At 64.0% G+C, this 54,789-nt stretch carries 57 protein-coding genes and 1 tRNA gene (2 of these 58 running past the window's edge); 29 read left to right on the forward strand and 29 right to left on the reverse strand.

The genetic code is table 11. The features are described 5' to 3' along the window. Together CXB49_RS01045 and CXB49_RS01050 are read right to left on the reverse strand one after the other, a co-directional pair. Window positions 1–2,235: the 5' portion of an efflux RND transporter permease subunit gene (locus CXB49_RS01045; RefSeq protein WP_101706691.1), read on the reverse strand. It extends 909 nt beyond the left edge of the window; 2,235 of the gene's 3,144 nt are visible here — the first part of the coding sequence; it begins with the start codon at window positions 2,233–2,235; its stop codon lies beyond the left edge, outside the window. 17 nt (window positions 2,236–2,252) lie between these two features. After that, window positions 2,253–3,392, reverse strand: coding sequence for an efflux RND transporter periplasmic adaptor subunit (locus CXB49_RS01050; RefSeq protein ID WP_101706692.1), 1,140 nt, complete (start codon window positions 3,390–3,392; stop codon window positions 2,253–2,255). 118 nt (window positions 3,393–3,510) lie between these two features. Between CXB49_RS01050 and CXB49_RS01055 the strand changes: the two genes are divergently transcribed. Next, entirely contained in the window at window positions 3,511–4,242 is a 732-nt protein-coding gene (locus CXB49_RS01055) for a response regulator (RefSeq protein ID WP_101706693.1), read from the forward strand. Further along, the gene (locus tag CXB49_RS01060; RefSeq protein ID WP_101706694.1) at window positions 4,239–5,294 is read left to right on the forward strand and encodes an ATP-binding protein; all 1,056 of its coding nucleotides are present in this window, start codon (window positions 4,239–4,241) and stop codon (window positions 5,292–5,294) included. Before CXB49_RS01055 ends, CXB49_RS01060 begins: the two co-directional genes overlap by 4 nt. 164 nt (window positions 5,295–5,458) lie before the next feature. Here the strand turns inward: CXB49_RS01060 and CXB49_RS01065 are convergent, their stop codons facing one another. Next, window positions 5,459–6,304 carry a LysR family transcriptional regulator gene (locus CXB49_RS01065; protein WP_101706695.1) on the reverse strand — a complete coding sequence of 282 codons (846 nt, stop codon included), beginning with the start codon at window positions 6,302–6,304 and terminating at the stop codon, window positions 5,459–5,461. A gap of 104 nt (window positions 6,305–6,408) precedes the next feature. Between CXB49_RS01065 and CXB49_RS01070 the strand changes: the two genes are divergently transcribed. Continuing rightward, complete coding sequence (locus CXB49_RS01070; protein WP_233492905.1) at window positions 6,409–7,455, forward strand: zinc-binding alcohol dehydrogenase family protein; 1,047 nt, start codon at window positions 6,409–6,411, stop codon at window positions 7,453–7,455. A 52-nt stretch (window positions 7,456–7,507) separates the two neighbouring features. Here CXB49_RS01070 and cynR read toward each other — a convergent pair whose 3' ends face one another. Further along, on the reverse strand, window positions 7,508–8,254 hold the full coding sequence (gene cynR / locus CXB49_RS01075) for a transcriptional regulator CynR (RefSeq protein ID WP_199406755.1): 747 nt from the start codon (window positions 8,252–8,254) through the stop codon (window positions 7,508–7,510). Window positions 8,255–8,362: 108 nt separating this feature from the next. Between cynR and CXB49_RS01080 the strand changes: the two genes are divergently transcribed. From CXB49_RS01080 to CXB49_RS23175, 4 genes are all read left to right on the forward strand, one after another. Then, the gene (locus CXB49_RS01080; protein ID WP_101710554.1) at window positions 8,363–8,998 is read left to right on the forward strand and encodes a carbonic anhydrase; all 636 of its coding nucleotides are present in this window, start codon (window positions 8,363–8,365) and stop codon (window positions 8,996–8,998) included. A gap of 54 nt (window positions 8,999–9,052) precedes the next feature. After that, the gene (cynS, locus tag CXB49_RS01085; RefSeq protein WP_101706698.1) at window positions 9,053–9,523 is read left to right on the forward strand and encodes a cyanase; all 471 of its coding nucleotides are present in this window, start codon (window positions 9,053–9,055) and stop codon (window positions 9,521–9,523) included. 68 nt (window positions 9,524–9,591) lie between these two features. Continuing rightward, window positions 9,592–10,806, forward strand: coding sequence for an MFS transporter (locus CXB49_RS01090; protein WP_199406756.1), 1,215 nt, complete (start codon window positions 9,592–9,594; stop codon window positions 10,804–10,806). A gap of 748 nt (window positions 10,807–11,554) precedes the next feature. Beyond that, window positions 11,555–11,977 carry a hypothetical protein gene (locus CXB49_RS23175; RefSeq protein WP_158300568.1) on the forward strand — a complete coding sequence of 141 codons (423 nt, stop codon included), beginning with the start codon at window positions 11,555–11,557 and terminating at the stop codon, window positions 11,975–11,977. 830 nt (window positions 11,978–12,807) lie between these two features. On the opposite strand, the gene CXB49_RS01095 is transcribed toward CXB49_RS23175, so the two are convergent. After that, window positions 12,808–13,854 (reverse strand): IS630 family transposase, encoded by a 1,047-nt coding sequence (locus CXB49_RS01095; protein WP_101706528.1) that lies wholly within the window; start codon window positions 13,852–13,854, stop codon window positions 12,808–12,810. 508 nt (window positions 13,855–14,362) lie between these two features. Between CXB49_RS01095 and CXB49_RS01100 the strand changes: the two genes are divergently transcribed. From CXB49_RS01100 to CXB49_RS01110, 4 genes are all read left to right on the forward strand, one after another. Next, a complete protein-coding gene (locus CXB49_RS01100; protein ID WP_101706528.1) occupies window positions 14,363–15,409 on the forward strand; it encodes an IS630 family transposase in 1,047 nt (348 codons plus the stop codon). Between the two features lie 445 nt (window positions 15,410–15,854). Then, window positions 15,855–16,118, forward strand: coding sequence for a hypothetical protein (locus tag CXB49_RS23180; RefSeq protein ID WP_158300569.1), 264 nt, complete (start codon window positions 15,855–15,857; stop codon window positions 16,116–16,118). 110 nt (window positions 16,119–16,228) lie between these two features. Further along, complete coding sequence (locus CXB49_RS01105; protein WP_158300570.1) at window positions 16,229–16,378, forward strand: hypothetical protein; 150 nt, start codon at window positions 16,229–16,231, stop codon at window positions 16,376–16,378. After that, window positions 16,379–17,935 carry a DUF2235 domain-containing protein gene (locus CXB49_RS01110; protein ID WP_101706700.1) on the forward strand — a complete coding sequence of 519 codons (1,557 nt, stop codon included), beginning with the start codon at window positions 16,379–16,381 and terminating at the stop codon, window positions 17,933–17,935. A 157-nt stretch (window positions 17,936–18,092) separates the two neighbouring features. On the opposite strand, the gene CXB49_RS01115 is transcribed toward CXB49_RS01110, so the two are convergent. The 11 genes from CXB49_RS01115 to CXB49_RS01160 form a co-directional block, all read right to left on the reverse strand. Beyond that, window positions 18,093–18,524, reverse strand: a complete 432-nt coding sequence (locus tag CXB49_RS01115; protein ID WP_101706701.1) for a hypothetical protein — start codon at window positions 18,522–18,524, stop codon at window positions 18,093–18,095. After that, a complete protein-coding gene (locus CXB49_RS01120; RefSeq protein WP_101706702.1) occupies window positions 18,514–21,399 on the reverse strand; it encodes a DUF927 domain-containing protein in 2,886 nt (961 codons plus the stop codon). Before CXB49_RS01120 ends, CXB49_RS01115 begins: the two co-directional genes overlap by 11 nt. A 2-nt stretch (window positions 21,400–21,401) precedes the next feature. After that, entirely contained in the window at window positions 21,402–21,725 is a 324-nt protein-coding gene (locus CXB49_RS01125) for a hypothetical protein (protein ID WP_101706703.1), read from the reverse strand. A 131-nt stretch (window positions 21,726–21,856) separates the two neighbouring features. Next, window positions 21,857–22,156, reverse strand: a complete 300-nt coding sequence (locus CXB49_RS01130; RefSeq protein ID WP_158300571.1) for a hypothetical protein — start codon at window positions 22,154–22,156, stop codon at window positions 21,857–21,859. Between the two features lie 41 nt (window positions 22,157–22,197). Next, the gene (locus CXB49_RS01135) at window positions 22,198–22,716 is read right to left on the reverse strand and encodes a hypothetical protein (protein WP_101706705.1); all 519 of its coding nucleotides are present in this window, start codon (window positions 22,714–22,716) and stop codon (window positions 22,198–22,200) included. Further along, window positions 22,713–22,895: a hypothetical protein gene (locus CXB49_RS23185; protein WP_158300572.1), complete on the reverse strand. Its 183-nt coding sequence runs from the start codon at window positions 22,893–22,895 to the stop codon at window positions 22,713–22,715. The genes CXB49_RS01135 and CXB49_RS23185 overlap by 4 nt, the downstream gene beginning before the upstream one ends. Window positions 22,896–23,170: 275 nt before the next feature. Then, a complete protein-coding gene (locus CXB49_RS01145) occupies window positions 23,171–23,845 on the reverse strand; it encodes a KilA-N domain-containing protein (RefSeq protein ID WP_101706707.1) in 675 nt (224 codons plus the stop codon). Beyond that, a complete protein-coding gene (locus tag CXB49_RS23190; RefSeq protein ID WP_158300573.1) occupies window positions 23,842–24,126 on the reverse strand; it encodes a hypothetical protein in 285 nt (94 codons plus the stop codon). Before CXB49_RS23190 ends, CXB49_RS01145 begins: the two co-directional genes overlap by 4 nt. 2 nt (window positions 24,127–24,128) lie before the next feature. Next, the gene (locus CXB49_RS01150; protein ID WP_101706708.1) at window positions 24,129–24,347 is read right to left on the reverse strand and encodes a hypothetical protein; all 219 of its coding nucleotides are present in this window, start codon (window positions 24,345–24,347) and stop codon (window positions 24,129–24,131) included. 12 nt (window positions 24,348–24,359) lie between these two features. Then, the gene (locus CXB49_RS01155; RefSeq protein ID WP_101706709.1) at window positions 24,360–24,575 is read right to left on the reverse strand and encodes an AlpA family transcriptional regulator; all 216 of its coding nucleotides are present in this window, start codon (window positions 24,573–24,575) and stop codon (window positions 24,360–24,362) included. Window positions 24,576–24,599: 24 nt separating this feature from the next. Beyond that, on the reverse strand, window positions 24,600–24,806 hold the full coding sequence (locus CXB49_RS01160) for a helix-turn-helix domain-containing protein (RefSeq protein WP_101706710.1): 207 nt from the start codon (window positions 24,804–24,806) through the stop codon (window positions 24,600–24,602). Between the two features lie 1,046 nt (window positions 24,807–25,852). On the opposite strand from CXB49_RS01160, the gene CXB49_RS23195 reads away from it, so the two are divergent. Then, the gene (locus tag CXB49_RS23195) at window positions 25,853–26,341 is read left to right on the forward strand and encodes a hypothetical protein (RefSeq protein WP_158300574.1); all 489 of its coding nucleotides are present in this window, start codon (window positions 25,853–25,855) and stop codon (window positions 26,339–26,341) included. On the opposite strand, the gene CXB49_RS01165 is transcribed toward CXB49_RS23195, so the two are convergent. The 5 genes from CXB49_RS01165 to ispB all read right to left on the reverse strand — a co-directional run bounded on the left by CXB49_RS01165 (window position 26,319) and on the right by ispB (window position 29,590). Next, window positions 26,319–26,525, reverse strand: a complete 207-nt coding sequence (locus tag CXB49_RS01165) for a hypothetical protein (protein ID WP_101706711.1) — start codon at window positions 26,523–26,525, stop codon at window positions 26,319–26,321. The two genes, CXB49_RS23195 and CXB49_RS01165, sit on opposite strands and share 23 nt — an antisense overlap. A gap of 1 nt (window position 26,526) precedes the next feature. Next, on the reverse strand, window positions 26,527–26,790 hold the full coding sequence (locus CXB49_RS01170) for a hypothetical protein (protein WP_043626500.1): 264 nt from the start codon (window positions 26,788–26,790) through the stop codon (window positions 26,527–26,529). After that, window positions 26,791–28,023 carry a tyrosine-type recombinase/integrase gene (locus CXB49_RS01175; protein ID WP_101706712.1) on the reverse strand — a complete coding sequence of 411 codons (1,233 nt, stop codon included), beginning with the start codon at window positions 28,021–28,023 and terminating at the stop codon, window positions 26,791–26,793. A 502-nt stretch (window positions 28,024–28,525) separates the two neighbouring features. Beyond that, window positions 28,526–28,600, reverse strand: a tRNA-Arg gene (locus CXB49_RS01180). A gap of 21 nt (window positions 28,601–28,621) precedes the next feature. Continuing rightward, entirely contained in the window at window positions 28,622–29,590 is a 969-nt protein-coding gene (ispB, locus tag CXB49_RS01185) for an octaprenyl diphosphate synthase (protein WP_158300575.1), read from the reverse strand. A 195-nt stretch (window positions 29,591–29,785) separates the two neighbouring features. On the opposite strand from ispB, the gene rplU reads away from it, so the two are divergent. The 7 genes from rplU (at window position 29,786) to CXB49_RS01220 (ending at window position 35,247) form a co-directional block, all read left to right on the forward strand. Further along, window positions 29,786–30,097: a 50S ribosomal protein L21 gene (gene rplU, locus CXB49_RS01190; protein WP_011134403.1), complete on the forward strand. Its 312-nt coding sequence runs from the start codon at window positions 29,786–29,788 to the stop codon at window positions 30,095–30,097. Window positions 30,098–30,109: 12 nt separating this feature from the next. Beyond that, window positions 30,110–30,385 carry a 50S ribosomal protein L27 gene (rpmA, locus tag CXB49_RS01195; protein ID WP_011134404.1) on the forward strand — a complete coding sequence of 92 codons (276 nt, stop codon included), beginning with the start codon at window positions 30,110–30,112 and terminating at the stop codon, window positions 30,383–30,385. A gap of 130 nt (window positions 30,386–30,515) precedes the next feature. Beyond that, entirely contained in the window at window positions 30,516–31,673 is a 1,158-nt protein-coding gene (gene obgE, locus CXB49_RS01200) for a GTPase ObgE (protein WP_101706714.1), read from the forward strand. Between the two features lie 470 nt (window positions 31,674–32,143). Continuing rightward, the gene (locus CXB49_RS01205) at window positions 32,144–32,923 is read left to right on the forward strand and encodes an ABC transporter substrate-binding protein (protein WP_101706715.1); all 780 of its coding nucleotides are present in this window, start codon (window positions 32,144–32,146) and stop codon (window positions 32,921–32,923) included. 136 nt (window positions 32,924–33,059) lie between these two features. Then, window positions 33,060–33,749: an ABC transporter permease gene (locus tag CXB49_RS01210; RefSeq protein WP_101706716.1), complete on the forward strand. Its 690-nt coding sequence runs from the start codon at window positions 33,060–33,062 to the stop codon at window positions 33,747–33,749. Further along, window positions 33,746–34,459 (forward strand): ABC transporter permease, encoded by a 714-nt coding sequence (locus CXB49_RS01215; protein ID WP_101706717.1) that lies wholly within the window; start codon window positions 33,746–33,748, stop codon window positions 34,457–34,459. Before CXB49_RS01210 ends, CXB49_RS01215 begins: the two co-directional genes overlap by 4 nt. Before the next feature lie 20 nt (window positions 34,460–34,479). After that, window positions 34,480–35,247, forward strand: coding sequence for an ABC transporter ATP-binding protein (locus tag CXB49_RS01220; protein WP_199406757.1), 768 nt, complete (start codon window positions 34,480–34,482; stop codon window positions 35,245–35,247). A 123-nt stretch (window positions 35,248–35,370) separates the two neighbouring features. Here CXB49_RS01220 and CXB49_RS01225 read toward each other — a convergent pair whose 3' ends face one another. From CXB49_RS01225 to CXB49_RS01235, 3 genes are read right to left on the reverse strand one after another with little or no spacing between them, the layout of a single operon-like run. Continuing rightward, window positions 35,371–35,628 carry a DUF333 domain-containing protein gene (locus CXB49_RS01225; RefSeq protein WP_101706719.1) on the reverse strand — a complete coding sequence of 86 codons (258 nt, stop codon included), beginning with the start codon at window positions 35,626–35,628 and terminating at the stop codon, window positions 35,371–35,373. Continuing rightward, a complete protein-coding gene (locus tag CXB49_RS01230) occupies window positions 35,625–36,092 on the reverse strand; it encodes an inhibitor of vertebrate lysozyme family protein (protein WP_101706720.1) in 468 nt (155 codons plus the stop codon). The genes CXB49_RS01225 and CXB49_RS01230 overlap by 4 nt, the downstream gene beginning before the upstream one ends. A 58-nt stretch (window positions 36,093–36,150) precedes the next feature. Further along, on the reverse strand, window positions 36,151–37,278 hold the full coding sequence (locus CXB49_RS01235; protein ID WP_101706721.1) for a succinylglutamate desuccinylase/aspartoacylase family protein: 1,128 nt from the start codon (window positions 37,276–37,278) through the stop codon (window positions 36,151–36,153). Window positions 37,279–37,398: 120 nt separating this feature from the next. On the opposite strand from CXB49_RS01235, the gene CXB49_RS01240 reads away from it, so the two are divergent. From CXB49_RS01240 to CXB49_RS01250, 3 genes are read left to right on the forward strand one after another with little or no spacing between them, the layout of a single operon-like run. Continuing rightward, window positions 37,399–38,673 carry a hypothetical protein gene (locus tag CXB49_RS01240; RefSeq protein WP_101706722.1) on the forward strand — a complete coding sequence of 425 codons (1,275 nt, stop codon included), beginning with the start codon at window positions 37,399–37,401 and terminating at the stop codon, window positions 38,671–38,673. 49 nt (window positions 38,674–38,722) lie between these two features. Further along, window positions 38,723–39,481 (forward strand): hypothetical protein, encoded by a 759-nt coding sequence (locus tag CXB49_RS01245; protein WP_101706723.1) that lies wholly within the window; start codon window positions 38,723–38,725, stop codon window positions 39,479–39,481. Beyond that, window positions 39,481–42,291, forward strand: coding sequence for an AAA family ATPase (locus CXB49_RS01250; RefSeq protein WP_101706724.1), 2,811 nt, complete (start codon window positions 39,481–39,483; stop codon window positions 42,289–42,291). The genes CXB49_RS01245 and CXB49_RS01250 overlap by 1 nt, the downstream gene beginning before the upstream one ends. Before the next feature lie 67 nt (window positions 42,292–42,358). Here the strand turns inward: CXB49_RS01250 and CXB49_RS01255 are convergent, their stop codons facing one another. From CXB49_RS01255 to CXB49_RS01270, 4 genes are all read right to left on the reverse strand, one after another. Next, window positions 42,359–42,928 carry a nucleoside deaminase gene (locus tag CXB49_RS01255; RefSeq protein ID WP_199406758.1) on the reverse strand — a complete coding sequence of 190 codons (570 nt, stop codon included), beginning with the start codon at window positions 42,926–42,928 and terminating at the stop codon, window positions 42,359–42,361. Between the two features lie 214 nt (window positions 42,929–43,142). Next, a complete protein-coding gene (locus CXB49_RS01260; RefSeq protein ID WP_101706725.1) occupies window positions 43,143–43,850 on the reverse strand; it encodes a haloacid dehalogenase type II in 708 nt (235 codons plus the stop codon). Between the two features lie 2 nt (window positions 43,851–43,852). Continuing rightward, window positions 43,853–44,557: a superoxide dismutase gene (locus CXB49_RS01265; protein ID WP_233492906.1), complete on the reverse strand. Its 705-nt coding sequence runs from the start codon at window positions 44,555–44,557 to the stop codon at window positions 43,853–43,855. Window positions 44,558–44,711: 154 nt separating this feature from the next. Then, window positions 44,712–45,182, reverse strand: a complete 471-nt coding sequence (locus tag CXB49_RS01270) for a DUF1842 domain-containing protein (RefSeq protein ID WP_101706726.1) — start codon at window positions 45,180–45,182, stop codon at window positions 44,712–44,714. Window positions 45,183–45,463: 281 nt separating this feature from the next. Here CXB49_RS01270 and tpx point away from each other — a divergent pair, with 281 nt between their 5' ends. The 7 genes from tpx (at window position 45,464) to CXB49_RS01305 (ending at window position 53,505) form a co-directional block, all read left to right on the forward strand. Beyond that, window positions 45,464–45,961 (forward strand): thiol peroxidase, encoded by a 498-nt coding sequence (gene tpx, locus CXB49_RS01275; RefSeq protein ID WP_101706727.1) that lies wholly within the window; start codon window positions 45,464–45,466, stop codon window positions 45,959–45,961. A 141-nt stretch (window positions 45,962–46,102) separates the two neighbouring features. Further along, window positions 46,103–46,945: a ChaN family lipoprotein gene (locus CXB49_RS01280; RefSeq protein ID WP_101706728.1), complete on the forward strand. Its 843-nt coding sequence runs from the start codon at window positions 46,103–46,105 to the stop codon at window positions 46,943–46,945. Window positions 46,946–47,034: 89 nt separating this feature from the next. Further along, window positions 47,035–47,808 carry a tonB-system energizer ExbB gene (gene exbB, locus CXB49_RS01285; protein ID WP_101710558.1) on the forward strand — a complete coding sequence of 258 codons (774 nt, stop codon included), beginning with the start codon at window positions 47,035–47,037 and terminating at the stop codon, window positions 47,806–47,808. Between the two features lie 3 nt (window positions 47,809–47,811). Continuing rightward, window positions 47,812–48,228 carry a TonB system transport protein ExbD gene (gene exbD / locus CXB49_RS01290; RefSeq protein WP_101706729.1) on the forward strand — a complete coding sequence of 139 codons (417 nt, stop codon included), beginning with the start codon at window positions 47,812–47,814 and terminating at the stop codon, window positions 48,226–48,228. After that, a complete protein-coding gene (locus CXB49_RS01295) occupies window positions 48,228–48,974 on the forward strand; it encodes an energy transducer TonB (protein ID WP_101706730.1) in 747 nt (248 codons plus the stop codon). Before exbD ends, CXB49_RS01295 begins: the two co-directional genes overlap by 1 nt. 19 nt (window positions 48,975–48,993) lie before the next feature. Then, the gene (locus tag CXB49_RS01300; RefSeq protein WP_101706731.1) at window positions 48,994–51,090 is read left to right on the forward strand and encodes a S9 family peptidase; all 2,097 of its coding nucleotides are present in this window, start codon (window positions 48,994–48,996) and stop codon (window positions 51,088–51,090) included. Window positions 51,091–51,231: 141 nt separating this feature from the next. Further along, the gene (locus CXB49_RS01305) at window positions 51,232–53,505 is read left to right on the forward strand and encodes a TonB-dependent receptor domain-containing protein (protein ID WP_101706732.1); all 2,274 of its coding nucleotides are present in this window, start codon (window positions 51,232–51,234) and stop codon (window positions 53,503–53,505) included. A gap of 74 nt (window positions 53,506–53,579) precedes the next feature. On the opposite strand, the gene CXB49_RS01310 is transcribed toward CXB49_RS01305, so the two are convergent. Next, window positions 53,580–54,789, reverse strand: the 3' portion of a protein-coding gene (locus CXB49_RS01310; RefSeq protein WP_101706733.1) for an APC family permease. It continues 425 nt past the right edge of the window; 1,210 of the gene's 1,635 nt are visible here — the last part of the coding sequence; its start codon lies off the right edge, out of view; its stop codon occupies window positions 53,580–53,582.

A 54,789-nucleotide genomic window follows, 5' to 3' on the forward strand; every position in this document is an offset into this window, starting at 1 on the left:
GGCCGACAGCGTGTCGCTGACGCTGGCGAAGGACACGCCCAGCGCCTCGGCCTTCTGCCGGTCTATGTCCAGCCGTATGCTGGCGCCGGCCGGCAGGCCGTCCGGGTAGACGCCGGCCACCACCGGGCTTTGCGCGGCCAGCTCCAGCAACTTGGCCTCGGCCGCCTTCAGCGCGGCGGGGCCCTGGTTGGCGCGGTCTTCCAGCCGCAGGGTGAAGCCGGAGCTGGTGCCCAGCTCGTCTATCGCCGGCGGCAGCAGGCTCATCACCGTGCCTTCGGTGGCGCCGGCCATCGCCTGCTGGGCGCGCAGGCTTTCGTCCACGGTCGACGCGCCATCGCGCTTGTCCCAGTCCTTCAGCACCGCGAAATTCAGCGCGGCGTTGGAGCCGGAGCCGGAGAAACCGTAGCCGACGATGGAGATGCTGGACTGGACCGCCGGGCGGGTGGCCAGATGGCTGTCCAGCTTCTTGACCAGGTCGCGGGTGCGTTCGGCGGTGGCGTCGGCCGGCAGCAGGAAGCCGGTCATGAAATAGCCCTGGTCTTCTTCCGGCAGGAAGGACGACGGCAGGACCTTGAAGCCGGCGGCCATCGCCCCGGATAGCGCGACGAAGACCAGCATCACCCGGCCGGCGCGTCCTATCAGCCGGCCGACGCGCGTCTCGTACCAGTCGGTCAGGCGCGCGAAGCGGCGGTTGAACCAGCCGAAGAAGCCGCGCTTTTCGTGGTGGCCGCGGGGAATGGGTTTCAGCATCGTCGCGCACAGCGCCGGCGTCAGCGTCAGCGCCAGCAGCGCCGAGAACAGGATGGACACGGCCATCGCCAGCGTGAACTGCTGGTAGATCACGCCGACCGAGCCGCTGGACAGCGCCATCGGGATGAAGACCGCGGTCAGCACCAGCGTGATGCCGACGATGGCGCCGGTGATCTCCTTCATCGCCTTGGCCGTCGCCTCCTTCGGCGACAGGCCTTCCTCCGCCATCAGCCGCTCGACGTTCTCGACGACGACGATGGCGTCGTCGACGATGATGCCTATCGCCAGCACCATGCCGAACATCGTCAGCACATTGATGGAGAAGCCGGCGGCCAGCATCACCGCGAAGGTGCCCAGCATCGCCACCGGCGCGACGATGGACGGGATCAGCGTGTAGCGCGCGTTTTGCAGGAACAGATACATCACCAGGAAGACCAGCGCCATCGCCTCGACCAGCGTGTGGATCACCTTCTCGATCGAGATCTTGACGAAGGGCGCGGTGTCGAAGGGGATGGAATAGGCGATGCCGGCCGGCATCGCCTTGCCCAGCTCGGCCAGCCGCGTCCGCACCGACTCGGCGGTTTTCACCGCGTTGGCGCCGGGGCTCAGCTGCACGCCGGCGAAGGTGGCCGGCTTGCCGTTTTCAGTGCTGACGAAGTTGTAGGACTGCGAGCCGAGCTCGATGCGCGCGACATCGCCCAGCACCACCTTGGCGCCGTCGGCGTTGGCGCGCAGCACGATGGCGGCGAACTGCTCCGGCGTCGAGAGCGTGCCCTGCACGGTCAGCGGCACGGTGACCCGCTGGCCCGGCAAGGCTGGCGACGCGCCCAGGCTGCCCGGCGCGATTTGCGCGTTCTGCTGGGCGATGGCGGCGGAGAGCTCGCTCATCGTCAGGCCGTAGGCGATCAGCTTGGCCGGGTCCACCCAGACGCGCATCGCCTGCTCGGCGCCGAACAGCTGCACGCGGCCGACGCCGTCGATGCGGCGCAATTCCTCGACGATGTTGCGCGCCATATAGTTGCTCAGCTCGGTCTCGTCGAAGCGGCCGTTGTCGGAGCGCAGGCCGATCAGCATCAAGAAGCCGGACGAGGCCGACTCCACCATCACGCCGTTCTGGCGCACGGTGGCCGGCAGGCGCGGCTCGACGGCCTTCAGCTTGTTCTGCACGTCAACCTGGGCCATCGCCGGATCGGTGCCCGGCTTGAAGGTGACAGTGATTTGCGCCGCGCCGGAAGTATCGGCTGACGATTCGAAATACAACAGATCCTTTACGCCGGAGAGCTCCCGCTCGATAAGGCTCAGCACGCCGTCGCTCATGGTCTGCGGCGTGGCACCGGGATAGGCCGCGGTGATGGTGACCGTCGGCGGCGCGACCGACGGATAGCGGGAGATCGGCAACTGGGGGATGGCGATCACTCCCAGCAGGATGATGAACAGCGCGATGACCCAGGCGAAGACCGGGCGGCGGATGAAGAATTGGGACATCAGCAGGCTCCCTTCGCTCAGCGCTGCGCGGATGGTTTGGCGTCGCCGACGGCGACCAGCGCGCCCTCGGACAGGCGCTCCATGCCCTCGACCACCACCTTCTGGCCGGCTTTGAGGCCGGCCTGGATCCGGTAGCGGCGCTCGGCCAGCTCGCCGAGCTCGACGGCGGCGAGGCGCGCGCGGCTCTTGGCGTCAACGGTCCAAACCTGCGGCTTGCCGCCTATGCGGACCACCGCCTGCTGCGGCACCGTCAGCGCGTAGGCGTAGCTCGCGCGCGGCACGCGGGCGCGGACGAACATGCCCGGCAGCAGCCGCCGCTTGGGGTTGTCCACCAGCACGCGCAGCAGCACGTCGCCGGTGCCGGCGTCGACATTGACGCCGGAGAACAGCATGCGGCCGGTCTCGTCGTAGGGCTTGCCGTCGTCGCGCAGCAGCGTCACCGGCACGCCATGGCCGGCCGCCTCCGGCTGCGCGGCCAAGGTCCGTCGTAGCGATTCCAGCGCCGCCGCCGGCTGGCGCACGTCGACATAAATCTGGTCTATCTGCTGAATGCGCGCCATCGGCGAGGCGTCGCCGGCGGCCACCAGCGCGCCCTCGGTGACCAGGGCCTGGTCGATGCGGCCGGTGATCGGTGCCGCCACGGCGGCGAATTTCAGATCGAGCCGGCGGCGGGCCAGCGCGGCGCGTGCCTGCGCCGCATCGGCGGCGGCCTGGTCGCGTTGCGACACCGCGTCGTCGAAGACCTGGCGGCTGACGGCGTCGGTTTCGACCAGCGGCTGCAGCCGGGCGGTCTGCACGCGGGCGCGCGCCAGCGCGGCCTCGGCCCGCTGCAGGGCCGCGGCGGCGGTGGCCGCCTCGGCCTTGAACGGGGCCGGATCGATCTGGAACAGCGGCTGGCCGGCCTTGACCTCGCTGCCTTGCTCGAACAGCCGGCGCAGCACGATGCCGCCTACCTGTGGACGGATTTCCGCGACGCGCACCGCCGCCACGCGACCGGGCAGGTCGTCGCTCAGTTTCAGCGGGGCGGGGGCCAGCGTCGCGGCGGCGACCGGAATCGCCTGCGGGGCGTCCTGCGGCGCCGGCTGCGAGCAGCCGCTCAGCATCGCGACGGCCAGCGCGCAGGCGCCGCCGTAGCGGCGGGCTTGCATATTGTTCATGGGGACTCCATAGGGTTCAAACTTGCGATGGGCGGCAGTGTGCCCGCTCAGGATGGGGATTGCCGTGTGGTAGCATGGAGATTCGATGGAGATGCGCAATGAACGCGAAATCAGCTGAATGAGCGACACAACCCGACCCGCGGCCCAAGGGCCCCAGGCCCTGGTCCTGATAGCCGAGGACGAAGCCGAGATCGCCGAAATCCTCGCCGCCTACCTGGCGCGAGGCGGCCTGCGCAGCGCGCACGCCGCCGATGGCAGAAAGGCGCTGGAAATGCACCTGGCGCGGAAGCCGGACCTGGTGCTGCTGGACGTGCAGATGCCGCATGTCGACGGCTGGCAGGCGCTGGCCGAGATTCGCCATCGCGGCGACACGCCGGTGATCATGCTGACGGCGCTGGACCAGGACATAGACAAACTGATGGGCCTGCGCATCGGCGCCGACGACTATGTCGTCAAACCGTTCAATCCGGCCGAAGTGGTGGCGCGGGCGCAGGCGGTGCTGCGCCGTTCGATGGCCGGTCCGCGCCAGGCGGAACCGCGGGTGCTGCGCGTCGATCCATTCGAGATAGATCTGGAGCAGCACCAGGCCAGCGTGCAGATCGGCAAGCGGCGCCAGGCGCTGAGCCTGACGCTGACCGAATTCAAGTTGCTGGCGCAGCTGGCGAGGGCGCCCAGGCGCGTGTTCAGCCGCGCCGAACTGCTGGACGCCTGCCTGCCGGAAGGCGACACGCTGGAGCGCACGGTGGACAGCCATATCAGCAAGCTGCGCAAGAAGCTGGAGGAGCGGGGTGTCGAGGGGATTCCGGCCGTCGTCCGCGGCGTCGGCTACAAACTGTGGGGCGGAGAATGAGGCTGGAGGGGCTGAGCCGCCAGATCGCGCTGTCGATGGCGATGATGGCCTTCTGCGTGACCGTGCTGGTGGTGGTGACCGGCTTCACTTTCTACTACGTGGCGATGACCTACTGGCCGGTGCAGTTCGAAGCGCCGGGCTGGAAGATGACCGCGCCGGAGTGGGTGTGGCTGATTTCCAGCACCGTGGCGGGGCTGGCGCTGTCGGTGGTGATGGGCCTGCGCCTGGCGCGCCGCATCCTGGCGCCGCTCAACTCCGTGGCGGAGGGCATACGCCGCGTCGCCCAGGGCGATCTGGACGCGCGCGCGGCGGCCGGCGACCGTTCCTTGCGCGAGGCGGCGGCGCTGGCCGACGATTTCAACGCGCTGGCGGACCAGCTGCAGCGCATGACCCAGGAGCAGGCGTTCTGGAACGCCGCCATCGCCCATGAGCTGCGCACGCCGGTCACCGTGCTGCGAGGCCGGCTGCAGGGGCTGGCGGAAGGGGTGTTCACCCCGGACGAAAGCCAGTTCCGCCGGCTGCTGGTCCAGGTGGAGGGCCTGGCCCATCTGATCGAGGATCTGCGCGCCGTCAGCCTGGCCGAGAGCGGCCACCTCGATCTGCAACTGCAGGAGACCGACCTCGCCGCCGAGGTCCGGGCCGTCGTCGAGGTCTTTGGCGATGCGCTCCGGGCCGCCGGCCTGACGCCGGTCCTGGAGCTGGACGGCCGTCCGGCGCGCTGCGACCCGGTCCGCATCCGCCAGGCGTTGCTGGCCCTGCTGGACAACGCCCGCCGCTACGCGACGCCCGGCGCCATCCGCATCGCGGCCTGGGTGGAGAACGGCCGCTGCCATCTGCGCGTCGAGGACGACGGCCCCGGTATTCCCGAAGAGCTGGCACCGCATGTGTTCGAGGCGTTCCGGCGCGGAGACGGCGCCCGCCAGCGCGGCAGCGGAGGCAGCGGCCTGGGCCTGGCCGTGGTCGCCGCCATCGCCCGCGCGCATGGCGGGGCGGCGCGGTGTGCCCCCGGCCCGGGCGGCGGCGCCGGTTTCGAGTTGATCTGGCCGGGCTGAACCGGGCCTTCCGTCATGTCCAGCAGGTGCGCTCGGGGCCGCTTTTTGTCGGCGCATCGCTTTGTCAAACGTCCCTGGCAGTGAACGACACTGCGGCGGGCCGTTTTCCGCGCCCTGCATCCGGCAGAAAACCGCCGATGCCGCAAAAAGATCGTAAACAGGCTCTAAGCCAGCGCATTAGGCAGGGCGTCGATGATGAAGTCCGCTAAAGCGCGTACCCGAGGCGCGCGGCGCACATCCGGGTGCATCAGCAGGTAAAGGGTTTTGTCCGGCGTCGGCGGGCTGTCCAGCTGGATCAGTTCCGGCGCACTGCGCGCCAGGAAGTGGGGCAGCAGCGCCACCGCCAAACCTTGTTTCGCCGCCTGAAAGTGCGTGTCCAAATCATTGCCGCGCAGCGCTACCCGGCGCTCGCCCGCGTGTTGATCCAGCCATCGTTTCAAGAACATGCCGGCCAGACTGTCGTCAAAGCCGATGAATAGCCGCTCGCCGGGCCGCGTTTCCCGCCAGCGCGCGGTGCCGTACAGCGCATAGCCCACCTTGGCCAGCGGCCGCGCGATCAGTTCCGGCGTATTGGCCTCGTCCAGCCGCAAGGCCAAGTCGGCCTCGCCTTGTTCCAGCCGGGCGCGGCGCTGCTCGCCCAGCAGCGTCAAATCGATGTCGGGATAACGTTGGCGAAACGTCGTCAGCAGCGGCAGCAGCACATGGTTGAGCAGTTGCGGCGGCGCGGTCAGCCGCACCTGGCCGCTCAGCGCATGTTGGGCCGAGGCTGCGCGCAGCATCCCCGCCATGCCGGTTTCCAGCGCCAGCGCCTGCGGCAGCAGGTTTTCTCCTTCCTGCGTCAATTGCCAGCCGCGCGGCAGCCGGTCGAACAGGCGCAAGCCCAGCGCCGCTTCCAGCTGCCCCACTCGGCGCGACATCGTGCTGTGTTCCACGCCCAGCGTCCGCGCCCCGGCGGATAGGCTGCCCTCGCGCGCCAGCGCCAGGAAATACCGCACATCGTCCCACTGCATGTTTTTCCGATCAAAAATGCACAGATGCTGCTAATTTATTCATCTTATATCGAATAAATCAACACGATAGACTGCGCCTGTCTAGATTCTTAGCGGGCGTCAACATGGACTTCCTCCCCAAACAGATGCAAGCGGTCGGCATCCTGGCCGCGCCGCCTTCGCCATTGATCGATATGAGCCTGCCGGTTTTCGCGCCGCAGGGCTGGGATATCCTGGCGACGGTGGAGGCCGTCGCGGTCAATCCGGCGGACTGCCGCGTGCGCCAGCGCAAGGCGGATGACGGCCAGGCGGCGGTGCTGGGCTGGGATGCCGCCGGCACGGTGGCGGCCTGTGGCGCGGACGCGGCAGCGAAGTTCCGGCCCGGCGACGCGGTGTACTACGCCGGCGATGTGAACCGGCCTGGCTGCAATAGCGCTTATCAACTGGTGGACGCCAGGCTGGCGGCGCGCCGTCCGGCCAACTGGAGCGCGGCCGAGGCCGCCGCCCTGCCCTTGACCGGGCTGACCGCCTGGGAGGCTTTGTTCGAGCGGCTGGGCTATGCGCCGGACGCGCCGGTCGAGGGGCAAACCTTGCTGGTGGTGGGTGGCGCGGGCGGCGTCGGTTCCATCGCCATCCAGCTGGCGCGGCTGGTGCCGGGCTTGCGCGTCATCGCCACGGCTTCCCGTCCGGAATCTGTCGGCTGGTGTCGGCAAATGGGCGCGCACGAGGTGGTCGATCATAGTCAGCCGCTGCGGGCGCAGCTGCAGGCCATCGGGGTCGAAACCGTGCAGTCGGCCTTGTTGCTCAACCGGCCCGATGAACACTTCGCCGCCTTGGCGGAGCTGGTCGCGCCGTTTGGACACATTGTCAATATCGTGCCTTTTTCCCGGCCGCCGGAGATCAATCTACTGATGCGCAAGAGCGCGAGCCTAAGTTGGACCTATATGTTCACCCGCTCCTCGTTTCAGACCGCCGATATGGCGCGGCAGGGAGAGATTCTGGCCAGCCTTGCCGAATTGGCGGAGGCGGGGCGCATTCGCAGCACCCTGCGCGAAAACATCGGCGGGCTATCCGCGGCCAATCTCAGCGCCGCGCACGCCAGACTGGAGCGCGGCGACACCATGGGCAAGCTCGCCTTGTCCGGCTTTGCCAACCGCCAGGAGCAAATATGAGCGGCGTTCAGGAAGACGCCGTCGCGCGGGAGGACGCCGTGGCCGGCTGATCTCAGGCCAATTGCGCAGCCATCTCCTCCAGCAACGCGAGGCAGGCGCGGGCGGCGGCGCTTTGGTAGCCGTTCAGCCGGCGCAGGACGGCGGCGGTGCGCGTCGGCAGCGGCTGGCGCAGCCCCAGCGCGCGCAATGCCGGGTCCTGCCGGGCGATGGCCTCCGGCAGGATGGTGGCGATGGCGCCGCGGCGCACGGTTTCCAGTATCGCGCCTATGCTGTTGGCCTCGACGGCGATGCGCGACGCGACGCCGTGCCGGCGGAAATAGTCGTCGATGTGGCCCCGGGTGGCGAAGTCGGCGCTCAGCAGCGCCAGCGGCGCCCGCTCCAGCTCCTCAACCTCCAGAGGCCGCTCCAGTTCGCGCCAGCGGTGGCGCGGGCCGGCCACTACGCACAGCTTCTCGGCGAATAGCGGCTGTGCGCCGATGTCCGGCGAGCGCACCGTGTCGAAGGCGATGCCCAGATCCAGCTCGTCGGCCGCCAGCGCCGCCTCCATCGCGTCCTGCGTCATCTCGCGTATTTCCAGTTCCACGCCGGGATGGCGCGACGCGTAGCGCTCGACCAGCGGCCCCAGCAGATAGCAGGTGAAGGTCGGCGTCATCGCCAGACGCAGCCTGCCGCGCGACAGGTCCGCCACGTCGCCGGTGGCGCGTTCCGCCGCCGCCAGTTCGCGCAGCGCCTCGGCGGCCCGGGTGAAGTTGCCGTGATCGGCCACCGCGATCAGATAGCGGATGTGTCTGAGTATCATGTTCAAAACTATAGGTGTTGCTTATGGATTTGATTGTATATTGGTCTTGGACGCTATAGTTGAATCGGTTCATCCTTGCGCCATCGTTTCACCGCCAAGGAGAACTCCATGCAAGCCATCATCGACGGTTTCCTCAAATTCCAGCAGGAAGCCTTTCCCAAGCGTTCCGAGCTGTTCCGCAAACTGGCCACCAGCCAGAACCCCAGCGTGCTGTTCATCACCTGCTCCGACAGCCGGGTGGTGCCGGAACTGCTGACGCAGCAGGAACCGGGCGACCTGTTCGTGATCCGCAACGCCGGCAATATCGTGCCCGGTTACGGTCCGGAGCCCGGCGGCGTCACCGCCACGGTGGAATACGCGGTGGCCGCGCTGGGCGTCAGCGACATCGTCATCTGCGGCCACTCCGACTGCGGCGCGATGACCGCCATCTCCAGCTGCGCCTGCCTGGACCACCTGCCGGCGGTGGCCGGCTGGCTGCGCCATGCCGACGCCGCCAAGGCCGTCAACGCCGGCCGCGGCCACGCATCGGCCCAGGACCGGCTGGACGGCATGGTCAGGGAAAACGTCATCGCCCAGCTGGCCAATATCAAGACCCATCCATCGGTGGCGCTGGCGCTGGAGCAGGGCCGGCTTCGCCTGCATGGCTGGGTCTACGATATCGAAAGCGGCACGATAGAAACGCTGGACGGCGCGGCCAAGCGCTTCGTCCCGCTGGCCGACTTCCCGCAAACCCGCGCCGCCTGATCCCCATCCGCGCCCGGCAGGGCGCATCCCACAGAAGAGAAGAAAGGAAACCCCATGAGACAGTCCCATACCACCCAGGACGCCCGCATCGAGCTGAGCAGCCGCATCGTCGTCGCCAAGGCGCTGAAAGACCTGAGCTGGGAGCAGCTGGCCGAGGGCACCGGCCTCAGCCTGGCCTACGTCACCGCCGCGCTGCTGGGACAGCACGCGCTGCCGAAGGCCGCCGCCGATCTGGTGTGCGACAGGCTGGGCCTCGACGCGGCCGACTCCGCCAATCTGCAGACCATTCCGCTGCGCGGCAGCATCCCGGGCGGCATTCCGACCGACCCCACCATCTACCGCTTCTACGAAATGATCCAGATATACGGCACCACGCTGAAGGCCCTGGTACACGAGAAGCTGGGCGACGGCATCATCAGCGCGATCAATTTCCGGCTGGACATCCAGAAGGTGGCCGATCCGGACGGCGGCGAGCGCGCGGTGATCACGCTGGACGGCAAGTTCCTGCCGAACAAGCCGTACTGACGGGGTTTTGCCGGACGGCCGCGCATCGCGCGCGGCCGTTTTGATTTTCCACACTCTGAAAGATGGACATGGATACCCCGGTTCCCGGCCTGGGCCGCGGCATGGCGCTGCTGTTCGCCGTCTCCTGCGGCGCCGTCATCGGCAACATCTATTACGCCCAGCCGCTGCTGGCCGTCATCGCCGGCGGTTTCGGCGCGCCGGCGGCCAGCCTGGGCTTCATCGTCACGCTGACCCAGCTCGGCTATGCCTGCGGCCTGCTGTTCCTGATACCGCTGGGCGACGCGCTGGACCGCCGCAAGCTGATCGTCGCGCTGCTCGGCTGCAGCGCGCTGGCGCTGGCGGCGGTGGCCGTCAGCCCGAGCCTGGCCTGGTTCGCCGCCGCCTGCGCGGCGCTGGGCCTGTGCACCTGCGCCGCCCAGCTGCTGGTGCCGTTCGCCGCCTCGCTGGCGGCCGAGCGCGAACGCGGCCGGGTGGTCGGCACGGTGATGAGCGGCCTGCTGCTCGGCATCCTGCTGGCGCGCACCTTTTCCGGCCTGGTGGCCCAGCTGGGCGGCTGGCGGCTGGTGTACTGGCTGGCCGACGCCGTGGTGCTGCTGTTCACCGTCATCCTGGCGCGGGAGCTGCCCGGAGACGAGCGCCGCGGCCGGCCGCTGCGCTACGGCGCGCTGCTGGCCTCGCTGCTGACGCTGGCGCGCGCCCATCCGGCGCTGCGGCGGCGTTCGCTGTACGGCGCGCTGGCCTTCGCCTGCTTCAGCCTGTTCTGGACCGGTCTGACCTTTCTGCTCAGCCAGCCGCCGTACGGCTACGGCGAGGCGCAGATCGGCGCCTTCGGCCTGGTCGGCGCGGCCGGCACGCTGGCCGCCGGCGGGGCGGGGCGCCTGGCCGACCGCGGCCACGGCGGGCGCGTCACCGCCGGCTGCTGCCTGGGCATACTGCTGGCCTTCGGCCTGCTGTGGCTGGGCGGGACCTCGCTGGCGGCGCTGCTGGCCGGCGTGCTGTTGCTGGACATCTGCGTGCAGGCGCTGCACATCTCCAACCAGAGCGTGATCTACGCGCTGGCGCCGGAGGCTCGCAGCCGCGTCACCACCATCTATCTGGTCAGCTACTTTCTCGGCGGCGCGCTGGGTTCCGGCGCGGCCAGCCTGGCCTATGCCCACGCCGGCTGGACCGGCGTCTGCCTGGCCGGCGCCGGCCAGGCGGCGCTGCTGCAGCTGGCGCGGCTGACGGCGAGGACGGAGGAGGCCAACAAGCAGACAGAGGGCTTGGAAATGACGACGAGGTAATTGGGGGTGGCTCGTTGTGATCCGAAGGAAATTCCGATTCATGTCGATACCGGCATTGAGGATCCGCCAGCAGAATGATTCGGAGCGACCATGTCACCTCGGTCATGTTTTCGTCGCTCTGCCCAGCTTCGCCTTAGATTCGTGTTTGTAGCTCTGTCTATGGCAGGTGATCAGCGCGTAGTGCGCGTTGCTGCAGTTTTTGCTACCGACGCTGTTGTTTGATCCGACCAGCATTATGTATATCTCTGATGCCCAAATTCTGTTTTCAGGGGCTAGGTTTCTCACGTCTGCATGGTCAGTTTCTCCACCCGGCCTGCCTGTCCGATGCTGAAACTGGAATATTCAACGGCGAAATAAGTTGGCGATTTTTAGACTGAGTGGTTTTTGTCATTGCGAGCCTCTACGCGGTTGCCACTTGGAGGATGAGCGCTGGCAGTATTGAGATAGTCGTTGAAGTGTATTTTTTGGTAAGGATTAATTATGTAGCGGCAGGGTAAAACGATGGATGGGTAGACGCGGGATGAGGTTTGTAGGTGAAAGCTATGGAATAAAAGGTTTGTGTATTTTTTTATTGATCTGGATTAATGGATGACTAGCGTGTTTATTTGGCATTTTGTTCCTGCAAGCCATTCATTGGCATGCTCCATCAGTTTTTAAGGTAAATAGGCTTGCTTGTTTGAAAGCTTTCTGATGGATTGAGTTGTTCTTCTTTGTTTAGTCAAACGTTGAATATCAGAAAGGAATCGTTATGAGCTTCAGTACGTCGAACTTTATCTTTCAAAGTGCAAATGGCCAGCCGATTCAGTTTGGTTATGTTGGGGTGTATACGTTAAATGAGGACTGGGAGCCGCTGCAAGTTGGTGGCGTGTCGAATAATCCCGGCATTGTCAATCTAAGGATTGCCAATCCCAATTTTGGCGCGCTCAATAACTGCGTGGTCACTCTGGATATAGATCCGGAGTATGTTAATCGTGTTCCTTATGCCTCTGATGGGGCCAGTCTGCTCTTTAGTATTAATGGGAGCAATATACACATTAATATTCATTCAGATGGAAGTATGGATGTGACCAATGTCTATGGTTCTAATCCTAAGGCTATTGGCTGGGGTTATAGCCTTGGCACAATTAAAAATGGAGGCGCCGCGTCGGTTTTCACTTGCAAGCTTCAATAGTCAAAATATTGATTGCTTACTCAAATCCCCGCTACAGCGGGGGTTTTTTCTTTTTAGGATTTTCTCGGCGGAAAATTTAGTTGGGAGGAGATGGTGGAGGGCAAAACGTTAGTCAGCGAACGCACGACTGCAATGCATGGGGCGGATAAAAACGCATTGAAGCAGGTCACAAAGCCTTGTGCTGTGCGGGTTTCTGGACTTTCTTGGACTGCTTGGGAAGAGTGGGGCCGACAGCAATAGAAATGATCAATTAAGATGTTGTATTTAATGTGGTTTGTATGAGTTCATTCAGATATATATACACGAATCTATACACACTTTCTTCACGCTGGGGGCTTGCGGCACGCTTCCAAGCGGCTAGATCGAGGCATACGGCAACTTGGCTCATGGTAGGCGCTGCTATCGGGTAGGGCGAGGGGTTTGCAGGTTGAGTGGAGTTTTTTGCCATCGGCCTTTTGATTCGCCCCTCCATGGCCTTGCCTGGCTAACCCCCCCCTCTCTAAAAATGCGCGCCATAAAAAAGCTTGGCTAGGCACGCGGTCCGGAAGGCAAGGGGCTAGACATTGCGCCACCCCTCCCCCGTGGCGCGAGAGAATATCTTAAGCCATGCTTGTCTCCTGTCTCAGAAAAAATAGTTGTTGCTGCCTCTCCTAGCTGACGTGCCAAGACTTCACAAGGCGCGCGAGCTTAAAAGAGGATCATCCTCTGTTCTCCTTGCCAACGAACTTTTTAGACCCCCCCCCTATGTTTTTTCTGCGGGGGGAAATCGGCTGTTAGGCACGCGGTCTGGTCTTCCTATTAATCCGGCAGTCAAATACCGTACAGAAAGCTCATGCCGCGTAGCGGATTTTTTCATGCCGGAAGTACGACCGGATTCTGGCCGGCTGCTTCTGCAATGAGCGTAAATGGGACAGCACTTTCCCTTGAAGTTGACCGTCTGATCGAACCGGCTCACCTGCGCTCATTCTGGCCTTCAGGTCGCCGTTCAAGTATTCATCCGGGTTCAGTTCCGGTGAGTAGCTGGGCAGGAAGAACAACTCAATCGCCTTCTTGTTCTCTTCCTCCTCCAACCATGCTTGCACCAGCTTGCTGTGATGCACGCGCAAGTTGTCGAGGATCAAGAACACCTTCTTGCCGCCAGCATCACGGATCAGCCGCATCAGAAACTTGATCAGCACCCGGGCCGTCAAGGTCTCCCGGTACAGCATGAAGCGCATCTTGCCTTGGTTGGTAATGGCCGAAATCAAGTTGATGCGCGCTCTTTTCGATTGGGATAACACCAGAACTGGGGTTTGGCCTTTTGGGGCGTAGCCACGCGGAAAGTGCTCAACACTCGACACCGCCGATTCGTCGCCCCAGCTGATTTCAGCCATTTCCGCTTTGGCACGCGCGACGATAGCCGGGTATTCCTCCTTGAGCCATTTCTCGACTGCTGCCGGTCGCTGCTCATAAGCGCGTTTGAGCGGGCGCTGCGGCGTAAAGCCCCAGCGGGCCAAGTACAGACGGACAGTACGGATCGGCAGATCGATCAGAAACATCTGCTTGATTACAGCCTTGACCGCCTGAGCACTCCACAGGGCAAACCTCAGCTTCATCTGGTCTGGCGTGCGATCCACGATGTCCTGCTTGATCCGGGCTTCCTGCGCCTCGGTCAGCCGACGGCCGGTGCCTTCGGCGCGACCGCGCTTCTGTTCTTTGAATCCCTGCGCACCTAGTGCTGCCTCACGCACCACCCAGGCGGAAATGGTGGGGCGGCGCAGCCCGAGTTCTTCGGCAATACTGGCTTGAGACCGGCCTCGCTTGTACATCCGGATAGCGGTACGCCTCAGCTGCTCACGGGCGGCCAGTTCAAGCTTGCGCACATCGATTTTTTCCATGCCGGAAGTATACAATCTGTACGGATTATTACTGCCGGATTAATAGTGACATTTCATGTCTGTCACTATGTGAAATCATGAAATTTCCCTTTCAAATCAACGATGTCACTACGTCACTACTGTCACTACCATTTTTTAGAGGGGTGGCGAAACCGCCGTAAGGGAGGGGCAAGGCTTTCAGTTGCGGCATGACTTGCGGCGGGCCGTCCCTAGCACCACCCGGCAAATAGGTTCTTCCTGGACGGGGGTGGCTTACGGGTGTTCGATCCCCCACGCTGAGCCAGGCACAGACTCCCCATGCTAACTAAACAGTTTAGTAAACGGGCCGAGGGGAAGCCGGGGACCCTGGCACTTTGGAAGCATGTGCGGGTGGCCTGACCCGCAACGCCTGGCCAGCGGCAGCCCTGGAAAGTTAGTGAAATGGTGAAATCGGTGGAGGGGGGTGAAATTCCCCTGAAGAAGTTATTAATTCGGCAGTAATAATCCGTACAGATTGTATACTTCCGGCATGGAAAAAATCGATGTGCGCAAGCTTGAACTGGCCGCCCGTGAGCAGCTGAGGCGTACCGCTATCCGGATGTACAAGCGAGGCCGGTCTCAAGCCAGTATTGCCGAAGAACTCGGGCTGCGCCGCCCCACCATTTCCGCCTGGGTGGTGCGTGAGGCAGCACTAGGTGCGCAGGGATTCAAAGAACAGAAGCGCGGTCGCGCCGAAGGCACCGGCCGTCGGCTGACCGAGGCGCAGGAAGCCCGGATCAAGCAGGACATCGTGGATCGCACGCCAGACCAGATGAAGCTGAGGTTTGCCCTGTGGAGTGCTCAGGCGGTCAAGGCTGTAATCAAGCAGATGTTTCTGATCGATCTGCCGATCCGTACTGTCCGTCTGTACTTGGCCCGCTGGGGCTTTACGCCGCAGCGCCCGCTCAAACGCGCTTATGAGCAGCGACCGGCAGCAGTCGAGAAATGGCTCAAGGAGGAATACCCGGCTATCGTCGCGCGTGCCAAAGCGGAAATGGCTGAAATCAGCTGGGGCGACGAATCGGCGGTGTCGAGTGTTGAGCACTTTCCGCGTGGCTACGCCCCAAAAGGCCAAACCCCAGTTCTGGTGTTATCCCAATCGAAAAGAGCGCGCATCAACTTGATTTCGGCCATTACCAACCAAGGCAAGATGCGCTTCATGCTGTACCGGGAGACCTTGACGGCCCGGGTGCTGATCAAGTTTCTGATGCGGCTGATCCGTGATGCTGGCGGCAAGAAGGTGTTCTTGATCCTCGACAACTTGCGCGTGCATCACAGCAAGCTGGTGCAAGCATGGTTGGAGGAGGAAGAGAACAAGAAGGCGATTGAGTTGTTCTTCCTGCCCAGCTACTCACCGGAACTGAACCCGGATGAATACTTGAACGGCGACCTGAAGGCCAGAATGAGCGCAGGTGAGCCGGTTCGATCAGACGGTCAACTTCAAGGGAAAGTGCTGTCCCATTTACGCTCATTGCAGAAGCAGCCGGCCAGAATCCGGTCGTACTTCCGGCATGAAAAAATCCGCTACGCGGCATGAGCTTTCTGTACGGTATTTGACTGCCGGATTAATAGTGACAGAGCGGAGAGGCTGGCCAGAATGGGCTTGGAGTCGGCTATTGCCGGGATATACTGGACAGCAATTCATGCATTCAGGGGATGGGATATGGGGCGCAATAGCTTGGGGGCATGCAAAGTCAGTACGAAGAACTCAGGCAATAGGTTGCACTCAATCGCCAGGAACGGGGGAGTAAACCTAAGCTAGATCGAGAGCATCAGGCAAGCAGCAGCGCTGCGGATGAATTGGCGCGATCTTGGAGCCGCAGACCCAGGCAATGGACGCCCGTGGTGGCGAAGCGGTTTGAGCAGACATTGCAATGGAGCATGAAGCGAGGCCGGGACGAGTAGAGGGTGGGTTAACCTTTCGCTTGGCCCGTAAGGGCGGGTGGTGTGTCATAACCATTATCACAGTCAGGAAATGCAGGATGAAACAAAGCAATCATTGGCTAGGGGGATTGGCGCTGGCATTGGCGCTGACAGGGTGCGGTACATTGAAGGTGGCGGAATCTAGCGACCCTTATTTAAGAAAAGGGATTCGGATGAATGTGGCCTCGATGAATTATGTCAATCGTGCCGTCCATTTTAGGATAGACGATGGATATAACAGCGGTGGCATAGCTAACGCTGGAAGTCCTAATGATCCTTGGATGGGGGGCCGTCGACATGCTGTTTCACGATTACCGATCTGAACAAGCCGTTTAAAATAGAGGCAAAGTGGGTTCCAATTCGAGAAGATTCTGTCATGGGGCCTGATGGTGATTATATACGGGGGAAGGTATTGGTGCCGGAGGAGACAAAGGTGATCTTCGCCAAGCTTCCCCAGCGCCCGCCCAAGGTTTTGAAGGGCGATCCTATGAATAGTGAAGATGCCGTATGTGTGATTTTTAAATCCATGGATGTTGTAGAATTGAAGTATTCAGAATTCGGCTGCAAGCAAAGGGTGGATTAAATGACATTAAGACAGTCTGAGCAGTATATTTCTGATGAGATATTGAATGCGGCACATAAGGCAGCAACGATGGCAAGGTTGTCGCGAGAGATCGGCGGCAAGACTTGGAAAGAGCGAATTGAGTGCCGGTTTTACCCGAAGGTTGTCATATTCTTCGATGGCACAATGAATAATTACGATGTCAGCCCAGACAACAAGTCCAATGTCGCGCGCCTATTTATGGCATCGCATGATGATCCGCAAAGAGATTTATTTAGAAGATATATCCCTGGTGTAGGGACGCCGTATGCGCCAAAAGATAATCAAGAAGTCGGGGAAGATAAGGGCGGGGCCATCGGGGCAGGATTTGGCAAGGGCGGCGACATGCGCTTGAAGGACGCCATGCTCTTCATCGAAAAAATGCTAGGTAAAAATTACACCACAGCGATTGCGCATATCAAAATGCTCCGGGTGGATGTGATCGGCTTCTCGCGTGGCGCGACGTTGGCGAGGGCCTTTGTCAATAAGCTGCTCAAAGAAAAATCCGGCGTTAATGGGAAAGGTCAGCTGATTTACAAGCTGGATTCATATGACATGACGGTGCCGCTGGAGGTTGGATTCGTTGGCTTGTTCGATACGGTGGCTTCGGTGGGCGGGCCTGCCTTGCATCGTGACTGGGCCAGCGATCTGCGTATTCCGAGCGAGGTGAAGCGTTGCGTGCATCTGGTAGCGGCGCACGAAGTGCGGCAAGCCTTCCCGTTGGATTCCATCGCCTACCAGGGGAGTTATCCAGAAAACAGCTTGGAAGTGATTTACCCGGGCGTGCATTCCGACATTGGTGGCGGCTATTACCCGGATGAACAAGGGCGCAGCATCGAGTACACCAAGATACCGCTTAGAGAGATGTATCTGGAGGCGATAAAGGCGGGCGTTCCTTTGATGTCGCTGAAAGAGATGGAAGGAAACAATGTTGACAAAGAGTTCTCGATAGAAAACAAAGACAAAGTTGTTGGAAGTTATCATGCCTATCGAGAATATATTAAAGGCGATGCCTCTGATTTGGTGAGTGGCATCTGGGCGCATCGACCGGCATTTTTTAAATGGCGAAGCGAGATTGAGCGCAAGAAAGAATACACCAAGCTGCTTGCCGGTTTGGCAGATAGTGCGGATTGCGAGCAATGCTTGGCCGCGCCGGATAATAAAGTCCGGATAGAGCGAAACGAAAAACAATGGAAGGATCGGAAAATGAAAACGCCGACCGACCAGGGCAAAGAATTGATTACCGAGCAAAAGCGTCTTGCCAAGCAAATGAAATTCTTGGATGACCCATATGAGCGGGTTGGCAAAGAAACGGTTGCACGGAAACGGAATGAGTATGAAGAATTGATTTTTAATGCATGGAATAGCTCAGAGCTATTGCCGGCGGCGGTGGATGAATTCTTTACCCACTATGTGCATGATTCTGTTGCAGCCTTCGATAGTTGGCCATGTGCGTTATATGATCCCCGGAAGATATTCTTGCATAGGGATACCGTTCTGGCACGGCATGACGAATTGGATAACGGCCAAATCGTTTAATCAGGACTTGCAGCCACTTCCCCACTGAACAAACAGCAGGTGTTGACGCTAGAGGTATTGATAATATTGGGGGTGTTGGTCTAGCTGAAAGCACAGGCATTTGGCTAGGCCAACATCCAGCAAAGGGGGCGTCATGATAACCGCCCCTTATCGCGTCTCAGCCTTCCAACTTGGCGGGCACCGCATCAAAGCCCGGCAAGGGCTGGATGCTTAGCACCCGGTCGCCGTAGGCTGCCCGCGCCCACTTGGCGACCTGCTGGCCTGTTCTTGGCGGCGTGGCCATGTGCCAGACGCGGCGGCGGTCGTTGAGGTCGATGCGCCATAGCCAGACTTTCCCCAGCGCCACGCCGTCCCGCAACTGGAAGCTTTGGCAATGCCCAGCCAGGCCCAGGCTGGCGGGCTGTCGATGCTCGCCGCAGCGCTGGCCATCGCAAGCCCGGCAAGCGCGACAAAGCAAGGGCAAGCCCTCGGCAGCCGGGAGCAATGCCCCGGCCAGTTCGGCAGCCGTCGCGCGGTCTGCGGGCGCTGCCGTGGCTTCGGGTTGGGCCTGCGGCAATTCGGCGAACCAGTCAGCCAGATCAGGCAGCATCGTCGATTTCCGGCGCATTGTCGGCGAACAAAGCCGAAGTCACGCAATACACCTTGGCCCGCCCGCTCTTGCTGTACTTCGCTTCTGGCGTGGTGCGCACTTGCAGCATATTGCCCGCTCCCTTGGTGGTTTCCAGCGCGCCGCGCGCCGCCAATAGCTTGCATACCCGGTTCGCGTCCACCCCGGCGCACACTTCCGCGCGGAAGCTTTCCGGCAGCACGTAATACTTGATCAAGCCGGATAGCTTGTCCTTGAGCCGGTAGCCGCAGCGGCTGATGGTCTTGGGCGCGTGGTCGTCAGGGTCGGGCGCGTGGCCGTCCTGTTCGTGCAAGATGCTTTCATTGGATAGCCGGGTGAAGCGCGCTTCGCCGTGCTGCTCGAAGAACAAGCGCACCTTGGCCAAGATGTCTTCATCCTCTCGATTGCCCGCCGTGCCGCGCATTTTCAGCCAGTCGGCAAAGCAAGCTTTAGCGGCCTGCCATGCCGTCCCCTTGGGCCAGCCAGTCACGCCCCAGGCGCTGGCCAGCTCGCCTGCAATCCCCACCAGGGCGAAGCGGGCGGCGGCGCGATGCGCTTGGCCATGGGCTTCGTTGGGCAAGACTTCGCTGTCAAAGCGCGCCAGCTGCTGGCGAATCAGACCGGCCAAGCCGTCTTTCTCCTGCACCAGCCGTTCCAGATAGGCGCGCGCGGCGCTGCCGTGCTGCTGGATCACGGTGGCCTTGATATGGTCGGATAGGGCTTGGCCGCCGTCCTTGTCATGCAGGGTATCGAACAAGCCTAAGCCCTGGCCCGCGTCGGCGGGAACCGCCAACATGCGGATTTCCATCCCGGCTTTCATTTGCTGCTTGGCCTCGGCCATGTGCGCCGCAAGGGTCTTTTCGCCGGAAGACAAAAACAGCACGCGCCATTCCGCCACCGCGCCCCGGCTGCCGCCCTTGTCATTGGCCCGGCTCTTGCCGCGTCCATTGCCCAGCATATAAACGGCCTCGCCAATAATGCGGGAGTCGCATTGATGGATTTCATCCAAGGTCAGCAGGCAATCGGAATAGGCTGCCGCGATGGACTCCAAAGCGTTGTCAGTCGCACGCCAGGTTTGCAGATAACCCGGCCCGCCGAACACGCTGGCGGCGGCTTGCAATAGCGTGGTTTTGCCTTGCGAGCTGTCGCCATAGAAGTGAAAGCCGCCCGACTCGCTGCCCAGGATGCCCAGCAGCGGCCCGGCGAAGGCGCAGGACACGGCGAAGGCTAGGCGGCTATTGCCGACGCAGTAGCGCGCCATATCGCTTTGCCAGCCTTCCAGGCTGCCCGCACATTGCATGGCCTCGCGCTGTTTCTGCGCCGCCTCGAACACCAGGCGTTCCCCTGCCTGGCCAAGCTGCACATCCGGCAACAAGAAGACATCGCCATGCCAGCCCAAGCGCGGCACGATGGTCGCGCGTTCGTCGCCATCGTAGCGGCCCAGGTATTCCAACAGCCTTTGACGTGCCTTCGGGCCTGCGCCCAACAGCAGGCCGCGCGATAGCAAGCCCTTGATCACTTCCGCCCCTTCGCTGGATGCCAGCTGTTCGGATGGGATGTTCCATTCCTTGAGGTTGCCGTCTGGATCAGAGAAGCGCACCAGCAAGCCCCAGCTGCCCGCGTTCTTGTCGCGGGTGCGGGCCAGGATTTCCAGCTTGCTGCAAATCCATAGCGGCGTGTCCATGTCCTCGGTTTGGAAATAGACGCCGCGTTCCGACAGCTTGAAGGGATTCCCCAGGGCAGACGGGGCCGGGTGCGGGGCGCTGGCCGCAGGCGCGGCGGCGATTTCACTTGCTTGGCTAGTCGATGTTGCGACGGTTTCGGCTGCTGGCTCCGCCTCCAGCAACAGACGCAGATGCGCCGCTGTCCAGCCACGCGCCAGGGCGTCGGCGGCATCGTCGCCGCTGTCCCATTGTCCGCCGTCCAGCAAGGCAGGGGCGTGCTCCGTTCCGCCAGGGCGGCAGGTTTCGAAGCGTTCGACGGGAATATGGCTGACAGAGGCCGCGCCGACTTTGGCCAGTTGCGCTGCGACGGCGGTGGCCGCTTCCCAGCCCGGCGCGTCGTAGTCGCGCCAGATCAGGCAATGCCGCCCGGCCAGCGGGCGGAAATCGGCCTTGCTTACGGCTTCCGCGCCATTCATCCAGCACACGGCGACATGCTCCGGCAGCAGCTGCGCGGCGGCGTCGGCGGCTTTCTCACCCTCGCAGATCACAACCGGCGCGTCAGGCCGCGCGGCCAAGCGATCCAGACCATACAGCGGGCGCGGCGCGTTCAGGTTCTTCCAGCGCCAGGCAGTCTTGCCGCTGTCCGCGTCTTTCCATACGGAGAGCGGGAAATAGTCCTTGTTGCGGCCATTCTGGCCCGGCTCCAGCCGCACCACAAACACCAAGGGTTGCCCTGCGGCGTCGTTGTATCGCCAAAATTGCACCGGCTTGCCGGGATGATGCGGCTTGCTGCGCGGCATCTTGCCCATGAGGTTGGCGGGAATCGGCAATACCGCCTCGGCGGCGGGAACAGCTGCAGGCAGCTGCGCGGGGGCGCTGGCGGCGGGCGCTTCGCCATTGATGATGCCCAGCAAGCGGGCCAAGTCCTTGCAGGCTTCTCCTTGGCCGTAGGATTTGAGGTAAGCGACTAGGGCAATCACGTCGCCGCCTTTGTCGCCGCTGGCGAAGTCCGCCCACACGCCCGTATTGACGTTGATGGAGAACGAGCCGTAACCCTCGTCGCTTCGAGCTGAATTGATCATCTGGATTTCGTGGTGGATCTGTTTCCAGTGGACTCCGGCCCAATCCAGCACACGGGGCAGCGCCGACAGCGAGGCGCGCTTGACTTCCTCAAAGGGTAATTTAGCCGCCATCGTCAATACTCCCCCACTTGCGCCATATCGAGCGCCAAGGGCGCGCCTTCGGCGAGGTCGGCCACCAGCTCAGCCAGCAGGCCGGGTTGATGATCACGGGCGAACAGCGCCAGCGAATCGGCGATGACAGGCAGCAAGGGCGCGAGGAAACCGCACAAGGCGGCGCGGGCCATATTGCTTTGCTGCTCGGCGGAATAGCCTTGCATGCCCTGCACGGTGGCCACGTAGGCCAGCAGTTCAAGCGCGTAGTCTCGGCCATCGTGATAAGCGGCCACCGCGCCCGGCAAGGCACTGGAGAAGGGAAGGCATAAGGTGTTGTGGTACATGTTTGAATCCTTTTCGCGCAGGCCGACAAGGGCGCACCTGGCGTTTTTTTGAGCGTGAGAAGGCCCGCGCCCGGCATCGTGTCCGTTCGTTGGTCAGGGCCGCCCCGTGTCTCAGTTGTAAGGGAAGGGATTTAGGTGTTGGCAGGCTTTGCCGTATCGAGCGCGGTTTCGATTAGCGACAACTCCATGCCGCACATCAAGCCGACAATCCAGCCGCGCAGGCGCTGCTGCTCCGGCGTCAATGGCCCTGTCAGCCCCAGGCGCAGAAGAAGCTGATCACGGCAGTTTTCAATCGTGTGGCCAATGTCACCGCTAATGGACGCCACGGAGAAAGCAAGCTCACCCTCGCCGCATCCCATCATGTAGGACAGTTCGCCAGCCTCAAGCCTACCTTTGTCTATTTCCTGCCCGTAGCTGCGGATGGTTTGCATGAAGCTATCCATACGGCCTTTGGAGTCAATGCATAGCGCTTTCATGCTTGAGTTCCCCGGCTGTTGGCGGACACTTTGCGCGACGCGCTCTTGGGCGCCCGCGACAAACTCATGACATGCCGGAACGCCGGATGCTGGCTGACGCGGCGCAGTTCGGCGGCGTCATCGGGCACGCTGGCGTGGCCGATCAGGCTGGCCATGCCTCCCCAGAATCCAGTAATGAGGCCCGTCATGAAGTCCAAGGGCGCTTGTCCGGCCACCGGCTGGGCATAGCCGGTTTGGTCGATCATGTCGCGCAGGAAGCGATAACCTAGGCTGTACAACTCCATGCCGTTCTCGCGGACATAGGCTCCCGTTTCGCCGTAGTGGCCGGTTTCGCAGCGCTGGAACAGCGTTTGCAGGTTCTCCAGCATCAGGCGGCCTTGTTGCAGCCCATTTTCAAAGGTGCGTGGCATGCCCGGCGGCACGTCCATGAACGGCGCATCGCGGGTGCTGTCGCCGTAAGAGATCAGGCGGGCGCGGTCTTTCAGGTAAGCGGCGCGGTAGTTGGGTTGCGTCATGCCGCACCCCCTGCCATCACGGCGTAGCCTTGGGCTGCGGGCAAAACCGCCACGGCGCGACCAGTCTGCGCCAGGTAGGCGCGGGCGTAGTTCACCGCCTCCGCTTCAAGCGGAAAATGGGCGATGGGATGGCGAACGGCAGGGAATAGGCGCGACAGGGCGCGGGAAAGCTTAGGCATGGTGATTGCCTCCTTAGTGGGTTTAGACCCGCTCCCCGCTGCTAAACGGGGGTGGCGAGCGCATGGCGGGGTTAGCAGACCGGCACTAAGGAACCGGCAGCCCGAAGGCTCCCCACCACGGCCCGCCATGGAAGGCGCACGTGTGGCGTACTGCGGACGCAAAAAAACCGCTTTCGCGGCGTCATCCGCCTTAGTGTTCGGGCTGCTAAACCCGGTGCCGCTATTGAACAGCACGCCGGAATTATGGCCCGCCTGGCTCAAGGTGGCAAGTGTCATCATGCGGTCAGTCTCCTTGTGTCATTGGCGGGTAGGGCGAGGCGCTGGCGCTGCTCATTGGCAAACGTCAGCAGCGCGGCCTTGCGTTCATCGTAGCTTTTCCCCATGCCCAGCAGCACGGCGTCTTGACGCTCCAGCAGCTCCAGAAGGCGCAGCTCTGGCACACTTAGCACGTCCCGGTTGATGGGGGAAAACTGGCCAGAAAACACCCAATTGATCAGCCTGGCCTCATTGGCGTAGTGGTGTGCGGCGCTGTTCTTGCCGATGGCCTGGCGGTGCAAGTTCACCATGTCGCATAACAGCCGGTGATTGCTGGCAGCGGCCACGCGGGCGGCGCTCCAGTCGTCAGGCTTGGACTGTCCACGGATCAGGGCGTCAATCTGCATGTCGCACCAGACAGCAAAACGTGCATCCAGCCACTGAGCAAAGCGCACGGCCAGTTTCGGATGCATCCAGGTGCCGCCATTGTTGCCCCGCTTGGTCTTCAAAAGTGAGCCAGGCTCACATTTGAGCATGTCGGCCAGCGTGGCGATGTACTCCTGTGTGCCGTCTTGGTTGAGCCAGTCCACGGGGCGCTTGCCGAACTTCACCGCTGCTTCTGTGGCATTAAACCAAGCGTCTTGCGTGAATTGCATCGCCTGGCCGTTGAAATCGGCCTGAATCAACTTGGTCATTGCGCGGCCTCAATGTCGTTTGCGTGCTGGGCCTTCGGCATTTGCCGGTTAGTCAATGCGACAGTCGGCGCAGTGGCCACTACGTCGCAGGCGGGCAATAACGCCAAAATCAGCACGATTGCAATCGTGCGGGGGTGAAAGCGCATATTACCCAGGCGGGCGAGGCTTCGTAGCGCCTGAGACCGCGCTGCGGTATGATCATGGCGCAATGCAACCAATTTGGATTGGATGACGGCCTCGCGTGTTACAGCACGCGGGGCTTTTGTTTTATGGGCTTTCATCGTCATAGCTCCGGGATGGTGATATTGAGGGCGCGCATGCAGCGTTCGGCATTGCGCATCTGCTTTGCGTCTGAGGCATGGGCATATTGCCGGTACAGGCCATGCAGGTACTCGCTTGCCCAATGGGCAGCGGTGCGAGACCCAGAAACGACAAAGCCCGCTTGCGCGGGCTTGTCTGGGTTGCCGATAAGCGGCAGATCGGGCGGAAGATCATTTTTCATTTGATTATCCTTTCATGCGGTTTGCGCTTGGCGCGCGGCGGCGACTCGTTCCGCCAACCAACTTTCTACGTCCGTCGATAACCAGGCCACACAGCGCGGGGACAATTGAATCTGTCTTGGGAATTTCCCTTGCTGAATGAGCGCGTAAAGGCTGCTGCGGCTTAAGCCGGTGGCTTTGATTACGTCAGGAAGGCGAAGCATGCAGGCGGAGGGGTTCAGATTGATCATGATTGAATTCCTTATCGGGTTGGATTAAAGGGGGTGAACGGCACGCGCCGCGACGAAGGCTTGCAGATCGGAAAGGCGGTACATGCACTTGCGCCCAATGCGGTAATACCGCAAGCCATAGCGCCCGGTGCTGGCCCATTCATTGAGCGTGTACGGCGACAGGCCCAGCCACTCGGCGGCCTCCGGCCTACTCATCAGGTGGTCTTTGCTATCAGGAACGGGAATGGACATAAGGCTTTCTCCAAATGAAAAAAGCCCGCACTGGGCGGGCTGGTGAATCCGGCAAGGCCGGAACGCAAAAAGCCCAAGGAAAAGCCTTGGGCTGTAACTGTCTAAGCATGTCCACGCCTGCGACGGCGCAAACATTCGAGCAAATGAAAAAAGCCCGAAGGGGTTAGCTTCGGGCTTGTGGGCGCTATTGTTTCTAGCGCAGCTGAATTTTGCATAAACCGCGCATTGCTGTCAATGTCGCAGTTTTTCGGCGATAAAAAAGCCCGAAGGGTTAGCTTCGGGCTTGTGGACGCTATTGTTTCTAGCGTAGCTGAATTCTGCATTAAGTCCGACATTGCTGTCAATGCCACAGTCTTTCGGCAATAAAAACACCCGAAGGGTTAGTTTCGGGCTTGTGGGCGCTATTGTTTCAAGCGTAGCTGGATTTTGCATAAGTGTAAGATTGCCGTCAAGGGCGCAGTTTTTCGACAATAAAAAAGCCCGAAGGGGTTAACTTCGGGCTTGGGGCATTACTGCTGCGAGCGTAGCGAAATTCTACCTAAGTGCCGGATTTGCCGTCAACGCCTCATTAGCCATGCGCAATGAAAAAGCCCGAAGAACTTGGCTTCGGGCTTATGGGCGCAATTTGGGTAGCTGCAAAATAAGTATAGTTGACGCACGCCTCACTAGCAACAGGCATGCATTTAATTTTACAAGCGTTTGAATTTTAAAATAAATACAAAAAAACAAGATCATAACGCTGTTACGCTATTCGACTTGAATAGGCGCAAAAAAAAGCCCAGGCTTGTCTCCTGAGCTTTGATATCTTGCGGACGCGACAAAGGTGGCCTACGCCACCTTTTCTGAACGCCATGCGGCGGTTGTCCTGCAATTGTTTGGCCATTCTATGCAAAGATAACGTATCTTGCAATGCGTGGTCGTTGAGCCAATCCGTCAAAATAAAAAAAGCCAGCATTGAGCTGGCTTTTAGGGCGCACCTGTGGCCGGTGACAATTCATGGTATTGGGTAATGCCAATACCGTCAAACGCGTTAATCAGAATAATTTATGTCATTGATTTCAGAGAAAAATAACAAACCCATAAAGCGAAACGCTGTTACGGCCAAGAAGGTGGCAACGACTCCGGAAGACGGGGCAGCTCTAGCCAATCTGGCAGCAGCAAAGCTGGAACAAATGGACGGCTTGCATTGCCAAATCGATAACGTCAAGAACCTGCGCGATGCCGCACGCTTTGTGCTGGCCGCGCCTGGCCAAGCCCGAATTCCGAAACCCTATGACGGCAGCGCCGATTGGTTGGCCTATATCAATCGAATGGTGAACCTCTCCCTGTCCGCTGAGCAAAGGCAAGCCGTCATGGCCGCGCTCAGGACGCGGCGATCTAGAAAGCGCAGAAAGCTTGCTTCGCTGGAAATCAAAGGCGAAACGCTAGACCGGCTACAAAGCTGGCAAGCAAGCCATGGGCACGCAAGCCTTGATGCCGCCATTGCCGCGCTGATGGACATGGCGGAACCCTCTACAACTGATGCAACCAAGTGACTAGCCAGGCCAGACCAGCCAGCAGAAGCGCCGACACGCCGCCAATCATCACGGCGGCCAGCGCTCCATAGAGCATGGGAGCCAGCTGCAAACCATCGCGCAGCCCAAAGAACAGCGCGCCGCCCAGCGCCCATGCGGTCATATACGCCCAGCCCACGGCTAGGAATTGGTGATCTGCCTTCATCTTATGTCTCGGTCGAGCGTGTGAAGTCTGAAGGTTTCAGCAGCGGCTTGGCCAAGGCGGTTTGCATGCGCGCCAAAGTGTTGGCGGGGCTGCTGTCGCCTTCTTCCACGTTCCAAAGCACGATAGCCGGGTTTTCGCCGAATGCGGCGGGCTGTCCATCGCTGTCGTAGAAAACTTCGTGAATGGCGCGCCAGCGGTGCGGCTCCGCATCGTCCTCTGCTGGTGCTTCAAATTCGATAACGCGATAGTCCCAGGTGGCCATCATTTAGCCCGCCCGCTGGAAGTTGACCGGCACGACATTGCCGCCTTGCTGTTTGAGAACGTAGTTTGACCACCATTGCATCATTCGGCGGCGTTCTTCCATGTATTCAGCGCGGTTGTAGGCGGCGCGAACCCGGTTTCTTTCGACGTGGGCCAGTTGGCGCTCAATAGCGTCGGGATTGAACCCCTCTTCATTCAGGATGGTGGATGCTGTGGAGCGGAAGCCATGGACATCGGCCTTGCCCTTGAATCCCATACGATGCAATGCACGCCGGAGCGTTTCCGGCGACATCGGGCGGTTAGGGCTGTTGCGGTTGGGGAAGAGGTGTTCTCGTCCGCCGCTGATGGCTTGAAGCTCGCGCAGGATGGCAAGCGCGTGGTCTGAAAGCGGCACAAGATGAGGAGCTGCGGTTTTTTTGGATATCTCAGTCAGCTTGCGGTGTTCGGGCGGGATGGTCCACAGCTTGGCGTCAAAGTCGATTTCTTCCCACCTGGCCATGCTCATTTCCCCTACGCGGGTGAAGGTGTGAAGCATCAACTCCATCATCAGCTTGGTTTGCCGGTTGGAATCCATTTCCTTGAGTGCATGCAGAAATTCAGGCAGTTCATCACGGTGGAGGGCTTTGCGATGCTCCACTTGCGGCGTCTTCAGTGCGTCCACCAGCGGCGCAGCCGGATCGCTGTCGCAGCGGCCAGTCAGAATGGCGAGTCTGAAAATGGATGAGCAGCGCTGACGGAGGCGTTTGCAGGTGTCGAGGTTTCCCGCCTTTTCCACGCGGCGCAGGACATCCAGTAGTTCCAGGGGCTTGATGTCTTTGATGGGCGTCGCGCCGATGTAGGGGAGGATGTGCAGCTCTAGCGAGGTCATCACCCGTTCGGCGTGTTGCTCGCTCCATTCGTGGCGTTCTTTGGCGTGCCACTCTTCGGCAATCGCCCTGAAGGTGTTGGCTGCGGACAGTTTGGCGGCGAGCTTTTCAGATTTGCGCTGTGCTGCTGGGTTGATGCCCTCGGACAGTTGCTTACGTGCTTCGCCTGCTTTGTTGCGTGCTTCGGCCAGGCCGACATCCGGGTATTTGCCTAGGGCCAGAACAGCGGCTTTGCCATTGAAGCGGAAGCGATAGCGCCACAGCTTGCCGCCGGACGGAGTGACTTCCAGAAACAGGCTGTTCCCGTCAGATAGCTGATAGTTCTTCTCTTGTGGCTTGGCTTGCCGGATGGAGACGTCGGTTAGCGCCATGTGTATAGATTCCCGTGTATAGATTTGCGCCGTTAGTCGGGCGGGGCGCGCCCGCTCAGCGCTTATTTTTGGGGCCTGAAGTCCTGCTATCAGGCGTTGGGCGAAGGTGCGGCTAGATCGTCACTAGTGACATTTCATGTCTGTCACTATGCTAAATCATGAAATTCCCCTTTCAAATCAACGATGTCACTACGTCACTACTGTCACTAACATTTTTTAGCGGGGTGGTCGGAGCGGCATTGGCGACGATGTTTCCACGACGCCGGGGCCTGTGTTGGGCTGGCAACCCTCATACATTTTTCTAACCAGAGTATGAATTGCAAAAGGTGCTAGGGACGGTGTGTATAGATTTTATCGAGGGTTTCGCTCATATGCACGAATCTATGCACAAAAAATGTAGATGTTACTGGATGCTCTTGGACGGCTTTGGACGTAAAAAAACCCGCAAAGCCTTATTTGGCGCGGGTTTGTGGACTTTCTCGGACTGCTTTGGAAGTGTGGGTGGCGCCCCCGACAGGAATCGAACCTGTAACTGCCCCTTAGGAGGGGGCCGTTATATCCATTTAACTACGGAGACGCTACGGAAAACTGGGTGTGATCAGGCGCTGCGGTCCACCGACAGGCGGGCCAGCTCGATCAGGGCCTGGCGGGTTTCCGACTCGGGAATCGCCTGCAGGGACGCGATGGCCAGCTCGGCCATCTTGATGGCCTCGTTCTTGGCATATTCCAGCGCGCCGCTGGATTGTACCGCATTCAGCACATCGTGGAAACGGTCGCGGCTGGCGTTTTCCAGCGCGTCGCGGACCAGCGCCGACGCTTCGGCGCTGCCGTTGCGCATGGTGTAGATCAGCGGCAGCGTCGGCTTGCCTTCGGCCAGGTCGTCGCCCAGGCTCTTGCCTATCGTGTCGGCGTCGCCGCTGTAGTCCAGCACGTCGTCGATGATCTGGAAGGCGGTGCCGAGGTACATGCCGTAGTCGGCCATCGCCTTCACCTGTTCGGCGGAGGCGTCGGCGATCAGCGCGCCGACGCGGGCGGCGGCTTCGAACAGCTTGGCGGTCTTGTACTGGATGACCTTCAGGTACTCGTCCTCGCTGACGTCGGTGTTGCCGATGTTCAGCAATTGCAGCACTTCGCCCTCGGCGATGATGTTGGTCGCCTCGGCCATCACTTCGAGGATGGTCATGTTGCGGGTGGTGACCATCATCTGGAAGGCGCGGGTGTACAGGAAGTCGCCGACCAGCACGCTGGCGGCGTTGCCGAACAGGGCGTTGGCGGTCTTGCGGCCGCGGCGCAGGTCCGACTCGTCGACGACGTCGTCGTGCAGCAGCGTGGCGGTGTGAATGAACTCTATCATCGCGGCGAGTTCGAACAGATGTTCGCCCCGGTAGCCCAGCGCGCGGCCCGACAGCAGGGTCAGCACCGGACGCAGGCGCTTGCCGCCGGCGGAAATGATGTATTCCGCCACCTGGCGGATCAGGACGACGTCGGAGTGCAGCCGGGAGCGGATCACGCCGTCTACCGTCTGCATGTCGTCGGCAATCAGGGTTCGGAAAAGCGGGGTGGACATTTCAACCAGTTTATCGTTGCGATGATGGCTACGCCAAAGCCCTGGATGTTACCAGAAAAGCCCCTGCGGCCGCCATGCCGCCGTGTTGGCCGCATAAGTCGATGAAATCATTGACATGTTGTGGTCAGTCCCGTATAGTCTCGCGTTCCCTTGCGCATCAGGCGTGGGGGATCCATTTATCAGGAGCTCATGCGAATGTATGCGGTCATAAAAACCGGCGGCAAGCAGTACAAGGTTGCCATCGGTGAAAAACTCAAAGTAGAACAGATACCTGCAGACGTCGACAGCCAGATCGTACTTGAAGAAGTGCTGATGATTGCTGACGGTGAACAGGTTGTTGTTGGCGCCCCGCTGGTTTCCGGCGCCACCGTGAAGGCCACCGTTGTTTCCCACGGTCGTGGCGAAAAGATCCGCATCTTCAAGATGCGTCGTCGTAAGCACTACCAGAAACATCAGGGTCATCGTCAGAACTACACCGAAATCCGCATCGACGCGATTTCGAAGTAAGGATAAACAGTCATGGCACACAAAAAAGCAGGCGGTAGCTCCCGCAACGGTCGTGACTCCGAAGCCAAACGCCTGGGCGTTAAGGTTTACGGCAGCGAACTGATTCCGGCCGGTTCCATCATCGTGCGTCAGCGCGGCACCAAGTTCCACGCTGGCGAAAACGTCGGCCAGGGCAAGGACCACACCCTGTTCGCCAAGGTTGACGGCTACGTTGAATTCACCGTTAAGGGCGCGCAACAGCGCAAGACCGTTAACGTGGTTCCGTACACCGGTGTAGACGGCGAATAATTTCGCTTTCTGACATCCGAGAAAGCCCTATCCTTGCGATAGGGCTTTTTTCATACCCGAGGGGCAAGGCGTGAGGGCTGGCATAGGCAACCCTGACTCCTGACTCCTCGCAAGACAGAGGTTGAGTGCAATGAAGTTCATCGATGAAGCCCGGATCGAAGTGATGGCCGGACGCGGCGGCAACGGCGCGGCCAGTTTCCGTCGTGAAAAATACATTCCGTTCGGCGGACCGGACGGCGGCGACGGCGGCAAGGGCGGCAGCGTGTACGCGGTGGCCGACGAGAACGTCAATACCCTGGTTGAATTCCGCTTCGTCAAGAAATACCTGGCCGAGCACGGCGAGCGCGGCCGCGGCGCCGACTGCTACGGCAAGGGCGGCGACGACATCGAATTGAAGATGCCGGTGGGCACGGTGATCCAAGACGCCGACACCGGCGAGCAGGTGGCCGATCTGGCGCATCACGGCCAGCGCATCATGATCGCCAAGGGCGGCAAGGGCGGTCTCGGCAACATCCATTTCAAGTCGTCCACCAACCGTTCCCCGCGCCAGTCCACGCCGGGCGAGCAGGGCGAGCAGCGCACGCTGAAGCTGGAGTTGAAGGTGCTGGCCGACGTCGGCCTGCTGGGCATGCCCAACGCCGGCAAGTCCACCTTCATCCGCTCGGTGTCCGCCGCGCGTCCGAAGGTGGCCGACTATCCGTTCACCACGCTGCACCCTAACCTGGGCGTGGTGCGCATGGACGACACCCGCAGCTTCGTCGTCGCCGACATTCCGGGCCTGATCGAGGGCGCGGCCGAAGGCGCCGGCCTGGGCCACCGCTTCCTGAAGCATCTGCAGCGCACCGGCCTGTTGCTGCATGTGGTGGACATCGCCCCGTTCGATCCCGGCGTCGATCCGGTGCGCGAGGCGCGCGCCATCGTCGAGGAATTGAAGAAGTACGACGAGGAGCTGTACAGCAAGCCGCGCTGGCTGGTGCTGAACAAGGTGGACATGCTGCCGGCGGACGAGCGCGAGCTGACGGTGTCGGCCTTCCTGAACGCCTACGGCTGGCCGCAGGCGAAGCCGGACGACTCGCTGGGCTTCGACGTCAAGGCGCCGCGTGTGTTCTCGATTTCCGCGCTGAACCATGAAGGCACCCGCGAGCTGACTTTCGCCATCATGGCCTACCTGGACGTGGTGCGCGCCGAGGCGCGCAGGGAGAGCGAGGCGCAGCAGCAGGCCGCCGCGGCCAAGCAGAAGCTGATCATGCCGGAGACGCCGGTGGAGGATGCCGGCGGCGACGCGTAACGTCATTGTCGTCTGATTGTGGTAAACGGCGGGCTGGAGGCATATCCAGCCCGTTTTTTTATTCCATCCGGGCAAAATGTGAGGTTTTGGCGAATTTTCGCCCATTTTTGTCGCTTTGCTGTACACCAATCCCTTCACCCGCCGTTACTTCTCAAGTTGATTGAATGTTGTATTTTGTCATCAGACAAAAACGCCATCGGACCGCCGGTTTTCAGCCGGTCATGGCATGAGTTCTGCGTGCCTGAGCGCTCTGTGCCCAGGTCATGAGCATGGCATGACCGGAAAATCGGGCTTGCTAGACAAATTGCTCTAACTATATAACATGGTGCAGCCACTGCCGGCCTCCGGGGCAGGCCGGCAGCGGCAGGGTTCGCAGTTTGTCGTAGCGGTCCGGGGCGATTGCCTGGGTGACCAAGCGTCCGGCGCGCCGGATGACCAACAAAGACGTTCGCTTTGATGAGGAGAATCACATGAAGAAGGCTCTTGCTGCGCTGGCTGTCGGTCTGATGGCTGCTTCCGTCGGTGTTTACGCCAAGGATTGGAAAGAAGTCCGTTTCGGCGTGGACGCCAGCTACGCTCCGTTCGAGTACAAGGCGCCGAATGGCCAGGTGGTCGGTTTCGACATCGATCTGGGCAACGAGATCTGCAAGCGCATGAAAGCCAAGTGCGTGTGGGTGGAGAACGATTTCGACGGCATGATCCCGGCGTTGAAGGCCAAGAAGTTCGACGGCGTGCTGTCGTCGATGTCGATGACCGAGGCCCGGATGAAGGAGATCGCCTTCTCCGCCAAGCTGTTCAACACCCCGACCCGCATGGTCGCCAAGTCCGGTTCCGGCCTGATGCCGACCCCGGCTTCGCTGAAGGGCAAGCGCGTGGGCGTCGAGCAGGGCACCATCCAGGAAGCCTACGCCAAGAAGCACTGGGCGCCGGCCGGCGTCGAAGTGGTGCCGTACCAGAACCAGACCCTGGTGCTGGCCGATTTGACCGCGGGCCGTCTGGACGCGTCCTTGCAGGACGCGGTGCAGGCCGACATGGGCTTTTTGAAGAAGCCTGAGGGCAAGGGCTTCGCCTTCGCCGGCAAGGACCTGGTCGACCCGCAGACGCTGGGCGAGGGCGCCGGCATCGGCCTGCGCAAGGATGACGCCGATCTGAAGGCCGCCATCGACAAGGCCATCGCCGGCATGCTGAAGGACGGCACCTACAAGAAGATCGAGAAGAAGTACTTCTCCTTCGACGTGTACGGCGGCTGATGCCGTTTCGGGCGCGCGGCCGGTCCGCGCGCCCGCGCTGTGATGCGCCCCGCCTTGCGGGGCGTATTGATCTGGAGGGCCGGCCTTCATTCGGCAATATAAGTCGAAGGGGCGGGCCGCTCGACAAGGGGAACATATGTTTCTGGATGGATTCGGTCCCATTATCTGGCAAGGGACCCTGGTGACGCTGGAGCTGTCGGTGCTGTCGCTGCTGTTGGCCTTCGTCATCGGTCTCGTCGGCGCCGGCGCCAAGCTGTCGCACAACCCGCTGCTGGGCGGCATTTCCACCGTGTACACCACGCTGGTGCGCGGGGTGCCCGACCTGGTGCTGATGCTGCTGATCTTCTACAGCCTGCAGATCGGCATGAACAAGATCACCGACCTGTTGGCCATCGATCAGATCGACCTCGATCCGTTCGTGTCCGGCATCGTCACGCTGGGCTTCATCTACGGCGCCTATTTCACCGAGACGCTGCGCGGCGCCTTCCTGTCGGTGCCCAGAGGGCAGATCGAGGCCGGCATTTCCTACGGCATGAGCGGCTGGCAGGTGTTCCATCGCGTGCAGTTCCCGCAGATGATGCGCTTCGCGCTGCCGGGCATTTCCAATAACTGGCAGGTGATGCTGAAAGCCACCGCGCTGGTGTCCATCATCGGCCTGGCCGATGTGGTGAAGGCGTCGGTCGACGCCGGCAAGAGCACCTACAAGGTCTTCTTCTTCACGCTGGTGGCGGGGGCGATCTACCTCGTGTTGACCACGCTGTCCAATTTCGTGCTGATGTGGCTGGAGCGCCGCTATTCGATGGGTGTGCGGGAGGCGGAGCTATGATCGACATCATCCAGCAATTCTGGAAAACCTTTTTGTGGAGCGACGGCTACCACCTGTCCGGCCTGGCCGTCACCATGTGGCTGCTGGTGCTGTCGATCGCCTTCGGCTTCGTCGTCTCCATCCCGCTGGCGGTGGCCCGGGTGTCCCGGATCAAGTGGCTGTCGCGGCCGGTCTGGCTGTACACCTATGTGTTCCGCGGCACGCCGCTGTACGTGCAGCTGTTGTTCTTCTACAGCGGCATGTACAGCCTGGACGTGGTGCGCGAAGTGGGCTTTCTGAATCACTTCTTCCGAGAAGGCTACAACTGCACCATCCTGGCGTTCGCGCTGAACACCTGCGCCTACACCACCGAAATCTTCGCCGGCGCGATCAAGGCCACGCCATACGGCGAGATCGAGGCGGGCCGCGCCTACGGCATGAGCCCGTTCACGCTGTACCGCCGGGTGATCATTCCGTCGGCGCTGCGCCGCGCGCTGCCGGCGTACAGCAACGAGGTCATCCTGATGCTGCACGCCACCACCGTGGCCTTCACCGCCACCGTGCCGGACATCCTGAAGGTCGCGCGCGACGTCAACGCCGCCACTTACGACTCCTTCAACGCCTTCGGTCTGGCCGCCTTGCTCTATCTGAGCATCACCTTTATTCTGGTCGGCTTGTTCCGCAAGGCCGAAGCGCGCTGGATGGCTTATCTGCGCCCGACCAAGAGCTGAGAAATTCTGGGGATTCAATGATGGACAAGCTGAGCATCAGCAATATTCACAAGAGCTATGGCGACCACGAAGTTCTGAAAGGCATCTCGCTGAAGGCCAAGGCCGGCGACGTGATCAGCATCATCGGCTCGTCGGGCTCCGGCAAGAGCACCTTCCTGCGCTGCATCAACTTCCTCGAGAAGCCGAACGACGGGACCATCGCGTTGAACGGCGAGGAAATCCGCCTGTCGCGCAACAAGCAGGGTGAGTTGGTGCCGTCCGACCAGAAACAGTTGCAGACGATGCGCACCCGGCTGGCGATGGTGTTCCAGCACTTCAATCTGTGGGGCCACATGACGGTGCTGGAAAACGTCATCGAGGCGCCGGTGCACGTGCTGGGCATCGCCCGCGAAGAGGCCATCGCCCGCGCCAAGAAATACCTGTCCAAGGTCGGGCTGGACGAGCGCGCCCAGGCCAAGTACCCGGCCCACCTGTCCGGCGGCCAGCAGCAGCGCGTGGCCATCGCCCGAGCGCTGGCGATGGAGCCCGAGGTGATGCTGTTCGACGAGCCGACCTCGGCGCTGGACCCGGAGCTGGTCGGCGAAGTGCTGAAGGTGATGCAGGCGCTGGCCGAGGAAGGCCGGACGATGATCGTCGTCACCCACGAGATGGGCTTCGCCCGCAATGTGTCCAACCACGTGATGTTCCTGCACCAGGGCCGCGTGGAGGAGGAAGGTCATCCGGACGAAGTCTTCGGCAACACCAAGAGCGAAAGACTGAAGGCATTCCTGTCCGGTAGTCTAAAGTAAGACTATCCCTGCCAAAGGGGGTAGGAAACCCGCCGGAGCTGTCAGCCGGCGGGTTTGTTTTTGGCGCGCCGTCCGGCCTTGTGGATAAATCCCGATTCGGCGGATGGCTGTGGATAAGCGCGCTTACGGCGCCGGCGCGGCCGGCTGCTGCGAGCGGAACAGCGTCCATTCCTCGACCGAGCGGCCGTCCGGCAGCTGGCACAGCGCGTATTCGTTGCCGGCGGCATCCTTCTGCGGCAGCAGCTTGCCGCCCTGCTTCGCGCAATAGACCGAGGCCGGATTGGCCATGCCGACAGCCTGCTTCTGCGGCGAGGCGTTTTGCGCGCAGGCGGCCAACAGCAGCGCCGGCAGCGCGGCGACGATGGGGGTCAGTGTTTTCATTTCCAGTTCGGATCCTGTTTCAGTTGTTTCATCAGATAGTCGCGCTGTGGCTTGTCCGGCTTGCCCAGCCAGCGGTAGCTGGCGTATTTGGCCGGATGATCGACAGCTTCGGGCACATCGGCCACCGTCACCAACAGGCCCAGCGCGCGGCGCTTGTCCGCGCTGAACAGGCCGAGGAAACGATTGCCGGCGCAGTCGTGCGGTTTGCACATCTCGCCGGCCAGATAGCGTTTGCCGGCGATGGTCGCAGCGCGGTACGGCGCGCTGGTGGCGCGGGCCTCGCGCAGCCACTCAGGCGTGTTTTCGGCGCCGGCCAGCATGCCCATCCAGGCGGCCTGGTAGGCGGGCTGGTGGGCCAGTTCGGCGAATACCGCCTCGGCCGCCGGCGCGGAGGAGACGGGGGCGGCGACGGCGGCCGGCGACAGGATGGACAGCGACAGCAGCAGCGGGACTAGCGTTTTCATGCGTCAGGCTCAGTGGTGATGCAAAGTCATTGGATCGTCGCCGGCGATTAAAATTCCGTCAGGCGGTCAACAGCTTGCCGGTCTTGTAGGCGCTGGCGCCGGCCACGCGGGCCAGCCCCAGGCCGGCGGTGGCGTATGGTCGGTCGCTGGTGGCGTACAGCACGCCGCCGCGCTGGGTGCACACCTGGGTGACGGTGTCGGTCAGCGGGTCGATCACGTCGGCCACCAGGTCGCCCGGCGTCAGCAGGCTGCCCGGTTCGGCGCGGTAGGTGACGACGCCGGCGTGCGGCGCCAGCAGGTCCTCCGAGCCGGCCAGCGGCGTCGCCGGGTGGCGCAGCGGCGGCAGCGGCGGCGGATCGCCGGCGATCACGCCGCGGTGCTGCAGGAAATGGATGATGGCCTCGGCGTCCTTGGCGGCGTATTCGTGATTGACGTCCCATTCGCCTCGCAGCTCTATCGTCACCGCCAGGCAGGCCATCGCTATCGGCGCGGCGAGGCCGGCCTTCTCCGCCAGGTCGCGCAGCTGCCACCACGGCTGGCTGCAGGATTCGTCGAAGGGGTAGTCGCCGGAGTCCTCGGCCAAGAGGCTGGCGCAGACGCCCAGATAGCGCGCCAGCGGCTCGCACTGGTCCCACAGCGGCGTGCCGGTGTACAGGTGGATGTCGGCGCGGCTGTCGCAATGCAGGTCCAGCATGATGTCGGCGTCGAAGGCCAGCGTGTGCAGCGCGTGGCGCAGCGACTGCAGCTCGGTCTGCGGCTGCTGGCGCGCCAGCTCGGCTCGCATCGCCGCGCGTATCAAGCGGGTGTTGACCTGAGCGTCCGGCCCCAGTTGATGGCGCACGGCGGCGAACGCCGGTTCGGCCAGCGGCAGGTAGTGGCGGTTGAAGTTCTGGCCGCTCATCGCCTCGAAGCGGCCCAGCAGGCGATTGCTCTGATTCTGGTTCAGGCCTATCGGGTTGGCCACCGGCAGCACGGCGATCTCGCCGAGGATGGCGTTCTCGCTTTCCAGCTGGCGCAGCCGCTGTTTCAGATGCCAGGCCACCAGCATGCCGGGCAACTCGTCGGCGTGCAGGCTGGCCTGGATGTGGACCTTCTCGCCGCGGCCCTCCTGGCCGAAATGGAAGCTGGTCAGCGCGCGCTGGCTGCCCAGGCTGGGCGACAGCAAGGTGTGGTGGCGGGTGAGCATGACGTCTCCTCTATACGATTGTTATCACTTGCAGCCAGGATAAAACGCGCCGCCGCGTTGACGAAGCGGCGGGCCGCCGGGACAATCTGCGCTTTGATTCCCCCAGCTTGTGGAGCGCGCTTGGATTCATTGTCCGATTTCTTCCGGCCCGGCATCGAGCCCGGCTCGCTGCAGGCCGTGTCTCGGCTGCAGGGGGCCTGGAGCTATCTGTCCGTTTTCGTCACGCTGTTCCGCGGCGGCGACGAGGAAGTGCTGATGCGCCTCCTGGTGCTGCGAGAGCTGGGCGGCCGCGCCGAGGCGCCGCTGTGGACGCCGCAGGAAATCGCCCAGCGCTTCTCCTACCTTAACGATACCAAACTGGCCACCATTCTGGGGCGGCTGCGCGAAGGCGATCTGCTGGTCTACGACAGCGACGGCGGCGTTTACCAGTTGTCCGAGGGCGCGCGCGTCGCCTTGGCGGCGCTGGCGACGCTGGTCGATTTCTCCGGCGACGACGTCGAGCTGGGCTATCTCGCCAGCCAGGTCGCCGCCGGCCAGGCCGTCGGCCAGGTGTCGGACGAGGCGCTGAAGCATCTGCTGGCGCGCTTGAACGAATTGTATGTCGAGTTCGAGGAGGCGTTGGAGTCGCAGTCCGAATTCCGCATTCGCGCCGCCCAGCATCGGCTGGAGGCGGTGTGGCGCTGGGTGGCCAAGTCCACCGAGGTGGTCAAGAGCCTGACCCAGGACGACACGTTGAGCCTGATGGTGCTGAACCAGGCGCAGGCGATCGCGCTGGCGCAAAGCCGGATGCTGGCGCTGGCCGGCACCTTCGAGCGCCGGCTGGCGCAATTGGCCGCGCAGCGCGTGCATCTGGGCAATTCCGGCCTGACCTCCACCGACATCGCCGACTGGCTGCGCCGCCAGGGCGCGGCCACCTTGGCCGGCAAGCTGGCCGACGGCTGGTCCATCTGCCCGGAGCCGGCCTTCCTGTCGACGCCGGAGCTGGCCGACGTGGCCGAGTTCGAACTGTTGGCGCGCGAGCGCGCCAAGGCCGGCGCGCACGTGCTGCCCGGCGGCGAGGCCGCGCCGCTGGCCGACGCGCCCGAGATGGAGCGTCTGCTGGAGGCCGAGGAAATGTACGACCTGCTGCTGACGCTGGGCATGAGCGGCGGCGCCGACGCCCACATCAGCGAGGCGGTGCTGGCCGGCAGCTACAACGAAACCGCCTACCGGCTGTCGCTGCTGTCGCTGATCGGCGATCCGGAGACCAGCAACGACCAGAGCATCGTCGCGGCGCTGGCCAAGCTGCCGTTCAGCCTGCAGGGCGGCGACGCGGTCATCGAGACCGATCACCCCGAGGTGGCGACGCTGTCCGACGCCAGGCTGGTGGCGAATAGCGGCCGCGCAGGCCAATGAAGGATACGCCGCGCGCGGACACTACCGGGCGGGCAAGCAAAGAATAGACATGGAACACGAAATCAAGACCCTTACCGCCCGCCTGCTGGCGCACCGCGTGGTGCCGCGCGGCGACGCGCTGGCCAGGAAGGCGCTGCTGGACGACAACTTCCGCCAGGAACTGGACAAGAACCTGGCCGCCGTCGGCCTCAGGCTGGTGGAGAACCCGTACGCCGAGCACATCGCCGCGGCGCTGCTGCCGGAGATGACCGAGCCGGTGTTCGGTTCGGGAGATGCCTGGCTCAACAATAATCTGGGCCTGCCGCGCGACGGCGTGGCGCTGTTGGTCATCCTATGGGCGCTGATCATCCTGCCGAAGCGCGAGCGCCAGGTCGCCCGCGTCGAGGCCGGCAAGGAGAACCAGAGCGACATGTTCGGCGCGCAGAAGCCGCTGGAAACCGGCGAGTCGGTGTCCACCGGCATTTCCGAGGACGCGCTGTACGCCGACTTCGGCAAGGCGCTGGGCGGCCGCACCCGCTTCAACGCCAATCTGGGCCGGCTGGTCAATCTGGGCTTCATCGTCCGCCGCAACCGCTGGCTGGACGAGGGGCCGATGCTGGACCTGATGATCGACTACGCGCAACTGGCGCCGCGCATCATCGAGGGCGCGCTGGCCGACGTGCTGTTGCGCCGCGAGGGCCGCGAGGCGCTGGTCGACAAGCGCGCCGACGACGGGATCGAAGACGCGGGCGGGGACGACGGCATCGCGTCGGATGGCCCGCTGTTTGACCTGCCGCCGGACGACGCGGCAGACGGGGAGGCGCGCTGATGTTCCAGATGAAATCGGTGGAAATGGTGCACTGGGACTTCTGGCAGCGGCTGAGCGTGCCGCTGGACGCCCAGATCGTCACCATCATCGGGCCCAACGGCTCCGGCAAGACCACGCTGCTCGACGCGATGCGCACGCTGCTGGCGATCAAGTGCTCCGGCAAGCGCGACTATAAGCGTTACGTGCGTAATAACAAGGAAGCCTTCGCCTATCTGCGCGGCGTCGTCGACAATCCGCGCCGCCCGGCCGGCGGCCTGTATCCGACGCCGTTCTTCCCCATCGTCTCCGAATCGGTGACGCTGCTGTGCCGGATCAAGAAGCAGGGCGGCGACTGGGTGCGCCATTACGCGATCCTGGACGGCGACATCGCGCTGGAACACGCCGAGGGCCAGGCGCAGTGGCTGGGCGTGCACGAGTACCGCCGCCGGCTGGAAGCGGCCGGCCTGACGCCGGCGGTGGCCGAGGTGCTGGCGCTGGAGCAGGGCGATACCGACAAGCTGACCGAATACAGCCCGCGCCAGTTGCTGGACCTGGTGTTCCAGGTCTTCGGCGACAAGGACGTGCTGGACAACTACCAGCGCGCCCGCGACGAGCAGCGCGCCACCGAGCTGGAGCTGGAGGCCCTGGGCCGCCAGGAGGAGGCGCTGCAGGTGCGGGTGGAGGCGATGCGTAACCGCGCCAACCGCTATCTGGAGTGGAAGCAATTGCAGACCGGCATCGCCAGGCTGCGCGACGAGGCGCTGCCGGTGCTGGCCTATCTGGACGCCAAGACCGCCTTCGGCAGGCAGTGGGGCGATTATCGCGCCGGCTATCACGTGCTGAACCAGGCGCGCGCCGAACACGCCGACACGCTGGACCTGGTGGCCAAGCTGAAGGCGGCCGAAGTCGGCGCCGCCGACGCGCGGGCCGCGGCGGAGACGGTGCGGCTGGCGGCGCAGGACGCCTTCATGAAGGCCAAGGGCGAGCACGCCGGCGTGGCCGGCCAGCTGAAGGAGCGCGACCGCCTGCAGGCCTTGGCCGGCAAGGAGTACGGCGCCGACGCCGCCCAGCTGGCCGACAGGCTGGCGGCGCTGCGGGCCGAGGCCGACCGGCTGAAGGACGGGCTGCGCGAATTGAAGAAGCAGCGCCAGGACAGCCAACAGCATCTGGAAGCGCTGGAGATAGGCCGCGGCCGCTCGCCGGAGGATGTGCGCCAATTCAAGGCGGCGCTGGACGAGGCCGGCATCCCGCACGCGATGCTGTCCGACATCGTCGAGGTGATGGACTCCAATTGGCAGGGCGCGGTGGAGGCGCTGCTGCGCGGCTACCGCCAGGTGGTGCTGCTGGACAGGGAATCCGACCGTCGCGAGGCCTGGCGCATCGGCGAGAAGCTGCGCTACCGCCACTTCGTGGTGCCGGAGCGCGCCGCGCCGCCGCGGGCCAACAAGGGCAGCCTGCTGGAAGTGGTGCGCTTCTCCGCCGACGCGCCGGAATGGCTGTACCGGCAGATGAACAGCGTGACGCGGGTGGAGAACGCGGCGGCGGGCGCCAACGCCGATGGAGACTGGATCACCCGCGACGGCTATTTCCGCGAACGCCGCGGCGCGCGCCATATCGGCGTGCCGGCGCACGAATACGCCTTCGGCGAGGCGGCGCGGCAGTCGCGGCTGTTGGCGGTGCGCGACGAACTGAAGGCGCTCAATGTGCGCATTCTCGGCGACGAGGAGCGGCTGGTGGCCGCCACCCGCGAGGCGGCGGGCCTGGCCGAGTACCTGGGCGGCATGGACGCGATACGCCAGCTGGACAGCCGCGCCGACGAGTTCTCCGCGCTGGCGTCGCGCAAGGTGGAATTGGAAGCCGAGATCGCCCGGCAGGGCGCGGCGCTGGCCGACGCCGGCGCGGAGAAGGACGCCGCCGACCAGCGCCACGGCGACGCGCGGCTGGCGCACGACCGGGTCTGCCAGCGCGAGATGGAAAGCCTGTCCAAATACAATCAGAAGCTGCAGGAAGTGGAGCAGGCGCGCCGCCAACTGCGCCGGCTCAGCGGCGAATTGCGCGAGTGGGCGGAGAGATTGTCGGCCGACGCGCTGGCGCCGGAGCATGTGGCGGCGCTGGAGGACGAATTCGACACCGCCGCCGACGCCAAACACCAGCTGAACTACCTGGAAGAGAAGCTGCAAAGCGGCGACTGGGAGCAGGACGACTCGGTGTTGGCCTTGAAGGACAAGCTGGTCGAGGACCTGGGCTCGCTGGACAGGGAGCGGCAGCGCCGCCAGGGCGAGGTGGACCGCTCGCGCGAGCTGACCGACGAGGCGCGCGCCGCCTATATCGGCAAGCTGCGCGCCACCGTGCGCGCCTACGGGCAGAACGTCAAGCGGCTCGGTGAGTTGGCCGGCATCCAGGTGGAAGTGGAGCTGCCGCAGTTGTCCAACGACGACGCGGTGCTGGCCCAGGCCGGCCTGGTGCTGAAGTTCAACTTCGACCAGAAGGGCATGATGGGCATGAACGACGGCGAGGCGTCCGGCGGCCAGCAGGTGATGAAGTCGCTGATCCTGCTGATCGGCCTGATGATGGACGAGTCCAATCCGTCCGGCTTCGTCTTCATCGACGAGCCGTTCGCCCACCTCGACATCTTCAACATCGATCGCGTCGCCGGCTTCCTGAAAGCCACCGAGGCGCAGTATCTGATCACCACGCCCAACACGCACAACATCAATATCTTCGCCCCGTCGGAGCTGACCCTGGCCACCCGCAAGAAGCGGCCCGGCGAAACCTGGGCGCCGCCGATTCTGCAGACGCGCCGTCGGGTCGACGGCGGCGAGCAGGCGTGAAAATGCCGGCGGAGACGCCGGCATTTTTTTGGAAGAGCCGCTGCGGCTCGGCGATGTCAGCTTGGCATCAGCCGTCCTTGTGCCGGCTTTTCCTGTCGGGCGGATCGGCTTTGAGAAACAGCGCGTCGGTTTCCTCTTCCAGCACGCCGCCGGTCAGCATCAGCGGCCGGTAAAACGTCGAGGAACGCGCGACGCGCTCGGCGGGAATCAGGATCTGGTTATATCCGGTCCTGATCAGGCCGTTGATCGAGGTGCCCCACACCACGCGGGGGATGCCGGACCACATGATCGCCGACATGCACATCGGACAGGGCTCGGCCGTGGTGTACAGCGTCGTTTCGCCAAAACCCCGGTTGCCGTGGCGCTGGCAGTAGTTTTGAATCGCCGCCATCTCGCCGTGCAGAAACGGTATGGCGCCGATATCGTTCACGCCTTCGGCCAGAACGCGGCCGCTTTCCTCGTGAACGATGACGGCGCCGAATGGATAATGCGTGTTTTGCCGCGCCTGCTTGATCGCCAGGCGCATGAAGTCCTGGTGGCGGGCCCGCCGCTCGGGCGGCGGGACGGGCGAGGCGGAGGCGGCTCGCGCATAGAGCCATGCGGCGGCGCTGCCCAGCAACATGGTGCGACGGTCCATGGTGTAGCTCCGATGAGGTTTTCAGCAAGGGGGCTGCGCGGCGCGTGCGGGGAATGCGCCTGCGGGCCGGCTGATCCAGCCTCGATGAATATATCGGTTTCCGAATAGTCCGCATCTGATTAATCATCATCCAATAGATGACATGGCGGCACAGGCGAGACCGGGCGCGACGCCCGGGCGGGGAGGGAAGGGATTCGAGTCTTTCCCGGCGTCGCTAGGCGCCGAGTTGTTCCGCCAGCTCCAGCAGGTCGCCGGCCACCCAATCCCAGTCTTGCTCGGCGGCGAGATCGGTTTGCTGATCCGGGCCGAATTCGCGCGGCCGGGCGACGAAGGCGGTTTGCAGCCCGCATTGGCGGGCGGCGGCGAGATCGCCGTTGTGGGCGGCGACCAGGCAGATCCGCTGCGGCGGCAAGTCCAGCAGTTCGGCGGTGCGCAGATAGGCCCGCGGCTGCGGTTTGTAGGCCTGGGCCGCTTCGGCGCCGAGTATCGCGTCCCACGGCAGGCCGGCGTGCTTGGCCATGTTCAGCAGCAGGCTGGTGTTGCCGTTGCTGAGCGTGGCGATGATGTAGCAGGCCTTCAGGCGGGACAGTCCGGCCACGCTGTCCGGCCACGGCTGCAGCCGGTGCCAGGCGCGGTTCAGCCATTGCAGCTGGTCCTCGCTCACCGAGGACGGGTCGATGCCGAAGGCCGGCAGCGTGGCCTCCAGGTTCTCGCGGTGCAATTGGTCCAGCGGGGTGAACGGGCGGCGGCCGGCGCGCACCACGTCCATCGCCGGCACGTAGCGGCTGCGCCAGGCGTCGGCGAAGGCGTAGGCGTCCTGTCTGGCGCCGGGATGGCGCTGAAGAAAGACCGCGGCGTCTCGCGCGACGCCCTCGCGCCAGTCCACCACGGTGCCGAACACGTCGAAAAGCAGCGCGTCCATGTTCAGGCCCTCAGGTTGCGCTGCGCGAATTCCCAGTCGATCAGCTTGTCCAGCACCGCGTTGACGTAATCGGCCCGGCGGTTCTGGTAGTCGAGGTAGTAGGCGTGCTCCCACACGTCGACGTTCAACAGCGGCGTCAGGCCGGCGGTGATCGGATTGTCGGCGTTGCCGGTTTTCACCACGCGCAGCTTGTCGCCATCCTGCACCAGCCAGGCCCAGCCGCTGCCGAACTGGGCGATGGCGGCGCCGGCCAGCTGCTGTCTACAGGCGTCGACGCTGCCGAAGGAGGCTTCTATCCTCTCGCGCAGCGCCTGCGGCGGGACGCCGCCGCCGTTGGGCCGCATGCTGCGCCAATAGAAGGTGTGGTTCCACAGCTGGGCGGCGTTGTTGAACACGGCGGCGTCGCCGGACGGGCCGTAGGAGCGGGTGACGATGTCCTCCAGCGGCAGGTCGGCGTAGTCGCGGCCGGCGATCAGCTTGTTCAGATTGTCGAGATAGGCCTTGTGGTGCTTGCCGTAATGAAAGCCTATGGTGCGGGCCGATATCACCGGTTCCAGCGCGTTGTCGGCATAGGGCAGCGGCGGCAGCGCGTGCGCCGACGAGGCGTGGGCGAGGCCGGGCAGCGCGGGGAGGGCGAGGGCGGCGAGCGTGCCGGCGGTGGCGAGCAGGAAGCCGCGGCGGCTCAGTTCGGTGGGCAGGTCGGACATGGCGATCTCCAGAGGAGGCGCCGCGCGCGGAAGGCGCGCGGCGTCGATGCCGGCATGCAAGCACGGTTCGCGCCGCCTGCGCCATCGCCATGGCAGGATGGACAGGTGGCGGAACAAACCGCCGGGCCGCGGCGCCGGCGGTCCAAGTCGGCGCTTAGCGCAGGTTCAGCGCCTTGGCGGCGTGGCGCACCTCATCGGACAGCTGGACATCCTGGCCTATCACCTCGGTCCAGTGGCCGTGCTGCAGGAAGGCGTAGCGGGCGCGCGAGCCGTTTTCGGCCTGCCAGCCGCCTTTCAGGTGGCCGTCGAAGTGGAAGTCCTCGCCCAGCAGCGAGTGCGACTGCTGCTGGCCGTGCTGGGCTTGCGCCTGCAGCAGGTTGTGGCCGGCCAGGAACAGCTCGATGCCGCTGCCGATTTCCTCGAAACTGCCTTGCACCGCGGTCTTGAACACCAGCGGTTGCTGGGTGGCGTGGGTGATCACGGCCTCGCCGCTGACGCGGCGCGCCGGCGGATAGACCGACAGCCGAAGTTGCAGATTGTAGCCGCCGGCGACGCCCGGCTTGAAGATGTTGTAGCTGACGATGAACAGTCCGGACTTCTGATCGCGATCCAGTTGGTTGGCCATATTAGGACTCCTTGGTGAAATCGGATGACAGTTGACGGCGCCGGTAAGCGCGCGTCCCGGGTGCCTCTTTCGCGGCGCCACGGTAGCGGCGCCACCCGCACTTTATATAACGAATAAAAATAAAAATCGCCGTCATTTAGATCAGTTTGGAATTTTGGTGCGCATGGGGACGGTAGGCCGCCAACAGGTAGCGACGGCAACCATGCAGGGGGCGGGGTTGAATTTCGCCGTCTTTGCCCCACACTATCGCGGTCGACAACCAAGCAATGAGGAGCATTGAGATGGCAACCGTAACCCTGCGCGGCAATCCGGTGGAAGTGGCGGGCAAGCTGCCGGCCAAGGGCGAGCGCGCCCCGGCCCTGCAACTGACCGGCGGCGACCTGGCCGAGGTGTCGCTGGCCAGCTACGCCGGCAAGCGCAAGATCCTCAACATCTTCCCGAGCGTGGACACGCCGACCTGCGCGACGTCGGTGCGCAAGTTCAACGAGAAGGCCGCCGCGCTGAGCGACACCGTGGTGCTGTGCGTGTCGGCCGACCTGCCGTTCGCCCAGAAGCGCTTCTGCGGCGCCGAGGGCATCGAGAACGTGGCCACGCTGTCCACCTTCCGCAACCCGGCTTTCGCCGAGTCCTACGGCGTCAAGCTGGCCTCCGGTCCGCTGGCCGGCCTGACCGCGCGCGCCGTCGTGGTGCTGGACGCCGACGACAAGGTGCTGCACAGCCAGCTGGTGGGCGAGATCGCCGACGAGCCGGACTACGCCGCCGCGCTGGCCGCGCTGTAAGCGTCTTCGATTCCTGCTCGACCCAGCCGGCTGCGATTGCAGCCGGCTTTGTTTTTGGCCATGCGCTCGCCTCCTTGTTGTTATTGATAATCGTTATCAATTAATATTCCGGCTTTGGAAACCAATCAAGGCGGAAAAATGATGAGGCGATGGATGGCGGCGATCGCGTTGCTGGCGGGTTTGAGCGCTTGCGCGACGCAACCGGCGGCAAGGCCGGAGGGCGCGCCGGCGGGGCGCATCGTCGAAACCGCCGGCGGCGGGACGCTGAGTCCGGAGCAACTGCTGGCCAGGCTGGCGCCGGCGGACATGCTGTTGCTTGGAGAAAAGCACGACAACCGCCATCACCACCGGATAGAGGTCTGGCTGGCGCGGGGCCTGGCCGCCAGCCGGCCGCAGGGCAGCGCGTTGCTGGAGATGCTGACGCCCAGCCAGCAGCCCCGGGTGGACGAGGTAAAGGCCTGGCTGCAGGGCGATCCGGCGGTGCGCCCGTCGCGTGTGCAGGAACTGGTGGCCTGGCAGGCCGGCTGGCCGTGGGCGCTGTACGGCGAGCTGGCGATGACCTTGCTGCGCGCGCCGTATCCGCTGTTGGCGGCCAATCTGGACCGGGATCAGATGCGCGCCTATTACCTCAGCCGCGAGCGGCCGCAGGGCCGGGCCACCCGCGATCCGCGGGCGGCGAGCCGGCTGGAGGAGGTGATACGCAGCGAGCACGGCGGCAAGATGGACGACGGCATGATGGCTTCGATGCTGGCGGTGCAGCAGCAGCGCGACCGCCGGATGGCCGAACGCTTGCTGGCCGCGCCGAAGCCGGCGCTGCTGATCGCCGGCGCCTACCATGTACGGCGCGATGTCGGCGTGCCGCTGCACCTGGCCGACCTGGCGCCGGGCCGTTCCGCCGCGGTGCTGGTGCTGGCCGAGGAGGGGGCCGGACTGGGGCGGGAACAGGCCGACTATGTCTGGTATACCGCCGCGGATGGCGAATGAACGGACATGAATTGTTTCTATTCTGTTAATTGATAATGATTATCATTAATGATAAAGTGGGACACCTCCACCCACACAGCTAGTCATTGATGAAGCCCAGTACTCGTTTCAGGCCGTTGCCCGGCATCGCAGGCAGCGGCCTTTCGCTTTATTCGGTCCATGCGCAGGCCGCGCAGCCGGTTGCCGGCGCTGGCCTGTCGCCGCTGGCGATGTTCGTCGCCGCCGATCCGGTGGTGAAGGGCGTGATGCTGGCCTTGCTGGCCGCCGCCTTCGCCTGCTGGCTGGTGTTGCTGGTCAAGGGCGCGGCCCTGTGGCTGGCGGCGCGGGAAGGCCGCCGCGGCCATGCTGCGCTGGCCGGAGCCGCGACCTTGGCCGACGCCGACGGACGCGTCCAGCCGTTGCCGGCCCACGGCCTGGCGCGCAGCCTGCTGCGCGAGGTGGACGCCGAGATCGCCCAGTCGGCCGCCGACGCGCCGCGCGACGCCTTGCAGGCGCGCGCCGCGTTCCGGCTGGAGCAGGCGCAGAGCGCGCGGGCCCGTTCGCTGGCGCGCGGCGTCGGCCTGTTGGCCACCATAGGCGCGGTGGCGCCCTTTGTCGGCCTGTTCGGCACCGTGTGGGGCATCATGCGCAGCTTCGCCGGCATCGCCGCCAGCGGCAATACCAGCCTGGCCAGCGTCGCGCCCGGCATCGCCGAGGCGCTGCTGGCCACCGCCGTCGGCCTGGTGGCGGCCATCCCGGCGGTGGTGATCTACAACCTGTTCAGCCGCTGGCTGCAAGGCCACAAGGGTTTGCAGCAGCAGGTGGCCGGCCAGTTGCTGCTCTTGCTCAGCCGCGAGCTTGACACGCGCGCGGCGGGGCGCTGAGCGATGGGCGGCTTTCCTTCCGGCGGCGGCGACGAGCTGGCCGAACTGTCCGAGATCAACGTCACGCCGTTCATCGACGTGATGCTGGTGCTGCTGATCATCTTCATGGTGGCCGCGCCCTTGTCCAGCGTCGATCAGAGAATCGAGTTGCCGGCCTCCAGCGCCAAGCCGGCGCCGCGGCCGGACAAGCCGCTGATCGTCACCTTGCAGCCGGACCGCAGTCTGCTGTTGGGCGAGAAGGCGGTGCCGCTGGCGCGCTTGGGCGCGGGGCTGGACGCCGCCACCGGCGGCCGCCGCGACACCCCGCTGTTTTTCCAGGCCGATCGCGCCGCCGCGTATGAGGACGTGATGGCGGTGATGGACGCCTTGCGCGCCGCCGGCTATCTGCAAGTCGGCCTGGTGGGCAGGGAGGCCGGTTGATGGCCGCCGCCGAGCGCAGGCCGCTGCCGGTGGTCGGCTGGGGCAGCGGCGCGCTGCTGTTGGCGCTGTTGCCGCTGGTCTGGGCATGGCAGCTGTTGCCGAAGGCGGCCACGGCGTCGCCGCCGTCCCAGGCGGCGGTGGTGCAGCTGGTGGCCTTGCAGGTGCGCGCGCCGACACCGGAGGCGGACAAGCCGGTGGCGCAACAGCGGCAGATGGCCACCGCCGCGTCCCGCGCCCGCGCCGGCGAGCGCGCGCCGGTGAAGCTGGCCCGCAGCGACGAAGCCAGGCAGAGCGTGGCCTTGCAGGCGCGGCGCGATGGCGCGCCCGCTGAAACCGATGCGGACAGCGCCAGCCGCGCGGCGAAGAGCGCCGAATCGGCGTCGTCGGCCAGGGCGCCGCAGCGCGCCGACGACACCGCCGCCGCAGAGAACAGCGACGGCAGCGCCCGCAACGCCGATTGGGAGGGCCGGGTTTTGGGCCATCTCGCTAGACACAAGCGCTATCCGGAAGACGCGATCAGCCGCCGCCGCGGCGGCGTCGCCAAAGTCGAAGTGACGCTGGACGCCGGCGGGCGGGTCAGTAGCGCCAGCCTGGCGGCCGGCAGCGGCACGCTGTCGCTGGACCGCGAGGCGCTGGCGGTGCTGCGCCGCGCGCAACCGCTGCCGGCGCCGCCGCCGGAGCGTCTCAGCGGCGGCCAGATCCGCATCGTGTTGCCGATACATTTTGACCTGAACCAGGCCGGTTGACCGGCCGCCGCGAGCGACGATGAACCCTATTCTTTCCTTTGCCGCATTGGCGGGCCTCTGCCTGTGCGCCGCGCTGGCGCGCGCCGACGCGCCGCCCCGGGCGGATGTCCGGCCGCAAACTTTCAGCGCCCACGGCGACACCCGCGTCGATCCCTATGCCTGGCTGCGCGACGACAGCCGCAGCCGGCCGGAAGTGCTGGCCCATTTGCAGGCGGAGAACCGTTACGCCGAGACGCTGCTGGCCGATCAGCAGCCGCTGCGCGACACGCTGCTGGCGGAGATGCAGGCGCGCAGCACCGGCGGCGAGGCCTCGCTTCCCTATGCGGAAAACGGCTGGGAATACCGCGAACGCTACCCCGAGGGCGCGCAGCAGCCGGTGTACGAGCGCCGGCCGCTGGCCGGCGGCGCGTGGCGGACGGTGTTGGACGCCGCAGAGCGGGCGAAAGGCAAACGCTACTATCGGCTGGGCGGCTGGCAGCTGTCGCCGGACGGGCGCTATTTGGCGGTGGCCGAGGATGTCCGCGGCGATGGCGCGCAGCAACTGGCGCTGCGCGATCTGGCCAGCGGCGAGTGGCTGCCGCTGGCCGACCGCAAGGCCGGGACCGAGATGGTCTGGTCCGCCGACGGCCGCGCGCTGTGGTATGTCGGCGTCGATCCGGACACCTATCGCTCCAGCCGCGTCTACCGTCATGCGCTGGACGGGCAGGACGACGCGCTGGTGTACGAGGAGAAGGACGAGGCCTACACCGTCAGCCTGTCTTCCAGCGCCTCGCGCCGCTACGCGCTGATCGCCGTCGCCGGCAGCGACAGCAGCGAGGCCTGGCTGCTGGACGCGCGCGATCCGGCCGCGCCGGCCAAGTTGTTCGCCGCGCGCCGGCCGGGGCGCGAATACTATCTGGACCATTACCGCGGCGCCTTCTATCTGCGCGCCAATCCCGACCCGGCCGGCTTCGGCCTCTATCGCAGCGCCGCGCCCGGCGCGGAGTGGCGCGCGCTGATCGCGCCCGGCGCCGATGCCGAGGTGGAAAGCTTCCTGCTGCTGAAGCGCCATCTGATCGTCAAGGAGCGCCGCGACGGGCTGAGTCGGGTGCGCGCGATCGCCTGGCGGGGCGGTGCGAGCCGGACGCTGGCGCTGCCGGACCCGGCCTACCGCGTCTGGTTCGACCGCAATCCGGACCCGGACAGCGGGCGGCTGCGCTACCGCTACTCGTCGCTGAGCACGCCGACCTCCACCTGGGAGTGGAACCTCGCCAACGGCAAGACCCGCGCGCTGTGGCAGCCCCGGCTTGCCGGCTACCGCGCCGCCGACTACCGCAGCGAGCGGCTGTGGATGCGCGCCCGCGACGGCGAGCGGGTGCCGGTGTCGCTGGTCTACCGCCGGGGCCTGCTGGCCAAGGGCGGCAATCCGCTGCTGCTGTACGGCTACGGCGCTTACGGCATGGCGATGGACGCCGCCTTCAGCGCGCCGAGGATCAGCCTGCTCGATCGCGGCTTCGTGTTCGCCATCGCCCACGTGCGCGGCGGCGGCGAGCGGGGCCGGCGCTGGCATGAGGCCGGCCGGCTGGCCAACAAGCAGAACAGCTTCAACGACTTCGTCGACGCGGCCCGCGAGCTGGCGAGGCTGGGCTATGCCCGGCCGGACCAGCTGTACGCGATGGGCGGCAGCGCCGGCGGACTGCTGGTCGGCGCGGCCCTGAACCAGGCGCCGGGGCTGTTCCGCGGCGCGGTGGCCCAAGTGCCCTTCGTCGACGCCTTGTCCAGCATGCAGGATGCGTCCTTGCCGCTGACGGTGGGCGAGTACGGCGAATGGGGCGACCCGGCCGACGCCGACGCCTATCGCCGCTTGCGCGGCTACAGTCCGGTCGACAACGTCGGCGCCGGACCGTATCCGCATTTGCTGGTGACCGCCGGCCTCAACGACCGCCAGGTGCCGTACTGGGAGCCGGCCAAGTGGGTGGCGCGGCTGCGAGAGCGGCAATGGCCGGGCCAGCAGCTGGCGTTGATCACCGAGATGGACGCCGGCCACCGCGGCCAGGCCGGCCGCGTGTCTCGGCTGGCGGCCAACGCCCGCGAATACGCCTTTTTGTTGACCCTGTCCGGCTGGCGCGAGCCGTGAGCTTGGCCTTACCCCGCCGCCGGCGGGGCGGACCGCCCCGCATGACCGCTGTCCCCACGCCCCTCTCCTGTTCCGTGCTGTCCGAACGCGTGCGCCCCTGGCAGGGCGGTTCGGACAGCGATCACTTTGGAGAGTCAGGCAGTGAACAAGAAAATGATGGCGCATTGGGTCGGCGCCGCGATGGCGATGGTCGGACATGCGGCGCTGGCGGCCGACGCGGCGCAGGCCGACGGCAAGGTGGAATTCCGGCCGCTGGTGGTCAGCGGCAGCGCGGCGGGCGGCGACGAGGTTGACGGCGACCGCGCCGAGAAGCGCGCGCTGGAGAAGCCGGGCGCGTTCAGCAGCCGCGGCGAGAACACCCGTTCCGAGTCTTTGGACGCCGTGCTGCGCGGCATGCCGGGCGTCTACACCCAGATCGATCCGAACCAGGGCGCGGTCAGCGTCAACATCCGCGGCATGAGCGGCCTGGGCCGGGTCAACACCATGATAGACGGCGTCAGCCAGAACTACTTCGGCAGCGCGCCGTCGGAGCTGGCCCACGGCGCGGTGCCGACCAGTTCCTTCGGCGCCCTGATTGATCCGAACTTCATCGTCGGCGTCGACGTAGAGCGCGGCGGCTCGGCCGGCGCCAGCGGCATCAACGCGCTGGCCGGCAGCGCCAATTTCCGCACGCTGGGCGTCGACGACGTGCTGCGCGAGGGCAAGCGCTACGGCGCGCGCGCCAAGTACACCGCCGGCAACAACGGCCTGGGCCGCAGCGGCATGGTGGCCGGGGCGACGCGCCAGCAGCTGGACGGCTGGGGCGAGCTCGGCCTCGTCGGCGCGATCAGCAGCAGTTCCAGCAGCGGCACCTATCGCAACGGCTCCGGCGTCGACAGCACCGAGTTCGGCTTCGGCGGCGACCAGCGCTTCAGCCAGAATCCGCAGTCGCAGCTGTTCAAGGCCGAGTGGCGGCCCAACGCCCGCCATTTCGCCGAGCTGTCGGCGCGGCGTTACCGCAACCACTTCACCAAGCGCGACATCCAGAGCGACGACTACGCGCTGAAATACCGTTACACGCCGCTGTCGGAATGGGTGGACCTGACGGTGCTGGCCAGCCACGGCAACGGCAAGCAGAGCTATATGCCGGGCTCGCTGTTCACCTTCAAGAACAGCAGCGCCGAGAACATCGGCGACAGCCTCAGCATCGACAACGCCAGCCGCTTCGACCTGTGGGGCGGCGACGCCACGCTGCGGACCGGTGCCAAATGGCAGCGCAACCGCTTCGTGCGCACCGTGCACAGCCAGATCGACGATGCCGAAACCGCGCGGCAGGCGGAGGAGAACAATGTGTTCGCGCCGGCCGGCCGGCAGGACATGCGCTCGCTGTTCGCCAGCCTCGATTACCGCCACGGCGTCTTCAACGTGGTCGGCGGCTTCAACTACACCCGCTTCGAGCTATCCGGCCACAAGCCCGCCTGCCGCGACGATGTGCGCTGCTTTCCGCAGGGCGCGGCCGACATCAGTCTGAAGGAAAGCTATTTCGATCCGTCGCTGCTGGTCTCGGCCGAAGTGGCGCCGTGGTTCCAGCCCTTCGCCAGCGCGGCGCGTACCTCGCGCGGGCCGAATCCGCAGGAGGTGTTCTTCGCCAACTCCGGCGCCGATTCGATGAACCCCTTCCTGAAGGGCGAGCGCGCCGACACCGTGCAGCTGGGTTTCAACTCGATGTTCCACGGCCTGCTGAGCCGCGACGACACGCTGCGGCTGAAGCTGCTGGGCTACCGGAGCAAGATAGACAACTACATCAGCAGCACGATGTTCCGCATCTGCAAGGACGGCGCGCGCTGCAGCTACGCCGACGTCAACACCGGCAAGGCGGAGGAGGCCGGGGTCAGCGACACCATGTATATCTACACCAACACGGTATCGCCGGTGCGCACCCGCGGCTGGGAGCTGGAGGCCAATTACGACGCCGGCTTCGTCTACGCGCGCCTGTCGTACAGCCGCGAGCGCACCAGCCAGCCGCCGTCCATCGCCGCCGCCAACTTCAACTTCGGCGACATCACCGAATTGCCGTCCAGCTATTACGCGCTGGATATCGGCGCGCGGCTGCTGGAGCGCAAGCTGGAACTGGGGGCGATCTTCCGCAAGGACGGCGAGAGTTACCGCATCAACGTCGACCGCACGCAGGACGACATCACCGGCGATGTCGAGAAGGAACAGCAGAACCCGACGCCGACGCTGATCGACCTGTACGCCAACTACAAGCTGAACAAGCAGCTGACGCTGCGGGCCGGCGTCAGCAATCTGACCAACCGCAGCTATTCGGCGCCGCTGAACGTGATGAACGCGATGCCGCTGCAGTCGGCGGACTTGACGCCGAACGCCACCGGCCGCGGCCGGGCCTACTCGGCCACCGTCGAGTGGCGCTACTGAGCGTTTGCCGCTAGTTCGGGCGTAAAAAAAGCCGACTGCCTGGGCAGTCGGCTTTCGTTTGCGCGGGCCGGGAATCAGCCGCGCTGGACGGCGGGCTTGCCGGACGGCTCGTTGTCGCGCTGCATCTCTTCGACCAGCTTCGGATCGTGCTCGTCGCGCAGGTAGCGGGTGTACCAGCCGCTGTTGACGCCCCAGAAATAGAAGCCCAGGGCGGCGGCGGCCACCACGGCCATGTCTACGCCGTACGGCAGGATGCCGAGGCCGCCGAAGTCGGTGCTGCCTATCCAGGACAGCAGCGCCATCGTCGGCAGGTAGAGCACCATCCACATCGCGCCCTTCAGCTCGCGGGAGAATTCGGGCCAGCCAGCCTTGGCCTGGTACCAGATGTAGACCGGCAGCGCGGCCACGATCAGGAACAGGATCTGGCCGGTCAGCGGCCAGCGCGCCCAGTACAGCACCAGCGAGGCGCAGACGAAGGCGAACGGCGCGACGATGCTCAGGCCGGCCAGGCGCAGCGGGCGCGGCAGGTCCGGCGCGCAGCGGCGCAGCGCGGCGGCGCTGATCGGGCCGGTCAGGTAGGAGATCACGGTGGCGACCGAGATCACCGCCGCCAGCGTGCCCCAGCCGCGGAAGAAGAACAGGAAGACGAAGGACACCGCCAGGTTGAACCACATCGCCGGACGCGGGATGCGGTACAGCGGGTGGATGCGGCCGAAGATTTCCGGCATGGTGCCGTTGCGCTGCATGCCGTAGATCATCCGCGAGGTCGACGCCATATAAGTGGCGCCAGTGCCGCTCGGGCTGACGAAGGCGTCGAAATACAGGGTCATCATCAGCCAGTTCAGGCCCAGCGCCATCGCCAGCTGCGCGAACGGCGAGCTGAAGTCCAGGCCCTTCCAGCCGTGCGCCAGTTCCGACGGCGACAGCGCGCCGAGGAAGGCCACCTGCAGCGCGACGTAGATCACCGCGGCCAGGAGGATGGAGCCGACCACGCCGAAGGGCACGCTCTTGCCCGGATTGCGGGCCTCGCCGGCCAGGTTGATCGGGCTCTGGAAGCCGTTGAAGCTGAACACGATGCCGCTGGTGGCCACCGCGGTCATCACGCTGGCCCAGCCGAACGGCGCGAAGCCGCCCAGCGCCGGGTTGTTCAGGTTTTCCGAGTGGAAGCCGCTGTAGATCAGCGCGCCCACGGTCACCGCCGGCACGATCACCTTGAAGATGGTGATGGCGCTGTTGGCCTTGGCGAACAGCTTGACGCCCCAGTAGTTCAGCAGGAAGTAGGCG

Origin of the sequence: Chromobacterium sp. ATCC 53434 (assembly GCF_002848345.1) — a bacterium.
Classification (GTDB): domain Bacteria; phylum Pseudomonadota; class Gammaproteobacteria; order Burkholderiales; family Chromobacteriaceae; genus Chromobacterium.

Coding starts and splice junctions, on each gene's coding strand:
- CXB49_RS01050 (WP_101706692.1), bottom strand. CDS start 3,392: ATGAACAATATGCAAGCCCGCCGCTACGGCGGCGCCTGCGCGCTGGCC.
- CXB49_RS01055 (WP_101706693.1), top strand. CDS start 3,511: ATGAGCGACACAACCCGACCCGCGGCCCAAGGGCCCCAGGCCCTGGTC.
- CXB49_RS01060 (WP_101706694.1), top strand. CDS start 4,239: ATGAGGCTGGAGGGGCTGAGCCGCCAGATCGCGCTGTCGATGGCGATG.
- CXB49_RS01065 (WP_101706695.1), bottom strand. CDS start 6,304: ATGCAGTGGGACGATGTGCGGTATTTCCTGGCGCTGGCGCGCGAGGGC.
- CXB49_RS01070 (WP_233492905.1), top strand. CDS start 6,409: ATGGACTTCCTCCCCAAACAGATGCAAGCGGTCGGCATCCTGGCCGCG.
- cynR (WP_199406755.1), bottom strand. CDS start 8,254: ATGATACTCAGACACATCCGCTATCTGATCGCGGTGGCCGATCACGGC.
- CXB49_RS01080 (WP_101710554.1), top strand. CDS start 8,363: ATGCAAGCCATCATCGACGGTTTCCTCAAATTCCAGCAGGAAGCCTTT.
- cynS (WP_101706698.1), top strand. CDS start 9,053: ATGAGACAGTCCCATACCACCCAGGACGCCCGCATCGAGCTGAGCAGC.
- CXB49_RS01090 (WP_199406756.1), top strand. CDS start 9,592: ATGGATACCCCGGTTCCCGGCCTGGGCCGCGGCATGGCGCTGCTGTTC.
- CXB49_RS23175 (WP_158300568.1), top strand. CDS start 11,555: ATGAGCTTCAGTACGTCGAACTTTATCTTTCAAAGTGCAAATGGCCAG.
- CXB49_RS01095 (WP_101706528.1), bottom strand. CDS start 13,854: ATGGAAAAAATCGATGTGCGCAAGCTTGAACTGGCCGCCCGTGAGCAG.
- CXB49_RS01100 (WP_101706528.1), top strand. CDS start 14,363: ATGGAAAAAATCGATGTGCGCAAGCTTGAACTGGCCGCCCGTGAGCAG.
- CXB49_RS23180 (WP_158300569.1), top strand. CDS start 15,855: ATGAAACAAAGCAATCATTGGCTAGGGGGATTGGCGCTGGCATTGGCG.
- CXB49_RS01110 (WP_101706700.1), top strand. CDS start 16,379: ATGACATTAAGACAGTCTGAGCAGTATATTTCTGATGAGATATTGAAT.
- CXB49_RS01115 (WP_101706701.1), bottom strand. CDS start 18,524: ATGCTGCCTGATCTGGCTGACTGGTTCGCCGAATTGCCGCAGGCCCAA.
- CXB49_RS01120 (WP_101706702.1), bottom strand. CDS start 21,399: ATGGCGGCTAAATTACCCTTTGAGGAAGTCAAGCGCGCCTCGCTGTCG.
- CXB49_RS01125 (WP_101706703.1), bottom strand. CDS start 21,725: ATGTACCACAACACCTTATGCCTTCCCTTCTCCAGTGCCTTGCCGGGC.
- CXB49_RS01130 (WP_158300571.1), bottom strand. CDS start 22,156: ATGCAAACCATCCGCAGCTACGGGCAGGAAATAGACAAAGGTAGGCTT.
- CXB49_RS01135 (WP_101706705.1), bottom strand. CDS start 22,716: ATGACGCAACCCAACTACCGCGCCGCTTACCTGAAAGACCGCGCCCGC.
- CXB49_RS23185 (WP_158300572.1), bottom strand. CDS start 22,895: ATGCCTAAGCTTTCCCGCGCCCTGTCGCGCCTATTCCCTGCCGTTCGC.
- CXB49_RS01145 (WP_101706707.1), bottom strand. CDS start 23,845: ATGACCAAGTTGATTCAGGCCGATTTCAACGGCCAGGCGATGCAATTC.
- CXB49_RS23190 (WP_158300573.1), bottom strand. CDS start 24,126: ATGAAAGCCCATAAAACAAAAGCCCCGCGTGCTGTAACACGCGAGGCC.
- CXB49_RS01150 (WP_101706708.1), bottom strand. CDS start 24,347: ATGAAAAATGATCTTCCGCCCGATCTGCCGCTTATCGGCAACCCAGAC.
- CXB49_RS01155 (WP_101706709.1), bottom strand. CDS start 24,575: ATGATCAATCTGAACCCCTCCGCCTGCATGCTTCGCCTTCCTGACGTA.
- CXB49_RS01160 (WP_101706710.1), bottom strand. CDS start 24,806: ATGTCCATTCCCGTTCCTGATAGCAAAGACCACCTGATGAGTAGGCCG.
- CXB49_RS23195 (WP_158300574.1), top strand. CDS start 25,853: ATGTCATTGATTTCAGAGAAAAATAACAAACCCATAAAGCGAAACGCT.
- CXB49_RS01165 (WP_101706711.1), bottom strand. CDS start 26,525: ATGAAGGCAGATCACCAATTCCTAGCCGTGGGCTGGGCGTATATGACC.
- CXB49_RS01170 (WP_043626500.1), bottom strand. CDS start 26,790: ATGATGGCCACCTGGGACTATCGCGTTATCGAATTTGAAGCACCAGCA.
- CXB49_RS01175 (WP_101706712.1), bottom strand. CDS start 28,023: ATGGCGCTAACCGACGTCTCCATCCGGCAAGCCAAGCCACAAGAGAAG.
- ispB (WP_158300575.1), bottom strand. CDS start 29,590: ATGTCCACCCCGCTTTTCCGAACCCTGATTGCCGACGACATGCAGACG.
- rplU (WP_011134403.1), top strand. CDS start 29,786: ATGTATGCGGTCATAAAAACCGGCGGCAAGCAGTACAAGGTTGCCATC.
- rpmA (WP_011134404.1), top strand. CDS start 30,110: ATGGCACACAAAAAAGCAGGCGGTAGCTCCCGCAACGGTCGTGACTCC.
- obgE (WP_101706714.1), top strand. CDS start 30,516: ATGAAGTTCATCGATGAAGCCCGGATCGAAGTGATGGCCGGACGCGGC.
- CXB49_RS01205 (WP_101706715.1), top strand. CDS start 32,144: ATGAAGAAGGCTCTTGCTGCGCTGGCTGTCGGTCTGATGGCTGCTTCC.
- CXB49_RS01210 (WP_101706716.1), top strand. CDS start 33,060: ATGTTTCTGGATGGATTCGGTCCCATTATCTGGCAAGGGACCCTGGTG.
- CXB49_RS01215 (WP_101706717.1), top strand. CDS start 33,746: ATGATCGACATCATCCAGCAATTCTGGAAAACCTTTTTGTGGAGCGAC.
- CXB49_RS01220 (WP_199406757.1), top strand. CDS start 34,480: ATGGACAAGCTGAGCATCAGCAATATTCACAAGAGCTATGGCGACCAC.
- CXB49_RS01225 (WP_101706719.1), bottom strand. CDS start 35,628: ATGAAAACACTGACCCCCATCGTCGCCGCGCTGCCGGCGCTGCTGTTG.
- CXB49_RS01230 (WP_101706720.1), bottom strand. CDS start 36,092: ATGAAAACGCTAGTCCCGCTGCTGCTGTCGCTGTCCATCCTGTCGCCG.
- CXB49_RS01235 (WP_101706721.1), bottom strand. CDS start 37,278: ATGCTCACCCGCCACCACACCTTGCTGTCGCCCAGCCTGGGCAGCCAG.
- CXB49_RS01245 (WP_101706723.1), top strand. CDS start 38,723: ATGGAACACGAAATCAAGACCCTTACCGCCCGCCTGCTGGCGCACCGC.
- CXB49_RS01250 (WP_101706724.1), top strand. CDS start 39,481: ATGTTCCAGATGAAATCGGTGGAAATGGTGCACTGGGACTTCTGGCAG.
- CXB49_RS01255 (WP_199406758.1), bottom strand. CDS start 42,928: ATGGACCGTCGCACCATGTTGCTGGGCAGCGCCGCCGCATGGCTCTAT.
- CXB49_RS01260 (WP_101706725.1), bottom strand. CDS start 43,850: ATGGACGCGCTGCTTTTCGACGTGTTCGGCACCGTGGTGGACTGGCGC.
- CXB49_RS01265 (WP_233492906.1), bottom strand. CDS start 44,557: ATGTCCGACCTGCCCACCGAACTGAGCCGCCGCGGCTTCCTGCTCGCC.
- CXB49_RS01270 (WP_101706726.1), bottom strand. CDS start 45,182: ATGGCCAACCAACTGGATCGCGATCAGAAGTCCGGACTGTTCATCGTC.
- tpx (WP_101706727.1), top strand. CDS start 45,464: ATGGCAACCGTAACCCTGCGCGGCAATCCGGTGGAAGTGGCGGGCAAG.
- CXB49_RS01280 (WP_101706728.1), top strand. CDS start 46,103: ATGAGGCGATGGATGGCGGCGATCGCGTTGCTGGCGGGTTTGAGCGCT.
- exbB (WP_101710558.1), top strand. CDS start 47,035: ATGAAGCCCAGTACTCGTTTCAGGCCGTTGCCCGGCATCGCAGGCAGC.
- exbD (WP_101706729.1), top strand. CDS start 47,812: ATGGGCGGCTTTCCTTCCGGCGGCGGCGACGAGCTGGCCGAACTGTCC.
- CXB49_RS01295 (WP_101706730.1), top strand. CDS start 48,228: ATGGCCGCCGCCGAGCGCAGGCCGCTGCCGGTGGTCGGCTGGGGCAGC.
- CXB49_RS01300 (WP_101706731.1), top strand. CDS start 48,994: ATGAACCCTATTCTTTCCTTTGCCGCATTGGCGGGCCTCTGCCTGTGC.